Origin of the sequence: Peptostreptococcus anaerobius 653-L, assembly GCF_000178095.1 — a bacterium.
Lineage (GTDB): Bacteria > Bacillota > Clostridia > Peptostreptococcales > Peptostreptococcaceae > Peptostreptococcus > Peptostreptococcus anaerobius.
This window is the reverse complement of sequence record NZ_ADJN01000036.1, coordinates 1-50,050: the sequence shown is the minus strand read 5'-3', so window position 1 is coordinate 50,050 and position 50,050 is coordinate 1. Positions and strand designations below refer to the sequence as shown.

The following is a 50,050-nucleotide window of genomic DNA, read 5'->3' as shown; positions in this document are numbered from 1 at the left end:
AATAAAAACTTGACACTGTCAAAATAAAAAAAGTAGAAGCAATTTATAGAAATTTATGATATAATGGAATTAAAATTGATTATCATTAGTAAAAAGCAGTCTATTTTTAGTTGAAAGAGGTGATATAAAATGGTTTTTCGTAAGGCTAGTACAAGAGTTTTGAAAAAAACAGCTTGTTTGACACTAGCACTTGTAATGTTGGCAGGACCTTGGATAATCCCACCAACAAAGGCTATCAATATGTCAAACGATGTTGCTAATTTGGTGGTTTCTGAAATTGGTACGTCAGGATATTCCTTAAAAAGAATGATTGAACCACAGGCCAAGCTGTACAAGACAGCAGATGGTATGAATTTAGAAATCTACTATTTTTCAAAATATAATTATTACAGATCGACAGGTCAATTGGAAGAATCAGGGATTGATAATATTCAGATAACAAGAACAGCTGAATATAAAAATCCTGAAAATCTTCAATCGGCAGTAGTCGAGAGTGGAAATGCAGGTGGCATCAACTATGAATTGAGGAAGATAAATCTAAAATTAGCTTCTATGACTTCCAAAGTATACTTATGGAGTGAGAGTAAAGGTAATGTCAAAGGTTGCATAATATCAATTAAGGATACAATCAATTCAGAAGATACACTAGAAAATCCAGACATATTATTTACAGCACAGACAAGAATTTTTCCTATGAATGCTGAAGAGTCAAATCTTCCATATGTAATGAATATAAACGGAAGAAAACTTAGTCCTTACGACTCAAGAGAGTTAGGTAAATTTATGCAGAGTGAAACAAAGGGAATAAATTTAAGATTTAGAAAGCCTAATTTTGGTGTAAGTAAGGGAGAGAAACTGAGGTTTACTCTAGATGGTAGCGAGCCAAATTCAAATTCTATGGAGGCAGAACACTTGTCTTTCAGAGGGTATGGTTTGCCTACTATCTATGAAAACGTAAATATCAAACCGGAGGATGTAAAAAAATATGTAGGTAAAAATGGTGGAAATCTAACCTTAAAAGTAAAATACTTTGATGAAAACAATAAAGCTATGCTATCAACAAAATCATATACAATACCTTATGGTAAAAGAGGTGTATACAAGGTAGAAAATTCATATTCTGAAGGGGGTTGGTTTAGTAGCCAAACATGGAATTTTTCGCTTACAGACTCAAATAGCGCAATACCATATGACAGTGCAATAAATATAAGTAATGGCAATGACAATGCTTGTTCGAATGCCATGTATGATATAGGCATATCGAACTATAAGGCATTTGATGTTCAGCTAAGAGAAGGTGATCAGAGCTATAAACCTTTGAGCAGACAAAGTTTCCCAGAGTATATTCAGCAGTTGGCTGTTGATGGCTACAGTGATGCAAACGATATAGCTGTATACACGATACAAAATTCAAAGGCAAAATTATTACCAGCAATGTTGACAAATGCCGGTTTAGTAAAGATAGATACAAATCTATCGTATGCAAAGTACATAATAGTTCCAAATGGAAGAAGTAAGGCAAAGCAAATTGCGCTAAGAGATGCTAATAATTTAAAGGTGCAGGCACAAGATATACTAGATGGGGATGCCGGACTAAAGGATATAAGTTATGCTACAAAATTAAGAAACGGTATCTTATCAGTAGACAATAAGATTGAAAAGATAAACAAGAAGTATGATGATTATGTCTTCAAACTGGAAAGAGCAAATCTTGAGTTAGAAAATTCAATAAGGGCCTTTAATGAAGCTCCTCAACTTACGGTAGCAGAATTAAAGGATAGGTTGAATATAGTCATAGAGAATGCAGACAAGGAAGAACTATATCAATCAAAGAGCAAGACTTCTGTAGAAGCCTTGAAGGCTGAACTTGCTAGGGCTAAGGAGATAGTAAAGACTTCAAACGATCCTAGTCAGATAGTAGAAGAAATAGAAGCCCTAAACACAGCCCTTAAAAATCTAGTTCCGGCAGGCAAGTACTACAAGGTACCGCTACAGGCCTTAAAGGAAAAGAATAATAAGCCTTCAATGGCTGCCGGTGTATTCCAAAATATGGCAATAGTCAAAAATACTGATGGAAAGTCTAGGATAACGATTGGACTAAAAGAAATGAAAGTTGGAGACAAGTTTGCTCATCTCGAAAAGTTGTTTGTATATCCTAATATGTCATCAAATGCAGAAGCAAAAGAAGCAAATATTGATGAAACAATGCAGGCAGTAGGCTATGATGGCGTAAAAGCCATATTCCCTAAGGTAATCAGCATAGACAGAGACAGTACAAATGAAGAATACATACTAGTACAGGTGGAAAACGATGCTATGGGAACGAGTAGACCGTTTTTGAGATTGAGGCTTGACTATGCGAATGCTCAAGAGGTAGATGGTGGTCAACCATATGACAATGGTGGCTCAAATCCTCAGCCACAGCCGGGACAAGATTGGAAGGTAGAACCAATACTTCCAGAAGAGAATGAAGAAGTAATAAAAGAGGTAAATGTAAATTTGATGCAGTTTGATGATGATGAAGAACCATCAATGGCCTCGCCAGCAGTAGTAAATCAAGGTCAAGTTGTAAAGAGAAATGGGGAATATTATGTAAAGTTATCTTTTAGAGAAACAGAAATATATGGCTTGCCAGCATATGTAAAATATGTATGGTACTTTGAAAATAACAATCCAACAGATCAAGCATCAAAAAGAAGTGTTAGAATTCTAGATGCATATAATGCAAATACACCAAGTGTAAGTGGGCAAATGATTAAAACATTTGAGATACCACTAAAGGATCCAAATCAGAGACAGGTATATGCTCAGTTTTCAGTACCTTCAATGGGTGAATATATCCCAACAGCTCAGTATATATTTACTGATAAATAATTTTTAAAAGGAGAGTAGAGAGATGAAATTAAAAAAACTTACAAAGAAAGCATTATTAGGAGTGTTAGTTGCAGGATTTATCATGAGTGTAAGCACACTAGCAAAGGCATATGACGCTAAAATAGTGAAGCAGCTCAATACTACTGTCACTTACAGTGATGGAAATGATGCTAGCAGTGAAAATCTTGGAAAGGAAGTAAAGGTTACAATATACCCTAATGATAGCAATATAAATACTAAAATTCACTCTATGGCAAATGTCCTTGTGGATAAGGTCTATATAAGTGGAACAGAAGGAAATGAAAAGTTGAGAATAACATTTAAGGAGGTTGTATTTAAACCTGTAGCAAATGTTGGTGAATTGCCATCATATATAGACAGGATAGTCTACTCTACAGAATTTAAGCCTATAAAAATAAAAGATGGGACTAAATACAAGACACCGATTGCAGATGCTACGAAAATATCAATGTATAATGTAAGTGACTCTAGCCAGTTTGCTAGCTATGTGAACTATAATGGGACACATATAGATGATGTTACAGGGCTGGATACCTTTGGATACAAGGGTATAAAAGAAAGAACAGTAGAAATACCAGTAAAGACTGTAACTGATAAGTTCAATCATACATACAAGCGTTGTTATCTTGCATTTGAAGTACCTGCTATGTATCAGGCTATCAAACCAAATGTAAAAAAGAATGCTGTTTTGGTGGTTGAGTAAGGCATAAATAAAAATATGTAATAAGGAGGTAGTGTCATATAGAATGGGAATTTCCCATTCTATATGATCTAATTTATATGAGAAAAATAAAAGAAAAAATAGTATCAATTTTGTTAGCCTTATCTATTATTTTCAATGTATCACCTATGGTACTAGCAGAAAAAAATAAGGCAGTCGATGATACTGCTATAATTAAGCAAATAAATTCTGTCGAGCCGATAGTATCTGGTTGCAACATAATTGCTAATCAAGGAGAACTTATAGAAAAGTTTGATAAGCTATTAGAGGGTACTTATCAAGAGGACACCTTTGACAAAATAGGTAGGGAGGATTTTTACTTTAACAGCAGAATGCTTTTGGGTGTAAATTTTAGCGTACATAAGTATGTAAAACTTAAAAAAATTGATGAAAATAAAACTGAAATAAGCCTAAGGTTTAATACTATTTTAGGAAAGTCAAAACTGGGATATTCTAATGCTGTTTTAATGGATGGCAATAATGAAATACAGCCAAGTAAAAAGCATATGGCAGATGCATACGCATACAAAACTATACCAAAAACTGGTGAAGATGGAAAGCCGATTGTAGAACCAGGAACTGCATCAAAAGATGGTGAAAAATTTAAGGTCATTGATCAAGCTACATACACCATCGACAAGCCTATCGATCAAATAAAAGATTTAAAACTTAAGTTTGAAATAAGCAGTACAGATGAAATAAAAAATATGTACAATGACGCATTAGAAAATGGTAATGATAGTACAGAAAAATTGAAAAAATTATTTGAAAAAGAAGCAAAACTAGGTATTTTGCATCTTCTTTATGGAACTGAAGTAAGTAAACTTACTGCTGAAAAAAAGAAAGAAAAGAGTGGGGCTCTAACTGAAGAAGAAAAAAAAGAAATAAATAGAACGGCGTACGACAAAGCCTATAAAGAACTTAAAAATAAAACAAATGAAGAAATCGAAAAAGAAATAAATAATGAGGCGGTTAAGAGAAGTAACCGTAATGGTGGTCTAGAAAATTATGGCTTTATTAAGGATGATAATAAATTGCACATTCTATATGACTATAAGCTAGATAGCTCTTGGAAAATGGATGAAAAAACATTTAATACACCTGAAAAGGTAAAGGATGTAGTATTAGGTTTGATTAACTATGGTAATTCAATTGATACAGTTACAGAGGAACTTTATGATAACGCAAAGGCAGATCAGAGCGCAGAAGATGTTACAGATTCTCTAGACAATGCACTTGAGTTCTCTATGGCTGATTCACATGGTACTGGTCAAGGTGGATGCTTTATAAGGTGTGGTCAAGTAATAAAAAGAGGCGACAAATACTTTCTAAAGGTGAAGGCAGATAAATACTTTACTGCTTCCGGTTTAAATGGTGCATTGAATTTTGTAGGGTCAGAGAGTAACATAAGTTCTGCCGATCTTCCTTATGTAGGGTGTCTGGCTTCTACAATAGCTAGAAAAAAATATGTAAATTCTAATAAAGTAAAGGAAGACATACTAAATGATGGCTATAGTGTCTATACTTGTTTTGAGGGGCTTGTCTACGATGAGATTGAGTTTGAACTACTACCTTTAAAGGATGGAGTAGTGTGCGAAAATCCTATCATATATGATAAGGATTGCAAGAGATGGGCAATAGCACTATCGGTATGCGTAGATGCAATGGGAGACTACACTCCTATGTGTCACATTTATATGTCAGATATGGATAATTTCGAGGGTTTTAACTATAGAAATTATATGATATATGACAATTTTAGAAGGAATTTGTACAAAAATTTCGATGTTCAACATGGAGATAAGCTAGATAAATTTAAAAAGAATACAGATATTTTTACAGGTGAAAGCATAAACAATATTTTAAAATTAGATGAGATGAAATTATATCGTCAAACATTTCCAGCTCAAAGCTATGAAGAAACAGAAAAATTGATGAAGGCTTGCAAGGAAAAAATAAAAGAAACCTTAAAAAGAAAAGATGGTAAGCCTGTTACTGATCAAGATATAGCATTTATGGACTACAATATGGATAAAGTAAAAGCATATCCAGAAGAATCGCCATTTGAACCAATTGATGCTAATATGTCAAATTCCACAACAGAGTTATCTGGCGAAGAACCACAAGAGGAAGAGGCAAGTGTAGATTCAGTAACAATCAAGGATAAAGACATTCAAATAGAAAAAGGAAAAAGCTACAGGCTTGAAGCAGATGTAGCAGGAAAGAACCTAAAAGTAGAAGATAAAAAGGTAGACTGGAATTTAGTAGGAAGTTATGATAAGGATACTACTATAGACAAAGATGGAAACCTTAAAGTATCAAAGAGTGAAGAGGCAGAAAAAATAAAGGTAAAGGCTACATCAAAGAAGGATTCTTCAAAATCAGATCAGGTAGATCTTGTTATCAAGAAATCTACTGTAATACCGACACCAAGTAAAGATTTGACAAAATATGACGAGAATAATAACAATGTAGCTGCAAAACCTATCTATGAAGAGATAGACTCCGCATATGAAATACCAGTAAGCCTAATAAATCATGTGGACAAAAATAGACCATCAATGGCAGAAGATGCTCTTATTAATGATAAGAAGATGATTGTTACAGAAAAGGGTGGTATCAAAAAGGCATATCTAGTTTTTGATAAGAGAACTGTACTTGGAGGAATAGAGGGAAGACTAACAAAACTATTCTCTCTTAAGGATAACAAGATTGAAAGTAAAAATAAAAACGACATTCTTTGTGATATACTATCATATAAAAAAGGTAAGCAACTAGGACAGGGCTCAGAAAAACTATTCCCTCATGTATTCAGTCTAGCATATACAGATTTTAAGGAGGGGGAAAATACCATCTATCTGAGAGTAAATGTGGATGCAATGGATACTGCTGGAGAAGGCTCAGGACAAAAAATTGTTGATTTAAAATTTAATACTAATAGCAAACAAGATTTAACCATAGATAGTTTAAAAAAGAAGTTTGAAAAATTCAACCATCCTAAGCATATGAAGATAGTATCAAAGGACAAGAAGACTTTTGTAAGCCTAGCCAATGTAGACGACAATGCCAAGTTAAATGTAGGCATATCTACTTCTAAGGATAATGAAAAACTAAAAGAGGTAAGTGAAAAAAATAAGAATCTTGCTGAATTAAAGGATAAGGAAATTTCAAAACTAATCCATACTTCTATACCAAAGGATACAAGTATAGGAAGTGAACCTATATTTACTTATCAAGTAGATTGCAAGGACTTAAAGAATCCTAAGCCATACTTTGTAGATGGAAACAAGTTAGAAAATATTCAGGGGGCTAGAATAGTTGGAAATACTCTTATATTTGGTCTTTCAAAGTTAGGTGATGTAATAATCACATCAGATGCAAAATCACCAAACCAACCAGAACCAAACCCACCAGCACCAGACCCTCAAAATCCTGCCAAAGTAAAATCAGTTAAGATTGAACAAGAAAACATTAAAGCAAAAGCAGGAAAAACATATAAGCTAACTGCCAAGGTGGAGGGTGAAAGTTTGTCTGATGAAGACAAGGCTGTAGACTGGAGTATATCTGGAAATGAACTTACAGCAACAAGTATCGACAAAAACGGAAATCTAAGTATATCAGCAAAAGAAAGCTCTACTAGGCTAAAGGTAAAGGCTACATCAAAGAAGGATCCTTCAAAATCAGACGAAGTTTCAGTTTCTATAGACAAGGTTGAGGAAGCTGACAGGGATTTAGCTTATTATGAAGTGCCGGTAAGATTAATGCATGTAGGTAAAACAGAATATGCTGACAATACACCATCTATGGGTGATAATGCCATAATAAAGACTGCTATTGTAAAGGTTGAAAAAGGCAAGCCAACGTATCAAATCAAATTCAAAGGCTTAGATTTTATGAATTTACACGGTCATGTGACAAAGTTGTTTGTATTTGATGAAAAAGTGACAAAGGGGTCAAATATGACGCCAGACTCAAATGGTAAAAAAACTGAAATGAAGGTATTAAAGCACATTGAAGATGAGTCTTTGATTAAAGGTTTAAGGAAAAAGTTCCCAGAAATATTTGAATTTTCGAGAGGTGAAAAAGAAGATGAAATATATGTAAGAGTAAATGTAGATGCTATGGATTCACTTTCATCAGTTGGTAAAAGTGGTAAGCTGGGTGACATTCATTCATATGATGAAATCAAGCAGGGAGCTGGTGCACAGTCTGCAATACTAAGATTCGATTGGAGCAAGGCAAGGAAGACTGATAAATCAAACTTTATTGGAAGCAAGGATGATAAAGATGAAAAAGTAGAAGTGAAGGGTAGATTATCTGGTTATGATAGATATGAAACATCTGTTGAAATATCTAAAGCGTACTTTAAAAAGGCTGATAAAGTTGTTTTGGCTAGTGGAATGAATGATGCAGATGCATTAGTAGCCGCTTCCTATGCTGATTTATCAAAGTCACCAATCTTACTAACTAAGATTAAAGACCTACCTAGTAAAACATTATCAGAAATTGAAAGATTAAATGCCAGTGAGGTTGTTATAGTAGGAGGAAAGGCTTCTGTTTCTTCTTATGTTGAGAAAAAGCTAAAGGAGAAGGGATTGGCTGTAAGTAGAGTTTCTGGAAGTGATAGATATGCTACTTCTATAGATTTGGCGAAAAAAGTGGTAAAGAATAGTAGTTGTGGCAAGTTAGTGCTTATAAATGGACGTAAAAATGCAGATGCTCTTACTGTTTCATCTTTGGCTACAAGTGAATCACTACCGGTTGTCATGACAGATGGAAACAATGTTTCAAAATCTGTTAAGAAATTTGTGAAAGATAACGATATAAATGAAGTAATAATCGTTGGTGGTAATTCATCTATGAACGCTAGGATGATGAAACAGTTAGACGTAAAAACTAGGAGGATTGCAGGAAAAGATAGATTTGAAACTGCTATAAAGATAGCTGATGAAGTTTATCCGTATTTAGAAAAGGTAATACTAGCAAATGGATATAACTCAATAGATGCTCTTTCTGCAGGCGCAATAACTAACATTGCAAAAGCACCTATTATTCTTATAAATAAAAATAGTATACCATCAAGTGTGAAGTCTAGACTTAAAGATTTGGATGAGGATGGAATTATAGTAGTTGGTGGTAAAAATACTATTACTAATAGCGTGTACAACAAATTAATAAACTAAATCGAATGGAAGAGACTCAGGTGGTGCTATATGTACTGACTTGGGTCTTTTTTATATCAGTAGTGGTCATATAATACTTTCTTATAAATAGATTAGTATTATGAAAAATTTATTTTGAATAGTTAAATCAATACCCAAAAATAATTAATATAATACTAATGATAATTAATATCGTATACTTGGAATAATGTTATACTAATCACAGTGAAAAGATATTGAGTATTAATAGTTATTGTGGATAAAATTAAAAAAATTGAATGGTGCAATGACTATTAAATGTTTAAATTTAAGGGAGGTTAAAATGACTTATAGTAAAAAGCATAGAAAAGGTAAAAAAATAGTTGCTATAGCTATGTCTATGGCTATGTTAGGAACAAGTACTATACCTTACATAAATGAAGGGGGATTTTTAAGTGGAGTATCATACGCTGAGACATCAGAATCTGAAGAAAATATTTGGCAGCATATAACTGTAATGCCACCACAGTATAGCCCTGAGTATAAATTTAATTTTGATCAAGATTTTGATAAAAAAAAGGCTAATGAAATAATAAAAAAGATTAAATATGTATTTATAAATGGGGATAAATACTCAATTAAAGAATTTGAAACAATAGACAGTCCATACTATGGTATTACTTTACAAAGTAAGACTGATAAGGCAGATAAGCATAAGGAATCATATAAAAAAGTGAATGATGCTAATTCAGCTAAGTATGCATTTGAGTTAACCAATGGTAAAACACACAAACTTTCATATAAGGTTGTGAAGAATGCAGGTGGCGAGAGTGATGTAACACCAGAATATAGTATAACTAAATCGTCTACTGGTGTTGTGGATTCAGATACGGAAGAACCAACTTTACCAAAGCCAGATGTAGATGATAAGGTGATACCAGAGGATCATTTAGAAACTAAAACATATGTGTGGAAAAAGACATCTAAAAATGGTGGAGAGTATGAAGCTGTTACGTGTGGTTTTTCATATTATATAAAAAATAGAGAAGTTGTATTAAAAGACTATATGGAAAATTTAAGTTCAATAGTTATTAATGGAACAGAATTTCCTATTAGCGAGTTTATAACTGATAGATTTGGTGGTATATATAGTTCTGAGGAGTATGCAAGTAAGCATGTTGAAAAATGGGACAGGGATACAAATAGAAATACCATAATTATAAAGTTAAAGGATGGTAGATACGGTACGTGGAAATCTCCGGCTCAAAAGGCTTTTGAAAGTAGTAACGGAGAAAAGAAAGAAAATCCTGGGAATACAACAGATAAGGGTAATGAACAGACTGGTGAAGCAATAAATACAAATACAAGCAAGAATTTTAAGAACCTTAAGATAGAGAATATATCTGTTGATAAAGAAAAACAAGTCTATCAAATACATTTATCTGGATATTCCCAAATAGGAGAAGAATTTGGGGATGTTAAAGACACTAATACTTTTTGGTTATATCACATGCAGACACTTTTGAAGAGTGTGGAGATAGATGGATATACAATTCCATATTCATATAAGGAAAATAGAAGGGTTGCATACAGTGGTGAAAAGGCTTTATTGACTGTTCAAGATCCTCATTTGAGTGGTTTTACAAACAAAAATGCACATAGGGTTGTTTTGAAATTCCATTCTGCTAAGGTTGGCAATTACGTAACGGCAGATAAATCAAAAGAAGATGGTAAGATAGTATTCCAGCAGAAGGGTTATATAGCCCCTAAGGAAGGTGAAGCTGAAGAAGCTGCTAGAAACTACGGAAAGAATAAAAAAACTGAGGAAGAAAAGAGGGTGGCGAAATACACTACTTCAGAAAATATACCAGATGGGACATATACAATCGGATTTAATGCCCTGCTTGCAGATGGAAGAGAAGGAACTTCAATGTTGGAAGGTTTCTTTGACAAAAATGTGAAGCTGGTAGTAGAAAATGGCAAGATGAAGATAACTATGTTAAATACACTGTTTGCTGATGTCTTATATGATTTTCAGATTCAAAGTGGTGGAGAGTGGCCAGGCAAATCCGAAAAGAAGTTCTGTGGAGAGGCAAATGCAAATAATATACAAGACCACGCAGAATTTACCATGAATATAAGTGATTTAAATAAGGAACATATAGGTGGAGTACTAGTTGGACCTATGGGTGGCCAGAAAAGTGATATAGGTCAGACAGATAAGTACACTAGGGTAAAGATAGTTTTTAAACCAGAAGTGTATGAAGGCTGGACTGGCTATGATGAACCTAAGGCTATTGCAAAAAAGAAGAAGTTAAGTGAAAAGGCGCTTCAGGAAAGACTAAAGGCATCTGGTGTCAAAGATACTGATAATAATGGAACTATTGATGGAAGTGAAATAAAGAAATTTTCCGGAGAACTTAAATTATCTAGAGGTCTAGGTGAGGAAGTAGACATGGGTGCTATATATGATATAAGTCTATTAGCAGGGAATATAGGACCTGGTGTTACAAGTATTGACCTTGGTGGAAACCATATTGAATCTATACCAAAAGACCTGTTAAAGGGTGCTACTGGACTTAAGAAATTTTATATAGGTGGAAATGCAGTTAAGTTTATTCCATCAGGGTTATTTGATGATTGTAAGGAATTAGAAGAAGTAAAATTAAATTCCAATGTAATAGGAAAACTTCCAAGCGACATATTTGACAAGAATACAAAGTTGAAAACTTTAGAATTGAGTAAGATTTGGTTGACTGAACTTCCAAGAGGTGTTTTTGACAATTTGGGCAACTTGGAATCAATAGATCTTAGTGAAAACAATATAAGAGAATTTGATAATGATGTGTTCAAAAATAATAGTAAAATTAAGTTCATGAATTTGAGCCATAATAAGCTTGAAAAACTGCCAGATAGTATATCAAAAGCGTCTGCTCTTGGAAATTTAGTTGCGCATAATAATGGATTGACTAGACTACCTGATAGCTTTGCTGAATTAGATAACATTAAAGAAATAAACTTATCCAATAATAAGATAGATTATATAGAAGATAATGTTTGGTCAAAACTTGCTTCAAAGGATAATGCTAAAATAGATTTGCATAATAATATATTGAAGTCTATTCCGGTAAACATTCTTAGAAACAAGAAAGATAGAAAGCTAGAGTTAGCATATAATATGATGGATGAAGATATAAAAATATCAAACCCAGAAGAATTAGGTATAAGTGCTAACCTAGAAAATGGTTACTTCCCACAGAAGAAAGCATATAAAGTAAAGGCAAATGCACAGAACAAAAAGATACAAGTTTCTACTGGCGACATTAATATGATAGACATGGCATATTGGAAGAGACCTGTAAAGAATGGTGAACATATTCCACAAACTAAGAGGGGATATATAGAAAAGAGAGACCAGTTAGCAGGAGCAGACCTTAAAGAGTACCTTGTCAATAAGGAAAATGGTCCAAGATGGAACTGGAAGGTTGTAACAAAAGTAGAGAAGATAAAGTTTAATATACCTACATTTATTGGTGAAGCTACTACGTCTAATGAATTGGATAAGAAAGTAGAAATCAAAGATCCAAGCATGAGGAATGGAGATAAGTATAGGGTTACAAAAACATTGTATCTTTCAAGATCATCCGCTGATAGAGACACCTATGAATTTGAGGTTTCATCTGATGTAGTTGCTAGTGTAGATAATGATAATGGAAATAGTGCAGATGAAAATAGGGTGTTAGAATATAGCCTACCTGTTAAGCTTGTGAAGTACGGGCAGGAAGACCAAGCATCTATGGGTGCTGATGCCATGAAAAGCATGGCAAAGGTAGTGGAATCTAGGGATGGTGTTAAAATAAGTCTTAAATTCCAACCAAAAGAGATGTTATTTGGTGGTGTAAAGATGAGAGGACATCTTTACAAATTTGCTACTTACAATAGCTTGGATGATATAAGAAACCATGGAAGGTATACAGAAGCTAATAGAGTGGAAACGTCTGATTATACTGATGGTGGAAAAACATTCCCAGGAGAAGTAGAATTCGTAAGAGACTCTAGAGGAGAAGAAAAAATTGGTGTAAGAGTATGGGTTGATGCTATGGATGAAGTAGCCAAAAAGGCTAATCCTAATGCTGATGCATCACAGCCAGCAGTCTTATTAATAGATTGGTCAAAAGCACCTAAAGACAGTTCTATAGGCAAGAATAAGTTGAAGGGTACACAGGGCGAGGAAGAAGGGATACTTTCTTCAAAGGCAGTACTAAAGAATAACATTGAGATAGGAGAAAAGCTTATAAAGGCCGGTGTGATTGAGGGTAGAAGTAGAGAAATGTTAGAAAAGGCTTTAGCGAGGGCCAAAGATTCTATTAATACAAATGATAGGGTGAAAATGTCAATTGCTAATGAGGTTGTTCTATTTGCTATAGATAACATCAAAAAGGAATCAGGCTCATCTGAACTTAATGACCCATCACAGCAGACAGATATAAAGAATATAGACAAGGATATAGCAAATAAGGAAATCAAGAATGGAGCTAAGTTATATTCAGTGCCAGTTAAATTGTGGCATGCTTTTGATAATAAGGCTTCAATGGGTAATGCTTCACTTGAAAAAACTGCTATTGTAAGTGAAAAAGATGGAAAATACACTTACTATGTTGATTTTAAGGGAATGGAATTCATGGGAATGCATGGACATCTTTGGGGACTAAGTGTATATGATTCTGATTCAAATTCATCGCTTAAAGAGGCAAAGGTTGAAAAGGAAATAGAAGACAAGGACTTAAACGGAAATATGAGAAAGTTTCCTTCAAGATATTCTTTTGTAAGAGATAAAAAGGAAAAAGAAATATTTACTGAGGTGAATGTGGATGCCATGGACTCTATATCAAGTAATGCAAAATCATATGATGCTATTGTAAAGGGCAGTGGCAAGCAAAAAGCTAAGTTGATATTTGATTGGTCTCAGGCAAAGGAATATAAAAAACTTACAGGTAATGACGTAATAAAAAGATTAGCTGGAAATGACAGATATGAGACAGCTACAAAGATATCTCAGAAGTTCTTTAATAAGGCAGACACAGTAATCCTTGCTAGTGGAACTAAAAATGCAGATGCCCTAGTATCAGCTTCATTTGCTAGTACAAACGAGGCGCCTATACTACTTACAGAAAAGACAAATGTACCAGCTAGTGTAAAGGCAGAGATAACAAGATTGGGTGCCAAGAAGGTAATCTTGTCTGGTGGACTAAGCTCTATGTCTGGAGCAGTTGAAAGCCAGCTTAGGTCTATGGGACTAAGTGTAGAAAGAGTTGCAGGCAAAAACAGGTTTGAAACAGCAGCAATGGTTGCTCAGAGGGTAAAGAACAAGTCCAACTCAAACAAGGTAATCCTAATAAACGGCGAAAAGGATGCAGATGCTCTAACAGTATCTTCACTAGCAACACAGGCTGGAGTACCAGTACTTATGACAAGAGCAAACTCATTAGATCCAAATACAAGGGCTAAAATAAATGAATGGAAGCCAGAAGAAGTAATAGTAGTTGGAGGAAATTCTTCAATAAGTGAAGGCATAATGAGACAGATAAATGTCAAGTCTAAGGTAAGGGTATCTGGAAGAACTAGGTTTGATACAGCACTTGCAATAGCAAATAAGGCATATCCAGATGCAAAAACAATATTTGTATCTAATGGCTACAATGCTGTAGATTCATTATCTGCAGGAGCAGTAACAGGTCTAGCAAAGGCGCCGATTATACTAGTAGAAAAGAATAAGCTACCTGCTAGTGTAGTAGAAAAGCTAAAAGGTAATAAGGATTTAATTATATTAGGTGGAAACAACACAATAGATGCTAATATAGAAAATAGTATTAAATAAGCAAGTAATAAAATCCCAATAAAGAATATTATACAGGCAGGGCAAGAGAAATATATCTCTTGTCTTGTTTGTTATATACAAAGATAGGACTCTTATACCACTTTAAACCAATTTCAAATAAAAACCAAAAATAGCTAAAGTATTGCCAACATATTTTAATTGATAATACCTATCTATTATGTTAAACTAATATTGGGAATAAAATGATACTGAGAATTTTAATCAATACAGAATCATGGATAATAGTGAGTACGTATATATAAATTATGGGGAAATAAGGGTGAAGATTATGTTTGTAAAAAGAGATATTAAAATTATTAATAGATTTATACTGGTTAGTCTATTGATAGTATCTGTATTATGGTCGAATTTATTTGTTTCAACAAGTAGGGCAGAGACTATGAAAGATGGGAATTATAAGGTGCCTATATCCCTTATACATAAATATGAAGACAGAAAATCAATGGGTAATCCAGCTATGACACAATATGGAATACTTTCTGTGAAAAATGGAAAAGCAACTATGAAACTAAGGTTTGTTGCTCTTGATTTTATGGGCTATAGAGGTTTTTTGGGTGAGTTTTATGTAAAGGGGCAAAAAGTTAAAGAATTAAGTCATTACGATGACATAGATGTATATAACAATCCTTCTACAGGTAAAGATAAGAGAATGAAGGGCAAGAAATATCCAAAAGATCTTGAGTTTGAAGTAAACGTAGGAGAACAAGATATACCTGTAGCCGTTTATGTTCCGGTTATGGAAGAGGTTTCGGGAGGCAATGGTGGCGGTCAACAGGAAGCCAAACTTAGGGTTGCTTGGGACAAGTCTGCAAAAGTTGGTTCTGACTCATTTGATGGTTTAGATTCAAGCGCACCTAGTCCTCCAGTTAACAATGGTCCTTCAGAACAAGATGATACAGACAGTATATATTCACCAAAAGACAAAAGAAACCTTCCTCAACTTGAAAAAGGAGAAGACTTAAAGTTGGAGGATGGATTATATTCTCTTGTAGTAAATCTTCACCATGAAAGAGAAGATAAGCCTTCTATGGGTAACGGAGCTATGGTCCACACTGCCAATATAGTAGCCAAGAATGGTAAATATACAATGCTGATAGGTAGCGATAAGATGGAAGTACAGGGGATAATAGCATCATTGGTATCCTTACAAATACGAGATGATAATGCCTATTATAGGTTTGCTGAACCCCATGCTTTTGACCTAGTGATACCAAACGAGCAGGATAAGAGACCTAGGGTGTTTAGCTTTGATATAAGTAGAAAAGACCCAATGATATATGTAAAGGTAGACCCAAAGGTAAAGCCTATGGGAGAGATACCTGTAGGAGCTAGGTTTAAGTTTGATTGGTCTAGTCTAAAGAAGATTGATCAAAAAGATGCCTTACTATACAATCTGATGAAGACGGGTACTCCTAGAAAGAAATTCAATCCAAATGAAACTATTATAAAGAAGACTGATATATTTGAGCTAGTAGCCAAGCCAGGTTGCTTCAAGGACAATATAAAGTTTAAGGTAGATACAGTAACTGGGGGCAACGACTATACAAAGGTCATGAAGACGTTTGGTAGATCTTCTAGTTTTGTAATATATAATTTTAAGGTTGAGAATGATTATGGGGTTCCTCAAAAGCCATCCAAGCCGATAGAAATAAAGCTTAAACTGCCATCTAACATCAAAAATCCAAAGGCTGTTTATGTGTCGGACATGTCTGATGTAAGTATAAAGACTAGCAATGGATATTCAAATCTTAATTTGAACAAGCTTGGTCAAGTGGCTATTGTGTCTTCTGATGGTGGTCCAAATAGGGCTAGTACTAGGGATAAATTTCCAGGTCTTAACAAGAAAAGTAGTGCAAGTACTGGCGCTAGATCTTCAAACAATAGAAGTGGTTTTTCTGATAGGAAGAATTCAAATAAAAGTCATTCATCTGGCAATAAAGCAAAAAGTAAAAAAAACAATAGTGAAACTAGTTCTGGTTCTAAATCATCCAATAGTGAATCAACATCAACTAGTGATCCAAGTAAAGGACTGATAAATGAATCGACTAATTTTGATCAATCTACAAGTGAGGATGAACCTAAAGAAGAGAATAGTACAGATATCAAAAAACAAAAATTTGAAGCCAAAGAAAATCCAAAGGTTATATTTTATTCCTTGTTAATAATTATAAGTATATTAGCTGGTTCTGCTTATTCATATATAAAAGTAGCCAAGAAGCTTATTTATGAAATAAAGTTAAGTAAAAAGTTAGACAGTGAGTTATCAAAAAATATATTTAAAAAAGACACGGTAATTGGCTCTTGGTTGGACAGTCTACAGGGAGGTAGAGATGAAAATAAATAGAAAATTTAATACTATACTACTTGCCCTTGTCATGGTATTTATTGCATTTACAACCAATGCCAAAGCTGGTGAAGTATATACTGCTGTTGCTAGAGGTTATTACGACCATCCAGTTACCCATGTAATTGAAGATCCAGGCAATAATCCAGGCATAGGTGAAGGTATGGTAAACAATGTTGTATATGGGGTCGCCTTGATAGAAAAAGATGATGACGGTAAGTTATATGCAACAGTCAGGTATAACCTTAGGGACAATATTAAAGATGTTGTCATGTGGGTTCAAAATAGGGGGGATAGTGGTTTTTCCCAAGTACCTGTAAAAGAAATATCAAATGGTGGTACTACAGGAGATTTCAGATTTGAGATTCCATCTGCTGATTGTGTTGTTAAATCAAGCTTTTTTGTAGAGCCTATGGGAAGGGCAGTTATATTTTTTGTGGACTTTGATGACTTACAAGAAGGTGGCGGTAATGGATTCAAGGTAAGTGTAAAAACAGACAAGCCTGTAAAGAATGAAGATAGGGTAAACGAGCATACAAAGGAAGTGAGTGCTCCAACTAGTTCTAGCGTACAGGCTGCCACAAGGAATAGTGGTTCTAAGAGTAATACAAGCTCAACTAGTGCTAATTCTAAAGCCAGGTCAGAAAATAATAAGTCACACAAAAAGTCACATGACAATAATAAAAAAATAGGGGATAGATCTAATAAGACAGTCTCTGGTCTAAAATCATCAAACAAGAGTCTTGGTAAACCAGTTGGGCCTCCAAGCTCAGGAGACGAGAAAGAAAGGATAAATCAAGCAGACCTAGGTTATAAGCATGGTTTGCTTACCAACAAAGATTTCGATGATTCGCAGACACTTGTTGGTACATCTCAAAAGGATGAAAAAACACCATGGGGACCTTTTACAAGGGCATTATTTACAATTATTATAGTCATGATAGCTATATTGCTTACAATTGTTATGTTGGGGGCTATAGGAATAGCTGTCTTATATAAGTACAAGAAAAGAAAAAACATGGAATTAGAAGAGATTCTAGTGTCTAGTAATTCTGATATGATCGGTGGTGGTATAGATGACTAGACTAGGTAAAAAATTGGTCCTAGTAGGCCTTGTTTCACTACTTAGTATCGTATTTACTGCCTGTGTTGACCAGCATCCTGGTGGCAAGGATGGCCAGATAGAGTCTCTTAGCCAGATACCTCAGATAGATAATCCAAGGATAATAGCTACATCTCCTGCTACAGTGGAGATCATGGATGGGCTAGATGTTGATTTGGTTGGGGTGCCAGACAGTAAAATCTCCAAATTGCCCAAGAGATATGATTCAGCTACCAAAGTGGGTATGGCTATGTCACCGGACATGGAGATTGTAAAGGGATTAAATCCAGACTGGGTATTTAGCCCGGTCAGCCTCGTGAGTGACCTACAACCTAAATATAAGAATGCTGGACTTAGGTATGGTTTCTTAAACCTAAACAATATACCAGGTATGTACAAGTCCATATCTGACCTTGGTGTAGTTCTTAATAGGCAGTCAGAGGCTGAGAAGATGGTAAAAGAATACGAAGATTTTATGAAGGAATACAAGGAGCGTCACAAGGACAAGAAGAAATTAAAAGTTTTAGTTCTTATGGGATTGCCGGGATCCTATGTAGTTGCAACAAATCAATCATATGTAGGATCACTGGTAGAACTTGCAGGAGGTCAAAATGTATTTGAATCAGATACAGACCAGTTTATAAATATATCTACAGAGGATATGTTGAAGAAAAACCCTGACCTTATATTGAGAACCGCTCATGCCATGCCTCAAGAAGTCATGAAGATGTTTTTGGATGAATTTAAAACAAATGACATATGGTCGCACTTTGAGGCTGTCAAAAAAGATAGGGTATATGACTTAGACTACAAGAAGTTTGGTATGTCTGCCAAGTTTAACTACCCTGATGCCCTTGAAGACCTAGACAAAATTTTTTATGGGGGTGATAAATAGTGGAGTGGTCTAATTTTAAAAATGGATTACTTAGAAAGATATTAGACAAGGATACAAGAGGTTATGCTGTAAATACAAGGAAAAAGACAGTGGTGTTTTTAACAACTTCTGTTTTATTGATACTATTGTTTTTTATAGCTATTAGAACAGGTAGCATAGATATAAGTTTTTCTAAGCTGATGTCAGGTCTTTTTGTAAAGAGAAATCCTGATGTTGCTACAATTTGGGACCTAAGATTTCCTAGAGTAATAATAGCTATGTTAGCAGGGGCTGCTATATCAACATCTGGAGCCCTTTTGCAGTCAGTGATGAAAAATCCTCTGACAGACCCAGGTATAATCGGTATATCATCAGCAGCATCCTTTGTTGCAGTGATAATAAGTTCATTCTTCCCAGCTATGTATTTTTCAATACCTTTTTTTGCTGTTCTTGGAGGACTTGCTGCTTACTTGTTGATATACCTTCTAGCTTGGGATGGTGGAGCCAACCCAGTGAAATTGATACTTGTGGGTGTTGCCCTTAATATGACTTTTTCAGGCCTGTCTGAATTTTGTAAGGCTTCAGTTGGCAAGGGGGCGAGCCTGTCTAGAGTCCAATCTATAGTAGAGGGCAATATAGCCCAGAAAACATGGGCAGATGTAAATCTCCTATTCTGGTATGTCTTGATAGGACTTATAGTTGCATTTCTGCTTGCTAAAAAGTGCAATATCCTATCTCTTGAAGATAAAACTGCAAGGGGTCTTGGTGTGAATGTCGATAGGGATAGATTTATAGTTGCGATTGTGGCAATAGTTATAGTAAGTATATCTACAGCCACAGTTGGTGTAATAGGCTTTTTGGGGCTTATTGTCCCTCATATAGCCAAGTTATTGGTTGGTAGTGACCACAAGGTTAAACTACCATATACAATGCTCTTGGGTGCAGTTATGCTCTTACTATCCGATACAGTAGGTAGGGCTATGTTTGCCCCATATGAAATACCTGCAGCAATTATATGTGCTGTAGTAGGTGGTCCATTCTTTATACTATTACTTAGAAGAGGGGGAGATAGTTTTGGAAGTTAAGAACTTAAGTTTTTCATATTCGAAAAATTCGCCCCTAATCCTAGATGATATATCATTTAAGATATCAGATGGCAAGATTACAACCATACTTGGACCAAATGGTTGTGGTAAGTCTACTTTATTTTATTTGATGACCAAAAACCTAGAGCCCAAGATAGGGGAAGTGACCCTTGGCTATAGAAGGATAGATTCTATGACCAATAGGGAGTTTGCAAAAAAGGTGGCTATAGTCCACCAGTACAACAAGGTTGCCAATGATATAACAGTAAGACAGTTGGTCAGTTACGGACGTACTCCATACCAGGTGATGATGAAGGCTAAGTCTGAAGATGATGAAAAAATGATAGATTGGGCAATGGATGTTACAGACCTTGGACCCGTTAAGGATAGGACAGTAAACTCGCTATCAGGTGGTCAAAAGCAGAGAGTTTGGATAGCTATGGCTCTGGCTCAGGGTACTAAGATATTATTTTTGGATGAACCTACAACATACCTTGATATCAAGTACCAGTTGGAGACCCTAAAGTTGATAAGAAACTTAAATAGGGACCTAGGTATTACCATTATAATGGTCCTACATGATATCAACCAAGCAATGTACTATTCAGATGAAATTATAGGTTTAAAAAATGGTAAGGTCCTTGTAAAGGGGGATGCCAAAGAGGTTATAACAGAAAAAGTAATAGAGGACTTGTATGGTGTACACCTGAAAATTATTGACCTTGATGGTGAAAAAGTAATAATGAATGTTTAGAAATTAATCTTGACAGATATCAAGCAATATTGAGGACAAAGTTAATTGATTATAAATACAGTATGTATTTACATATAAAAGAATTTAAAATATTAATGTATAGTTAACAAAATTGGGAGGTAGAACTATGAATAAGAATTTTAAGACAATTATGTGTGCTACAATGGCAGTGGCTTCAGCTACTAGTGTGGCTGGTTTTGCAGGTAATATAAGCGCAGATGAAGTTGCAAATGCAGCTGTAGAATATAGCGTGCCTGTTTACCTAAAGCATGCAAATGAAGATAAGAAATCCATGGGTAACAAGGCTATTGTTGGAAATGCCAAGGTTATTGAAAAAGATGGAAAGTCTACTATATACATACAAGTAAAGGGTCTTAGCTTTATGGGAATGTTTGGTCACCTATGGGGCATGAACGTATATGAATCAGGTTTTGATAGTTCTACTAAGCCAGCTATAGTAGAAAAGATGGTAAAAGACAAGGGACTAGATGGTAAGGATAGAGACTTCCCAAGCATAATTAAGATAGAGAGAAATGCTCAGAAGGAAGATTCAATATATATAAATGTTGAAGTTGATGCTATGGATGCTATTGCATCAGATGGAGCAAGATCATATGACAAGATCAAAAAGGGAGCAGGAACTCAGAAGGCAATAATAAAACTTGACTACTCAAAGGCTAAAAAAGTAGGTGAAGAAAAGCCAAGTACAAATGCCCAGGTAAGTAGAATATCTGGTAGCAATAGATTTGCTACTGCTGCAAAAATAAGCGAAAGTACTTACCAGTCAGCTGACACAGTTGTACTTGCAAATGGTAGAAAAGAAGCAGATGCCCTTGCAGCAGCACCACTAGCAGCACTTAACAAGGCTCCAATCCTACTTACAGAAGCTAATGTGTTAAAGACTGAGGCTGAAAATGAAATCAAGAGACTAGGCGCTAAGAATGTAATTATAGCAGGTGGAAATGGGTCTGTATCACCTCAGGTAGAAGCAAAGCTAGTAGCTATGGGTCTAAAGGTAGAGAGAATTGCAGGAAGCAACAGATATTCTACATCTTTAGCAATCGCCCAGAAAGTTAGGGAAAAGTCTACAAACAAAGACCAGGCAATTCTTGTAAATGGTAAGCAGTCAGCAGATGCCCTAGCAGTATCATCACTAGCTGTAAAGGATACTACTCCAATAGTTCTTGCTGAAGCCAACAATATACCAGCAGATACACTAAAGGCCCTAGATTCTTGGTCACTTGCAAGACTTACTGTAGTAGGCGGAACAAACTCTGTTAGTGATTCAGTGAAGTCATCTGTAAAGGCAAAAGAATCTGTAAGAATAGCAGGTAAGAGTAGATATGCTACATCAGTAGCAGTAGCTAAGGTTGCTTATCCAGAAGCCAAGTCACTTATGGTGGCAAATGGAAAGATAGCAGCCGATGCCCTAGCAGCTGGTGTTGCTACTTCAAATATGAATAGCCCAATTGTACTTGTAGATGGGGTAAATTCAAATCCTGAACTTAACGCATTTGTAAAGGCCAACCAGATAGAGAAATTAATATTAGTTGGTGGTCAGACTAGTGTTTCAGATTCAGTAGTTAAAAATATATATAAGTAAAAATTCTATATTTTGTAGGCTATGCGCTATACTATTATTTATATAATAATTAATAGTATATAAATAGTCACATTAAAAGAATTTATGCTGTACAATAGTTCTTAAGTAGTCCCCTGTGTATTGATTTACAAGGGGATTATTTATTTGGTATACTATTTATGATTATTAGGACAAAATTGTATAACAAATTATTTGGTAAATGGGTTATAATGATAAAAGGTAGTCAGGGATATTAGGGAGGTAAAAATGATTTCAAATAAAATTCAACAAACGCAAACATTGAAACTCAATATATCCAATAATTTGGTGCAATCACTTAAGATACTTAACATGGGTAGACAAGAGCTGGAAGAGGAATTAGAGAATTTTTCTCTTTCAAATCCTGTCTTAGATGTTGAAATAAAGAAAGATACAATCGACTGGGAGAAATACTTTAAAAACGAAAGAGGGTCTATTAGTTACGATAGGAATGAATCTGCCTATCAAGATGACTCAGACTATGATTTTGAGAATATGACTACAGACTATGACAGTCTATATGATAGTTTGCATGGACAAATAAATATTATTAAAATGGATGAGTCAAAGAGGAAAATATGTCACTATTTGGTAGATAGCCTAGATGATGATGGATACCTAAGAGAAAAAGAGGAGGATCTAGCTAACAAATTTGGTGTAGACAAGTCAATTGTACTGTCTGCTATAAAAATGATACACAGTTTAGAGCCAGCAGGTATAGGTGCTAGAAACCTTCAGGAGTGCATTATTCTTCAGTTGAGGGATAGGTATATATTCGACAAGCAGTTGGAGCAAATGGTCCTAAATGACCTAAACTTAATAGCTAACTCAAATATATCTTATCTGTCATCTCGTTACAAATTTACTAGGGATGAGGTCATGGAATATATCAATATTATTAGGTCTTTGGATCCTAGACCAGCTCAAAAATACGCTAGAACAAATATAGTGTATGCCTTTCCTGATGTAATTGTGGAGTACCAGGATGGAGAGCCTATGGTAAAGTCATTTAAAGAACGTAACATAAGTTTATCTATAAACCAGTATTACAAGGATCTTCTTTTGACAAGTGATGATGAGGAAGTAAAAAAATACATAAAAGAGAAGTTGAATTCAGCTAAGAGTATGATAAATGATATTGAAGAAAGAGGTAATACAATAGTATCTATTTCCAATGCTATAATAGAGTTCCAATATGATTATTTTAAGAATAATGGAAGGCTAAAGCCTATGACTCAGGCTGATATTGCAGACAAGCTTGATTTACACATATCTACAATCTCAAGAGGGGTAAACGACAAATATATGCTGACAAACAAGGGGCTGTTTGAACTAAAGAGGTTCTTTACAGGTGCTTACGAGTCTAGGGATGGTGAGGATATATCTACGGATACTGTAAAAGATGAGATAAAGACGATAATAGATGGTGAGGACAAGCGTAAACCTTTAAGTGATTCAAAGATAGAGGGTATGCTTAAGGAAAAGGGCTTTGATATAGCCAGAAGGACTGTATCAAAATACAGGGAAGAGCTAGGTTACCTAAGTTCTTCAAAAAGAAAAAATATATAGTTTATAAAATGGGACATGGCACATACTAATTAGGAGTCGGATTCACTTGTTTTTTTCGAAAATTGTAAATTCCACCCCTAGTGAATTGCTGGATATAAATTAAAAATTGGAAAGAAATAAGGACGATTTTATAAAATTTGTAGCTGAAATAGAAACCTTTATAGGTGATGAAATAATAAATATAATTCCAGATGATATAAGACTCACATCATAAAATTGGTGTGGGTTCTTTTTTGTCCAAACAAGAGGTATAATTTGTCCAAATAAGTGGCCTAACTTGTCTAAACTAGAGGCCTCAATTTGTCCAAACAAGGGATATTAATCTGTCTAAAAAAGGGATATTAACGAGGTAGGGTCAATATATGTCCCTTTATTTTTTGTGATTTATTAGATAATATAAATCTTGAAAGTACTGATTAAACTGGTTTTTTAAGTGTATTAAGTTAAATATAAGGAGATAGAAATAAAAAAATATATAAAAAATAAAATAAGTGTTGATTTTTGCGTCCCGCTATTATATAATAATGTTGTGGGACGTGATAAGTAAACGTGGGACGCAAATCAACCTGATCTTTAAGATGATTACCGATTAAGATTTCCAAGTAGGAAATCCAAGGAGGCAATATGAAAAATATAATCGAAGTTCAAAAAAAGATTATACCCCAAGCGATTGAGTTGATGGAAAAAAGATATGCAGTTCTTAGACAGATAGCTATCAGTCAACCCATTGGTAGAAGAATGTTGGCAAATGTGCTTAACCTGAGTGAGAGGACAACTAGGACAGAGGTTGACTTCCTAAAATCTCAAAAAATGATTGACATATCAGTTTCAGGAATGACACTTACAGAAGAAGGTAAGGAAGTACTTGAAAGTCTAGAGCTAGTCATGGGTGAGGTAATGGGAATATCCGATCTTGAGATAAAGTTGAGAGACTTACTGGGAATCAAGCATGTAGCTATATCTAAAAATGTCAATGAAGACAGAAGTATCATAATAAAAGGCGTAGCTGAATTGGCAGCCAAGTACTTGATATCTACACTAGCAAGTGACGATATAGTAGCCATCTCAGGTGGTAGTACTATGAGGGAACTTGCAACGAGCATTAAGGAAGAATATTCATTTAAAGATGTGACAGTTCTTCCAACACGAGGAAGTGTGGGCTCCGACATAGATATTCAGGCTAACTCGGTAGCTGCAGTCCTAGCTAAGAAACTAAACTCAAAGGTGGAATTTCTATATGTTCCTGATGAGCTTGAAGGTGAGGCAAAAGAAGTCATAATGTCTATTCCAGACATAATGGTTACTAGCCAGCATCTAAGGGAAGCCGACAAAATGGTATTTAGTTTTGGATGTGCAGACTTGATGGCAAGAAGAAGGGGTACAAGTGAAGATGACATCAATCAATTACTTAATAAGGGAGCGATTGGTGAAGCCTTTGGACATTATTTCGACAAGGACGGTAACATAGTGATGAAACTCAACACAGTCGGAATAGATATGAATATGTATAAGAATTCAAAATATCCTATAGCAGTATTTTCAGGCATTGAAAAAGTGGATGCTTTCATGGCTTTATATAAGCTGAATAAGAATCTAACACTGATAACTGATGAAGACAGTGCAAAGGAAATTTTAAATAAAATAAACAATTAACTATATTGATAAAGAAAATTTTGGAGGTAATGAAATGGTTAAAGTTGCGATTAATGGATTTGGTAGAATAGGTAGATTAGCATTAAGAAAAATGATGGAACAGCCAGAAAAGTTCCAGATAGTTGCTATAAATGATTTAACAGACTCACATATGCTAGCTCACTTACTAAAGTATGACTCTTCACAGGGTAGATTCAATGGTGAAGTAGTTGAAGAAGAAGGTGCTTTCGTAGTTAATGGACAGGAGATACTTGTTATATCTGAAAGAAACCCAGAAAACCTACCTTGGGGAGAAATGGGTGTAGACATAGTTCTTGAATGTACTGGTCTATTCACTTCTAAGGAAAAGGCTGAGGCTCATATAAAGGCAGGTGCTAAGAAGGTTCTTATATCTGCTCCAGCAACTGGTGACGTTAAGACAATAGTTTACAATGTAAACTCTGATATAATAGACGGAAGCGAAACAGTAGTTTCAGGTGCTTCTTGTACTACAAACTGTCTTGCACCAATGGCTAAGGTACTTAACGACAAGTTCGGTATCGTTGAAGGTTTAATGACAACTATCCATGCGTATACAAATGACCAGAATACTCTAGATGGCCCTCATAAGAAGGGTGACTTAAGAAGAGCTAGAACAGCTGCTGCAAACATAATACCTAACACAACAGGTGCTGCAAAGGCTATAGGACTAGTAATACCAGAACTTGCAGGTAAGCTTGACGGAGCTGCACAGAGAGTTCCAGTACCAACAGGTTCAATAACTGAATTAGTATGTGTACTTGAAAAGAACACATCAGTAGAAGAAATCAATGCTGCTATGAAGGCTGCTGCTAATGAATCATTTGGATACACTGAAGAAGAATTAGTATCAACTGATATAGTAGGTATCAGCTACGGTTCATTATTTGATGCTACACTTACTAAGGTAATGGATGTTGCAGGTAAGCAGTTAGTTAAGACTGTTGCTTGGTATGACAACGAAATGTCTTACACTTCTCAGTTAGTAAGAACATTAGGACTAGTAGGAAGCACAACTAAATAATAAAAGAATCTTGTTTAAATAAATATTTATTAGGCCACGAAGGCGAGAGATTTATCAAAAGAGGCTTATATTATATAAGCCTCTTTTTTGAAAATAAGTATAAAAAAAATCGATATAATACACAAGATGGTCTGAAAACATCCCGCTTATGATATAATAGTAATAGCGGAAATATTCAGATTAGAGACTTAAATATAATATTAATTTAAAAGGAGATTTGTTATGACAATGCTAAACAAAAAATCAATTGAAGACATTCAGGTAAAGGGCAGAAAGTGCCTAGTGAGATGTGACTTTAATGTTCCTCTTAAAGATGGAAAGATAACTGATGAAAATAGACTTGTTGGTGCCCTACCAACTATAAAGTATCTTGTAGATAACGGAGCTAAGGTAATACTTTGCTCACACCTTGGTAAGCCAAAGGGAGAGGCCAAGCCAGAACTTTCATTAGCACCAGTAGCTAAGAGATTATCAGAAATGTTAGGCAAGATAGTAGTATTTGCTGCTGATGATAATGTAGTTGGTAACAATGCTAAGGCTGCAGTAGCTGCTATGGAAGACTCTGATATAGTACTATTACAGAACACTAGATACAGGGCTGAGGAGACTAAGAACGAAGAAAACTTCTCAAGAGAACTAGCTTCACTTGCTGATGTATTTGTTAATGATGCATTTGGTACAGCCCATAGAGCCCACTGCTCAACAGTAGGTGTTGGTGAATTCCTAGAAGAAAGAGTATGCGGTTACCTAATCCAGAAGGAATTAGACTTCTTAGGATCAGCAGTAGAAAATCCTGAAAGACCATTCCTAGCTATCCTTGGTGGTGCTAAGGTTTCTTCAAAGCTTGGTGTAATCAACAACCTATTAGAAAAGGTTGATACACTAATAATAGGCGGTGGTATGTCATACACATTCTTCAAGGCTATGGGTCACGAAATAGGTACATCACTAGTAGAAGATGACAAGATAGAATATGCACTTGACATGATCAAGAAGGCAGAAGAAAAGGGTGTAAAGCTACTTCTTCCAGTAGATGTAGTATATGCTGACAAGTTTGCAGAAGATGCTAAGCCACAGTTTACTGAAGGCAGAGATATACCAGCAGACTCAATGGGTCTAGATATAGGACTAAAGACTAGAGAATTATTTGTAGATGCTGTAAAATCTGCAAAGACTATAGTATGGAATGGACCAATGGGTGTATTCGAATTCGAAAACTTTGCAAATGGTACAAAGGCAATAGCAGAGGCTATGGCTGAAATAGATGCTACTACAATAATAGGTGGTGGAGATTCAGCAGCTGCTGTAAACCAGATGGGATTTGGAGATAAGATGAGCCATATATCAACAGGTGGTGGAGCATCTCTAGAATTCCTAGAAGGTAAGGAACTACCTGGTATAGCAGCACTTGACAACAAGTAATAGATAGTATTTAGTAAATTCAGCAATATAACTATAGATATAATATTATAGGGATAATGCTATATACATAATCTTGTAGAGATAATATCATAGAACAATAAGTGTATAAAGGTGGGCTAGCCTGTCTAGCCTGCCACATATAAAAAGGAGATAAAAATGAGAAAGCCAATAATAGCTGGAAACTGGAAGATGAACAAGACTATAAAGGAAGGTCTTGAATTTATAGAAGCAGTAAAGAGTAAGACTGAAGGTGATGCAGAAGTATTGATATGTGCACCATTTACATTACTAAAGGACCTAAAAGAAGCAACTAAGGGAACTAATATAAAGATAGGTGCTCAGAATATGCATTTTGAAGAATCTGGTGCATTCACAGGTGAAGTGGCTCCTGCCAACCTTGTAGAACTTGGAATAGATTATGTAATAATCGGACATTCAGAGAGAAGAGAGTACTACAATGAAACTGATGAAACTTGCAACAAAAAGGTTCTAAAAGCTATAGAAGTGGGTATAAATCCAATACTTTGTTGTGGAGAGACTCTTGAAGAAAGAGAATCAAACTCTACAATGGACAAGGTAAAGGGACAGATAGTAAAGGGTCTAAAGGATGTAAAAGCTGAAGACCTTGAAAAGGTAGTAATAGCTTATGAACCAATCTGGGCAATAGGTACAGGTAAGACTGCAACAGCTGAGCAGGCAAACGAAGTAATCGCCTACATAAGAAATGTTGTAAGGGACCTATATGCTGATCTTGCTGACAAGGTGAGAATCCAGTATGGTGGATCTGTAAAGCCAGCCAATGTAGCTGAAATAATGGGACAGACTGATATAGACGGCGCCCTAGTAGGTGGAGCTTCATTGAAGGCTGATGACTATCTAGGACTATTAAAGTTCTAATACTACTATAGTTTCTAACGTTTAGTGAAAATATGCTCGGATATTGAAACGAGTAGTGTAAAGGAAGTGTATTATGAAAAAACCAGTAGTTTTAACAATAATGGATGGATTTGGATATACTCCAAATGAAATAGGAAATGCTATATCACTGGCTGGTACTCCAAGACTAGATGAAATAGCTAAAAAATACAAGCATACCCTAATTCAGGCCAGTGGTTTAGATGTTGGTCTACCAAATGGTCAGATGGGTAATTCAGAAGTTGGTCATACAAATATAGGTGCAGGTAGGATAGTATACCAGGACCTTACAAGAATTACAAAGTCTATAGAAGACGGTGACTTCTTTACAAATGAGGCCCTAGTAGCAGCCATGGAAAATGCAAAAGACAAGAGTCTGCATATCATGGGACTACTATCAGATGGTGGTGTACATTCGCATATAGACCACCTAAAGGCCTTAATTGATATGGCTAAAAGGTTTGGACTAGAGAGAGTATTTGTTCATGCCTTCACAGATGGTAGGGATACAGATCCTCAGAGTGCCATTACATATGTAATGGAAATCCAGGAATATATGACATCTTTAGGAACTGGCCAGTTTGCCTCAGTATCGGGTAGGTACTATGCTATGGACAGGGACAAGAGATGGGAAAGAGTGGAAACTGCCTACAATGCTATTGTAAAGGGCGAGGGTCCAAAATCAGAGTCAGCTATTGAATGTGTTCAGGCATCTTATGATTCTGGTGTAAACGATGAATTTATCATACCTACAGTGATGACAAAAAACTTAGAGCCTGTAGGAAAGATTGAAAAGGACGATTCAGTTGTATTCTTCAACTTTAGACCTGACAGGGCTAGAGAAATAACAAGATCTATAGTAGATGTAGACTTTGAAGGATTTAAGAGGGACCTAGTTCCAACAAGATTCGTGTGTATGACAACATACGATGTGACTATAGAAGGTGTGGATGTAGCATTTGGACCTGAGAAAATAGTAAATACCCTAGGTGAATACCTAGCAAAGAATGGTAAGAAGCAGTTGAGGGCAGCTGAAACTGAAAAGTATGCCCATGTTACTTTCTTCTTCAACGGCGGCATAGAAGAACCAAACGAAGGGGAGGATAGGCTACTTATACCATCTCCAAAGGTTGCTACATACGATTTACAGCCTGAGATGTCAGCCTATGAGCTACTAGACAAGCTACTAGCTGCAATTGATGAAGACAAGTACGACTTTATAGCTGTCAACTTTGCCAACCCTGATATGGTAGGTCATACAGGTAGTATGGAGGCAACAGCAAAGGCTATAAAGACAGTTGATGAATGTGTAGGAAGGCTATTTGACAAGGTCCTAGGTCTTGGTGGAAGTGGTATCATCACAGCAGACCACGGTAATGCAGAACTTATGATAGACCTTGAGACAGGTAGACCTATCACATCACACTCTACTAACCCAGTTCCTTTTATAGTAGCTGGAGAAGAGTTTAAAAACCGTGACCTGCTTACAGATGGTAGATTATGCGATATAGCACCGACTGTACTTGATATGTTGGGCATGGACAAGCCAAAGGAAATGACAGGTCATTCATTGATTAAATAAGAAATTCATTGATCAAACAGGATAATTAATAAAATTGATTATATAAATAAATACAAGCAAGTTAATAATGAAGTTTTGAGTGCAATAAGCGAAAATAAAATTTAAAAATATAAATTAAACTTTACAAATTTACCCATCAATTTATTTGTAATAAAGAATCGTCTATTGGTACAAAAATTAAATTTCAATATAGCGGTTTGTGTTATAATAAGTAAGGACAGTGTCCAAGATTTTTTAGAGTTGAGAGGAGATATATAATGTCAGCTATTGAATTAGTATACGCAAGAGAAGTTTTAGATTCAAGAGGTAATCCAACAGTAGAAGTTGAAGTAGTTCTAGAAAGTGGTGCTCTAGGTAGAGCCATAGTTCCTTCAGGTGCATCTACAGGTGCTTTTGAAGCAGTTGAACTTAGAGACGGAGATAAGGAAAGATACATTGGTAAGGGTGTTTTAAAGGCAGTTGACAATGTAAACGAAATAATAGCTCCTGAAGTAGAAGGTCTAGACGCTTTTGACCAGCCAGGTATAGACGGTCTTATGATAGAACTAGATGGTACTCCAAACAAGGGTAAGCTAGGTGCTAATGCTATACTAGGTGTTTCTCTAGCAGTTGCAAGAGCTGCTGCAGATGAACTTGGTCTTCCACTATTCCAGTATATAGGTGGAGTAAATGCTAAGCAGTTACCAGTCCCAATGATGAACATCTTAAACGGTGGAGAACACGCAGACAACAACGTAGACGTTCAGGAATTCATGATCCTACCAGTAGGAGCTGAGTCTTTCGCTGAAGGCTTAAGAATGGGTGCAGAAGTATTCCATTCATTAAAGAAGGTTCTTGCAGCTAAGGGACTAGCTTGTGGTGTAGGTGATGAAGGTGGTTTCGCTCCAAACCTTGGATCAAACAGAGAAGCTCTAGAGCTAATCGTTGAAGCTATAAAGGGTGCAGGTCTTGAACCAGGTAAAGACGTTATGCTAGGTATGGACGTTGCAGCATCAGAAATGTACAATGACGGAAAGTACGAACTAAAGGGAGAAGGCAAAGTCCTTACTTCAGAAGAAATGATAAACCTATATGAAGGTTGGGTAAATGAGTTCCCAATAATCACTATAGAAGACGGTCTTAACGAAGAAGACTGGGATGGTTGGAAGCTACTTACTGAAAGACTTGGTAAGAAGATCCAGCTAGTAGGTGACGATTTATTCGTTACAAACACTGAAAGACTTGAAAGAGGTATTGAAGCTGGTGTTGCTAACTCAATCCTAATCAAGGTAAACCAGATAGGTACACTTACTGAAACTCTTGACGCTATAGAAATGGCTAAGAGAGCAGGATATACAGCAGTTATATCTCATAGATCAGGTGAAACAGAAGATACTACTATAGCTGATATAGCTGTTGCAGTAAACGCTGGACAGATCAAGACTGGTGCCCCATCAAGAACTGATAGAGTTGCTAAGTACAACCAGTTACTAAGAATCGAAGAAATAGTTGGAGAATCAGCTAGATACGAACAGTTAAAGTCATTCTACAACCTTTCTAGATAGTTTTATTTAGTTTTGTACATGGATATGCAATATTATACTAGAGTCTAATATTGATATATAAATTAATGTTAAGATAATTTCTAAATATTGAAAATATTAGCCGTAGATTGACACACTAGTGTTGATTTACGGCTTTATTTTTCGTGTTAAAATAAAATAAGAATTAGACATAATACTAGGTAAATCCTTGTAATATTAATGGTTTTATGATATAATACACTACAGGCTGAGATAAAACTAATTTTGAAATGGAGGATCAAATGAACGTTAGATACATACTAATGGGTATTCAGGTATTCCTAAGTATCCTTATGATTATAACTGTACTACCGCAAGAGAGTAAGCAGAACCAGCCCCAGGTATTTTTAGAAGACAATGCTTCACAGGCATACTTCAAGCCAAAGGGTAAGGAAGCTTTTTTAAATAAGATGACAAAGATAATATCTGTCTTATTTTTCATCAATGCAATAGCATTAGTTATTGTGATGAAATAGTCTTGCACAAGGCCAGTGTGGGATTTAATTAAAGAATTAAATTTAGTTTTTTAAAAAGATGTCCTCAGGGCATCTTTTCTTGCTAATAAGCGTAACTATAAATTACAAAAGGAGAGATATGCAAAAAGAAGAATTAAAAGAAAGAATATCGGGATTGTTAAACAATGAAAATTATAAACCGCTCAATATCACTGAACTTGTAATGATATTTTCAGACACTAAAAAGGGTGGAGTAATGATATCAGAAGTGATAAGAGAAATGGAAGAAGATGGAGACCTATTTATCAATAAAAAAGGAAAAATTGGCTCTCTTGCCTACTATGGTATGGCCAAGGGTAAGTTTATGGCCAAGACAAAGGGATTTGGATTTATAAGTCTAGGTGACCAGGATGTATATATTGGTGCTGATGATACCAACCATGCCTTCAATGATGATACTGTCATAGTCAAGATTACAAAAGATGCCACTGGTGACAAAAAAGCAGAGGGTGTGATTATAAGGATAGTAGAGAGGGCCAATGATGAGTTTGTAGGTAGGCTTGAAGTCAGTAAAAACTTTGGCTTTGTGGTTCCAGATAGGAACAAGATGAGTACGGACATATTTGTTGCCAAGAGGGACTTCAATGGTGCCAAGGAAAATGATATGGTCGTATGCAAGATTACAAAATGGCCAGATAGTGATAAGGGAGCCAAGGGCGTGATTGTAGATGTTATAGGCCAGAGAGGTGAAAGGTATGTTGAGATAGATTCAATCATAAGAAGTCACAAGCTGCCAGATGCCTTCCCTAAAAAAGTAGAGATTGAACTAAAAAATATACCTGACTCGATAAGCAAGTCCGAGATGGAAGGAAGATTAGATCTTAGAGACAGGCTTACATATACAATCGACGGGTCTGATTCCAAGGACTTTGACGATGCTATAGATATAGTCAAGGAGGGTAATATCTACAAGTTGAGTGTCCATATTGCTGATGTAACCCACTATGTTAGAGAAAACTCCAACCTAGACAAGGAGGCCTTGAAGAGGGCTACTTCTGTGTATATGGTAGATAAGGTTGTTCCTATGCTACCTGAGAAACTATCCAATGGCCTGTGTTCATTAAATCCAGGCGTAGATAGGTTGACCCTATCTTGTCTTATGGATGTAGATTCTAAAACTGGAAAGGTAGTAAATTACAATATTGAAAAGACTATTATCAATTCAAAGGCTAGGATGACATACACACAGGTGTCTGACATACTTGAAAATGAAGATAGAGACCTTATTGATAGGTACTCAGACTTTGTAGAGTCATTTAAAAATTCTAGGGACTTGGCTGACATCTTGAGGAAGAAGAGAGAAAAGAGAGGGGCAATCGATTTTGATTTCCCAGAGGCTAAGATTAAATTAGATTCACAGGGTATGCCTGTAGATATAGCCCCATATGAAAGAAGAGTATCCAACAAGATGATAGAGGAGTTTATGCTTCTTGCCAATGAAACTGTTGCAGAGCATTACTTCTGGTTGAAGGTACCATTTGTCTACAGGGTCCACGAAGAACCAGATGAGGACAAGATAGTCACCCTAAAGAACTTTATAGCAGGCTTAAACTACAAGATGCCTATGTCAAAGGGAGGATTAAAATCAAAGGATATGCAAAAGCTCCTAGGCTCCATAGACCACAAGGAAGAAAAAAGAGCCATAGGTTCAGTGATGCTTAGGTCATTGAGGCAGGCTAGGTATTCACCTGAATGCTTGGGTCACTTTGGACTAGCTGCCAAGTATTACAGCCACTTTACATCACCAATCAGGAGGTATCCTGACTTACAGATACACAGGATTATAAAGGAAGATATAGAGGGTAGGCTATCTGACAAGAGAAAGGCCCACTATGCTTCAATTTTAGAGGACGTATCTAGCCAGTCTTCTACTCAGGAGAGAAAGGCTGAAATGGCAGAGCGTGAAGTAGATGACTACTACAAGTCAGTATATATGTCTACAAAGATTGGGGAGGTATTTGAAGGGGCTATTTCTGGAGTGACTTCATTTGGTATATTTGTAGAACTTGACAATGGTGTAGAAGGCTTGATAAGATTAAGAGAGTTACCAGATATGTATATATACAATGATATGTCACACACACTTGTAGGAGAGAGGACTGGTAACGTATTTAGGTTAGGTCAGGTGGTTCAAGTAGAACTTATCAATGTTAATGTTGAAGCCAGGGAGATAGACTTCGACCTGGTATAGGAGGAGAATATTATGGTTGGAATAAAGGTTCTGGCTACAAACAAAAAGGCCAGACATGATTATTTTATAGATGAGGTGTACGAATGTGGTATTGAACTCAAGGGTACAGAGGTCAAGTCCATAAGACAGGGGCGTATAAATCTTAAGGAGGGATATGCATCTGTAGACAACTCAGAAGTATTTTTAAAGCAAGTCCATATTAGTCCATACGAGCAAGGTAATAGGTTTAATGTAGATCCATTGAGGGTTAGGAAATTGCTCTTACATAAGTCTGAGATAAGAAAGCTAATAGGAGCTACAACTATAAAGGGTTATTCCTTGGTACCTATGAGGATGTACCTTAAGAATGGAAAAGTAAAGCTTGAGCTTGGTCTTGCAAAGGGTAAAAAGCTATATGATAAGAGGCAGGATCTTGCAAAGAAGGATGCAATGAGACGAATAGAAAGAGAGTCCAAAGATAGGTACTAAAAAGACTTACATGGTGTTATAAGATAATAAATACATAGAGGTGTATAGTATACACATTGTAATTTAATCTTATATGTATCAGTAATTTCAAGGGTTGCAACCAGCAGTTGACAAATTTCCAAGTCGACTTTCTTGTATGCAACCCCTATTTATACTATCCTTAAACCATAAAATATATGAGGAGGACTTAAAATGATTATGTCTGAAAAAATTATGAGCCTGAGAAAAAAGATGGGCTGGTCACAAGAGGAACTGGCTAATGAATTAAACGTATCTAGGCAGTCTGTATCTAAATGGGAAACTGGAGTATCTATTCCTGATATGGCAAAAATAGTTATGATGAGTGAGGTATTCGGTGTTACAACTGATTACTTGTTAAAAGAAGGAGCTAATGATGAAATACTAGAGTTAAATTCTAGTAGTCAAGAAATTACGAGCTCTGATATCAAAAAGGACTATAAAAAAGAAGGCAAGACATTTGTAACAATTGAAGAAGCAGACGCCTATTTAGACCTAGAAAAGAAAAACAGCCTAGAGGTAGGATTTGGTGTTGCCCTATGTATATGGTCATCAATAATACTGATAATTTTGGAATCTATATCAGAATCTAAACCTAATGTCTTAAGAGAGAGCCTAGCCAGTGCAATAGGTGTTTCTATAATGTTTATTATGATAGCTATCGCAGTATATATATTTTTCACTAGGGCGTCTAGGGCTGAAAAATTTTCCTATATAGAAAAGGAAGTCTTAGAGTTAGCTTATGGAGTAGAGGCCAGTATTAAAAGAAAAAAAGAAGCATATGCCCATATTGGCGATATGAATATAGCCCTAGGAGTAGTAGCTATAATTCTAGGAGTTATACCAGTAGTAGTTGCTAGTAGTATGGATCTTGAAGAAACATATATGGGTGCGAGTGTCGGCCTAATGTTATTTATGATTGGCATAGGTGTTATGACAATAATAAAGGCCAGTAGTATAAAATCGTCATTTAAAAAAATACTAGAGGACGAAGAAAGCAGAGTTTATAGGAAATTGGTGAAAAAAGAGATAGGATGGCTGCCTGGAGTGTTTTTCTCAACTGTCACAGCCATATATCTAGGCTATAGTTTTATAACTGAAGACTGGTCTAGGTCTTGGATTATATGGCCTGTAGCCTCTGTAGGATTTGCAGCTTTATATGGTTATGTGGAAAGGAAAGTAAAGCACAAATTAGAATATGAGAAATAAATTATATATAAATTACAAAATGAATTAGAGGTGGTTTGATGTATAGAAAAAATATGTGGGAAGTTTATGACGAAAAACAATTAGGTCAAGTAGAAAGGCTAGCTGAACAATATAAAAAAGATTTAGATCTTGGTAAGACAGAGAGAGAATGTGTCGACATAATTGAAAAAAAGGCTATAGATAAGGGTTATAAGAACCTAGAGGATCTTATTAAGGGTAAGTACACTGTAAAAGCAGGTGATAAAGTCTACGCTAAGTGCATGGGTAAAACAATAGTTTTGTTTAACATAGGTAGGGAACCTATTGAAGATGGGATGAATATATTAGGGGCCCATCTTGATTCTCCTAGGATAGATGTAAAACAAAATCCCATGTATGAAAATACGGGCCTTGCCTACCTTGACACTCACTATTATGGTGGTATTAAGAAGTACCAATGGGTTACAATACCACTGGCAATCCACGGTGTGGTAGTCAAAAAAGATGGGAGTAAAATTGATATAGTAATAGGTGAAGATGATAATGATCCTGTATTTGTTATAACCGACCTCTTGATTCACCTAGCTCAAGACCAGATGCAGAAGAAGGCTAACGTAGTTATAGAAGGGGAGGGTTTGGACCTCTTATTGGGTTCAAGAGGTTTGAAGGATTCAGAAGAAAAAGAACTGGTTAAGTCCAATATATTAAAAATTCTAAAAGATAAGTATGGCTTTGAAGAAGAAGACTTCTTATCTGCAGAGCTTGAAATAGTACCTGCTGGCAAGGCAAGGGATTGTGGTCTTGATAGGTCAATGGTAATAGGTTATGGCCAGGATGATAGGGTATGTGCCTTTACATCATTATATGCCATGCTAGAAGTCGAAAATCCAGCTAGGACGTCTTGTTGTATATTGGTTGACAAAGAGGAAATAGGGTCAACTGGAGCTACTGGTATGCAGTCTAGGTTCTTTGAAGATAGTCTTATGGAACTTGTAAATCTTATGGATATAGGGGATTCAATGACCGTCAGGAGGGCAATGAGAAATTCAACTATGCTTTCCTCTGATGTTAGTGCTGCCTATGATCCATTATATTCCAATGTATATGAAAAGCAAAATTCTGCTCATTTTGGTATGGGCTTGGTGTTTAATAAGTATACTGGTGCTAGAGGTAAGTCAGGTTCTAATGATGCAAATGCGGAATATATTGCTGCACTTAGGTCTATAATGGATGACAATGAAGTTGGCTACCATACAGCAGAGCTTGGAAGGGTAGACCAAGGTGGTGGTGGAACCATAGCCTATATACTAGCAGGACAAGGTATGAATGTAATAGATTCAGGGGTCGCAGTTTTATCAATGCATGCACCTATGGAAGTTACTTCAAAGGCAGATATATATGAAGCATACAAGGGCTATAAGGCGTTTTTAAATGATATGAAAAAGATTGATTAGTAAGTTTGAATAAATATATTATTGGAATTATTTTTAAAATAAAAAATGATTATAATAAGTATAGAAAAAATCTTGAGATGCTATTCAAAATTAAAATAGGTAAAATATGGCTTTTACTATTCAAATTTTAAAATCATGTTATAATTAAAGGAAAGAAAAATACGCCTAGGAGGTATGGTATTATGAAATTAAGTAGAAAAATTATGGCAGGACTACTTTGTCTATCATTAGTTGGTATGGTTGGATGTAGTTCTAAAAAGAATGAGGAATCCAAGAAGGAAGCAACAAAGACAGAGGAAAAGATGAAAATTGAGGTATCTGAAAAGAACCCAATCATCGTAGACAAGAAGGCAAAGACTGTGACAGTTCTTTCTCAGGTGAATGGTAAGTATTTTACTGAGCCTACTAGACATGCTTCAGTTGAAAAATCAGGAAGTAACGGTACTAAGTCAATATTTACGGCCTATGCAACACCAGAACAGTTCTATAATGGTTTAGTTGAAATCGGTGCAAAGGCAGGAGAGAATATGAACCCAGATAATGCAACAACTACTCATGTTGAAGGATCTAAATTAACTGCAACAGTAACTTGGGATGGTGCTGATAAGGCATATGATATCAATGATGTAGTAAAAGATTCAAATGGAAAGAAGATAGATTTTAGATTTGGTGGTAATCTTGAAAGAGCTAAGACTAAGAAGACTGGTTGCCTTTCTTGTCTAGATTCTTGTCCAGTAGGTATAATATCTAATACTACATATACTTACGGTGCAGTAGAAAAAAGAAATGAAGTAGCATTTACAGGTAATGCGGATGTATTGCCAGAAGATGGTACATTTGTAGCAGTAACTTATAAGTTAGCTGAGTAGTAAATTAAGGAGTAATAAGTGAAGAGATTAAGAGCGTTGTTTTATCATTTAACGACGGGTATTGCCATTGGACTTTTGGTATGCCTACTTTTATTCTTTAGTGTGAACTATGAGATGATGGTAGGTCATCCTCTTGTTATGTATATATTTACAGGTTTTGGCTTGTTATTGGGGCTTGCATATTCAACTATAAACAAGAGATATACATTTTTCATTCTAGAGGCTATTATACTTGTAGTGGGTGCAGTGTCTGGCAAGTTAGTCAGCCTACAGTACGTAGTCAAGGAAACTATAATGTACAATGGGCCTGTTAGAGAGATACTTGTTCCAACAATTGTTATTATAGCTATAGTTAACTTTATAAACCTGTATATAGTACTTACACAAGACAAGTACCAAAAGTACTATACTAGGGCAGAAAAAAAGGCTATGAAGCAAGAACAAGTTAGGCTGAGTGACCTTAGGGAGGAAAAATCTGAGGAAGAAGTAGCCCATTTAAAGAGAAAAAGAAAAAAAGAAAGAATAATAGCCTTGCTATTTATAGCGATTTTATTAGGTGTGTATTATTTTGTCCCTACAGTGCGCTATAAGACTAATGAGGCTTTTGCAACTATATCTAAGCTGGATACGAAGGTAGTAATTGCATATTTGAGGTCATATGGAAAGATGGCAGCTGTAGTGTCATTTATTCTTATGGTTTTACAGTCTATAGCTGCACCGATACCAGCATTCTTGATAACATTATCTAATGCAGCTATATTTGGTTGGGTGAAGGGAGCTATGCTTTCTTGGTCATCAGCAATGGCTGGTGCAGCCCTTTGCTTCTTCCTAGCGAGAGCCCTTGGTAGAGACTTTGTTGAAAGACTTACAAGCAAGGGTGCTATGGAGAGCGTTGATGTATTTTTTGAAAGATACGGTAAGTATGCGATATTGATTTGTAGACTACTTCCATTCGTATCTTTTGACTTTGTAAGCTATGGAGCAGGACTTACAAATATGAGTTTCTGGTCATTCTTTATTGCAACGGGTGTTGGTCAGTTGCCAGCGACAATAGTTTATTCATACGTCGGAGGAACCCTAACTGGTGGTGCTCAGAAGTTATTCGTGGGTCTATTGACATTGTTCGCATTATCTATAATGATAGGTATTGCTAAAAAGATCTACAATGACAAGCAGAAGAAGAAGGCTGGAGAAGAAGTATAGGATATATAAATTATTTGAACAAGGATGGATTTAAATGACAAAAAAGATAAACAAAAAAACAATATCTATAGTATTGGGTTTGGTTTTATTATTTTTGTTTTATAAGTTCTTTTTGAGGGGAATCACAGCTCAAAGTATTCGTGATTGGGTCAATGGATTTGGTGTATTGGCCCCAATCGCCTATATATTTGTATGGGCCGTGCTTCCCGTTTTCTTTTTTCCGGTACCAATATTGGCACTTGCAGGAGGGTTATCGTTTGGTCTGATAGATGGGTCTATATATACAATTGTAGGTGCTGTTGTAAACTCATCAATCATGTTTTGGATGGCCAAGCTCCTAGCCAAGGATTTGGTTGCATCTTATCTAGAGAGGAAGATGCCCGAAAAGTGGTGGAATAGGTTTATGAAATTAGGTAAAAGAGATGGATTTTTTGTTGTATTTATTTGCAGGTTAATTCCTGTAATGCCATATAACGTTATAAATTATGCATCTGGACTTACTGAAATTTCCTTTGTTTCTTATTCACTAGCTACTATTTTGGGTATATTACCAGGTACAGTGATATTTTTAAATGTAGGAGATAAAATATTGGATATTAGGTCACCTGAATTTATTTGGTCAATAGTATTTGTAGTACTATTGACTATTATATCGATAATGCTCGGTAAATATGTATCCAAAAAGGCAGATGAAAAGGAAAAAAGATTAAAGAAGAGTTAGTTACAGGATAATTGGCTTTATAAAACAATGATAATTGAAGGAGGCAGATATGTCTTACTACGATATTGAACTTGCAAAAGATTGTATACATTGTGGAGCCTGTACCAGGAATTGTACATTCCTAACAAAATACAATATGGATTTAAAAAACTTTGAAGAACACAGTGAGCTTGCCTATTCTTGTTTTTTATGTAATAAGTGTAAGATTGTATGTCCAGTTGATATAGATGGGGCTGCAATAGGTATCAAGCACAGAAGAAATGAAGTCAAAAACAATGGCGGCAAGCTGGCTAAGAAAGGATATTCTGGTATAGTACTAGAAAAATACAATTACAAGTTTAAAAACTATAAGAATGCCAGGGGAGTCAAGTCTGCTATATTTACAGGTTGCAACTTCCTTTCTTATACACCTAATACTGCCAATACACTTATAGACATGATGAAAGAATTCGATATAGGGGTTATATTTGATTGTTGTGGCAAGCCTATATCCGAACTAGGCCTAAAAGATAAGGAATTAGACATCATCGAAAAAATACAGAAGAAGCTTGATGACATGGGTATAGAAGAACTTATTATGGTCTGTCCCAACTGCTATTATTATCTAGCTGGTAGGTTAAATGTCAAGATGGTCGACATATATACCAAGTTAAAAGAATTGGGTCTAGGTCAGAATTTTGATGAAGAAAAAATCAATATGTTTAGACCTTGTCCTGATAGGGAATCAAACTACTTAGCAGAAAAGGTGGCTCAGTTTATGCCAAATACAGAGATTATAAACCTCAACGAACAATGCTGTGGAGCAGGTGGTTGTGCAGGTGTTAGAGAACCTGACTTGTCATCTGGCTTCAAGGAAGATATTAAGGCCCAGGCGAATGGTGAGAAGGTCTACACATACTGTGCTACGTGTACAGGTATGATGAGACCAAAAGATATAGATATTAGCCATGTTCTTACTAGGATTCTAGGCGTTGAAGAAGGTGAAAAGATGAGTAACTCTCTGATCAATAGGATGAAATTCAAATTTAAGTAGAATAGATATCTTATATGTGGTATAGTATACTTGAGATATTAAGTAAAAAACAAAAGAGATAAATAAGGAGCGTGGTTTTATTGGAATCTGGCAGTTTGTGGATTCAAGTAGTAGTATTGGTGATATTGGTGATTTTGTCAGGTTTTTTCTCAGCATCAGAAACAGCCTTGATGTCGATAAGCAAGATGAAGATTAGGCATTTGAAAGAAGAAGGCGTAAGGGGAGCTAATGTAGTTGAAAAGATTACTAGTGAACCCAAAAAACTCTTAAGTACGATTTTAGTCGGTAACAATGTGGTAAACATTGCTGCCACTTCTATATCTACATCTCTTTTACTGTCCTTGTTTGGCAGTCAGGGTGTGGCTATGTCTACTGCGATAATGACAATTATAATACTGGTATTTGGAGAAGTTACACCAAAGACTCTAGGTTCTAATAACAAGGAGAGAGTTTGTCTATCGGTTGCTAAGATCATAAACATTTTGATTATAGTTATGACGCCAATAGTCTTTGTAATGAACCTTATCACAACCATAATATTCAAGATTTTTGGTATTAAGGATGATGATCCCAAGTCTCTTGTTACAGAAGAAGAGTTAAAGCTTATGGTAAATGTAGGTCATGAAGAAGGTGTGTTAGAGCAGGAAGAAAGAGAGATAATAAACAATGTCTTTGAGTTTGGTGATATGAAGGCAGAGGATGCTATGATCCAGAGAAAGGACATGATAACGATAGAGGCAGATGCTAGTTATGATGAGGCACTAGAGATATTTAAGAACGAAAAAATGTCTAGGATGCCTGTGTTTGAAGATTCTGTTGACGATATAATAGGTATACTCAATTTCAAGGATATAGTATTTTTAACTGATGACCAGGAAGAAAATTTCAAGGTCAGGGACTATATGAGAGAGCCATTTTTCACATATGAGTTTAAGAAGATATCACATCTTTTAGAAGATATGAAGATGGCTAAGGCCCAGATAGCTATAGTATTAGACGAGTACGGAGGAACATCTGGCCTATTGACTGTAGAGGATATAATAGAAGTTCTTGTCGGTGATATTGACGATGAGTATGATGAAGAGGACGATGATATAGTTATGGTCAAGCAGGATGAATATATAGTAGATGGGTCTACCAAGATAGCTGATGTAAATGAGTTTTTGTATGAAGAACTAGAGTCAGAGGAATTTGATTCAATAGGTGGTTACATAATGGGATACATCAACGGGCTACCTGAAGAAGGACAAGAAATTGAACTTTCAGAGTCAACCAAGATAAAGATTTTATCTTTGGATAAAAACAGGATAGGTAGGATAAAGATCAATGTAGTAAAAGTTGAAAAAGATGATGACGAGATCAGTTTTAAGGAGTACATTGAAAAGGAAAGCGGCAAGGACCAAGATTAGTTACAAGGGTCAGAGCCAAAGATAAGTTTTTACAAAAAAGCAAAAATAAAAATGCTAAATTTCAACCATTTATTTAGTTGAATTTAGCATTTTTTTATTCTCTGAGACTTATGAGTCAGTCCCTTTAATATTATAAACAAGAGCCTATATAGCTTATCTTCTCCTAAGTTCGTCGGCCTTATAATCGTATGTCTTTAAAAACTTCATATAGACCCTATCCCAGAACTCATAGTCAGAAAGTCTAAGAAGCTTGACCTGTTTTTTAGATTGTCTAGTCTTGATTGATCTTACATTAGATAGTTTTGTTTCTTCACCGTCGATTACCAAAATTATAGTGGCCTCGTTTTTGTATTCAGGAATTATAGAGATTTCGCTATCTTCAGATGGAAGGATGATACTAGATGTAAAGCTCCTAAATGCATTGGTGCTTATTGGAGATATTGGTGTTATCTGCATAATTTTAAGCCTGTTATCAACTATGCTACCACCAGCTGAGTAATTGTAGGCAGTAGATCCAGTGGATGTTGATATGATAAGTCCATCTCCACTAAAGGTCTCCATATAATTGCCGTTTACATGTAGGATGAGGTGGGCAGTTCTTGACCTATTGCCCCTTACTACCAATTCATTAATAGCCTGTTTTATTGTTTTACCTTCATTGTCAAGTATTTCTATTTCTAGTAGGTCTATTTCATTGACCTCAAAATACATTCTCTGGTAGCAATCTATAAAATAATCTATTTCAGCTTCATCTGGCAGTATTTCAGCAAAAAATCCAAGGTGTCCAGTGTTTACACATATAAAGGGAAGATCGGGAAAGTCTAGGTCCCTGGCAGCCTTTAGAAAAGAGCCATCACCACCGACTGATATCACAAGCTCTGTATCAGATTCTAGTTTATCACTAGTTGCAAAGCCATTTTTTTTGAATTTATCCTCCATTATATCTTTAACTTTTTTAGATATTTCAAGTTCATTTGACCTGAATGTTATTGTCCTTGCCATAATATCATCCTCGCAATTTTGAAAATTAATTAACATAGTAATTATATCATATTGGTAGCCACTTGTGTTATAATATATAAGCATATTGAAGAGACTGTACAAAATAAGTAAAGAGGAGAGAGGTATTTTGTTTATAAAAGATGAGCAAAGTTGGGATAAGTTTGTTATCAGTGTGGATAAAGAGATAAAGATTCAAGACCTACTAAGAGATGAACTTGGATTTTCAGCTAGGTCTATATCAAGACTAAAAAGAGAAAAAAATATATATGTCAATGGTAAATATACAAAGCCTACACTCCATGTAGATAAAGGGGATATAATAGAAATACCGATAATAGAGGAAGGGTCTGATTTTGAGGGTCAAGACCTAAATGTAAGGGTATTGTATGAGGATTTTGACCTTGTAGTTGTGGATAAACCTCCATTTATGGTTGTACATCCTACCAAGAGCCACTATCAAAATACCCTAGCCAACCACCTAAGCTACCATTTGGACCAAGAAGGACAAGATGTGAGGGTTAGGTTTGTCAACAGGTTGGATATGAACACATCAGGCCTAGTTATAGTTGCCAAAAATGCCTATGCCCACCACAAGTTGTCTTCGGATATGTCAGACAAGTTGGTTGAAAAGGAGTACTATGCAATAGTAAATGGTGTACCTGACCATAAAGAAGCCACAATAGACCAACCGATCTATAGGGAGACAGAGGATTCCATAAAAAGAATTGTAGACCCAAGGGGGCAGAGGTCTATTACCCACTATAGTCTTATAGGCTCCTATAAGGACTGTGAGGGACATTTGATAAGCTTACTAAGGATTAGCTTAGAGACAGGTAGGACCCACCAAATTAGGGTTCACATGGATTATATTGGCCATCCAATAGTCTCTGATGAGCTGTATGGTCAACTACAGGATAACTTGATTGGTAGACAGGCCCTTCATGCTAGGAAGTTGGTTTTTAATCAACCTAGGATGAAAAATGAAATTGAGCTAGTGGCAGACCTTCCAGATGATATGGTAAGGCTTTTGGATAAGTGTGAAAAAATATAAGAATATACGCTACTATAGTATTTATGGTTAGTGTTTAAATCTAGGATAGAATAGGTAGACAGGAGATTAAAATGATAATTAATAAGTTTATAATACACGTATTGGACAAGAATTCGGAATTTCCAATACTAAATGATGTTGAGAATACAATAACACCAGAGACAGATGCCTTTTACCAGAAGGTTATAAGAAGGATATTGAGAGATGATGATTTAAGAAAGGCTAAGTTTGACTCATACCAGGACAATGAAATAAGAATCTGCGCTGACCATATTTTAAATGAGGAGCCATCCTTTGTAGTGAGTTCACAGGGAATAGCTAGGTTTTTATTTGATTCAATGAAGATAAATGCAGAGTTGGAGTCTTGTGATTTGGCAGTAGTCCTATATACCCACAAGGACCAAAAGGGGGTAGCTATAATCAAACTGGATTACAAAAAGCTATACACTCATGATATTGGATATGACGATGACAAGCAGACAGTATCTATAAAGATGGTCACAAATGACATAGGTATCCAAGACTCCCAGAAGATAGTACATGCAGCCCTAATAGGAGTAAATGGTATAAATGATGAGTGGCAGCTTGAAATCTTAGACAAGTTGGCTGAAAAACAGGAGACGGACTCAAGCTTTGTAACTGATTTTATAAAGGCCCACAAGGTAAAGGACGAAAAATTCCTTACTAAATCATTTAGAAATACAACTGAAAATTGGATTACAAATGCCTATGGTAATAATGTCAAAGAGGCAGAGGGAATCAGAAGCATACTCAACCATACCCTTAAAGAGGGCAATGATGTATCAATATCAAAGTTTATTAAAGAATCTATAAGCGATCCTGAAAGACAAGAGAGTTACAAGGAATTGCTTGAAGAAAAAGAAATAAATGAGGACTTTCCAATTGACAAGACATGGGTAGAAAAGAAATTGAAGAGAAGGTCTATTAAAACTAATACAGGCTTTGATATAAAGGGACTATTAGAAGACTTTGAAGATCCCATGAAGTATACAATAACTCAGAATCCGGATGGTACTGTAGATATAAGAATCAAGAACATAGAGTTTTACGAGGAAAAATAGAGCAGGTAAAATTTGAGCAAGTAAAAATAGAGTCTAGCTACTGTGTAAACAGATAGGAGACTCTATTTTGTATTAGTAGATATTGGAAATTAAGCCCTAGCTTCGATATAGGAAATAATATCATTGATAGTTCTAACCTGGTCTATATCTTCGTCAGGTATCTTCATATCAAATTCTTCTTCGATATTCATAATAATTTCTACAGCGTCAAGTGAATCTGCATTAAGATCTTCTAGAAGATTTGTTTCAGGTGTTATTGAATCAATATCATCGACACTTAGCTGTTCTGCTATGATTTCTCTTACTTTTTCAAACATAATATCCTCCTCTAAATTTAACCATAATATATAAGTCTTTTCATATACGAGTATAATAATATATTTTGAGGCATTTTTCAATAAAAAAAAAGTAAATCTATGTATTTATTAGTAAATATGTTATATAATAGATTGTGAGAAAACATTTTTGTGAAGTAATTTTGATTAAATAATAAAAAAGATTAATGGTAATGTAAATAATATGGGTAATACTTTATTAATGAAATTTATAGCGTGATAAGTATAAATGGGGAGGAGAACACAAGATGGTTATTAAAAAGCCGACAACAATTAAAGATGTAGCCAGAGAAGCAGGTGTGTCGATATCTACTGTTTCTAGAGTAATAAATGATTCTAAGCCTGTAACTAACGAGGTCAAGCAACGTGTTTTGGATGTGATAAAAGAGACTGGTTATGTACCAAACCCCCTAGCTAGGAGTCTTGTTACTAAGAAGAGCCAGCTAATAGGAGTGATAGTACCTGAGGTTACAGATCCTTTCGCAGCGGAGATACTAAATGGTATAGAAGAAATATCTAAGATGTACAACTATGATATCTTGCTTGCCAATACATACTCTGAAAAGGAACTTGAAAAGAAGAGCATAAACCTACTTAGGGCAAAGCAAGTAGAGGGCATAGTTATGATATGTTGGGATCTTGACCAGGAATTGGTAGATCAGCTAGACAACAGTGGTATACCGGCAGTTTATATCAGTAAGACTAATAGAAACTTTGATATATACAATGTATCAGCTCAGAATAGGCCAGCTGCTAGGGATATGACTGAATTTTTGATAGAAAAAGGACATAAGGATATAGCCTTGATGGTTACTAACTATCACATATCAGACCTAGCCAATGAGAGACTAGAGGGTTACAAAGAAGCCCTAGAAAAAGCTAAAATAGATTATAGGGAAGAACTAGTTGTTTCATCTGGTACAAATTATAGTGATGGATATGCAGCTGCAAAAGAACTTCTAGGCAAGGGAGAAAAGTTAGATGCAATATTTGCTACAAGTGATGAGGCAGCTGTTGGAGCAATCAATGCTTGTTTTGACATGGGCTATAAGGTTCCGGAAGACATATCAGTGGCTGGATTTAATGATGTGAAATTAGCCAAGATTTATAGACCTAAGTTGACATCTGTGTATCAACCTTTATTTGATATGGGAGCAGTCGCAATAAGAATTATAATCAAGCTAATAGGTGGCCTTGAAATAACCGAAAAGAGCGTGGCTCTACCATATAGGATAATGGATAGAGAGAGTGTTTTGGACAGAAATAACAAATAAGTCAAGACATTGGGACCACAAAAAGAAATATTTTTTATAGGTCAAGCACTTTAAAAAAAGCATAAAATAGTATATAATATACTTAACTGAAGCATACGTGATGGCTATATATAAGTTCAACCTACATATTGAATACGGGAGACCGAGTTCTACTATTAGTATGGACGGCCTAGCTTATTATAACCTAGGAAACCAGAAATTGTATGACAGGTCACCCACCTGGGTGAATCTCGGGTGTGAATTTAAATGGTCTACGGTGTTTTGGATATATAGGTGTTGTCTTGTATTAGGCAACACCTTTTTATATGTATGAACTTGTGATGGTGGTGATTATATGGATTTAAATAAGTACTATCTAGAATTTGGGGAAGATGAGAGTAAGTATCTACAGCTGGTAGCAAAAATAAAGGATATGATTATATCTGGTAAATTGGAGTATGATGAAAAGTTACCTGCAATTAGGTCCCTATCTAATAAGTTGAATATTAGTAATGCTACTGTTGTAAGGGTTTACAATATATTGGAGCAGGCAGGTTATATAAGTAAGAGAGAGGGTAGTGGTACCTACGTATCCTATCGTCGCAAGATAACAAAAAATATAGATCTTGACAACAAGGATATGTATAGACTTGATGGTGGACGTTCGCCTGTAGATATTTTCCCAGTTGAAGATTTTAAGAGGGCTATAAATACTGCTGTGGAAGAAGATTTTAGCATGATACTTGCATATGATGATGGCGATGGCCTAAAGGAACTTAAAAAGTCTTTTTCTAAGTACCTGTCAAAGTTCAAGATTATGAGCAGGGAAGAAAACATAATGGTTATATCTGGGGGCCAGCAGGGTATAGACATAGTCTGTAAGAGTCTTATAAATTATTCGGACCCTGTTTTTATAGAGTCTCCTAGCTACTCTGGTGCAATAGAGGTCCTAAAATCCAGGGGAGCCAAGATAATATCTATACCAATGCTAAGTGATGGACTAGACATAGGCATCCTAAAGCTAAAGCTTGAAAAGATAAGGCCAAAACTACTATATGTAATGCCAAATTTTCAAAATCCTACAGGAATATCATATTCTACTTACAAGAAGAAAAAGCTGATTGAATTAGCTCAAGAATATGATTTTTATATACTAGAGGATGACTTTATAAGCGATTTTAGATTTATGTCAGAAGACAATATGCCTATGAAGACTTATGATACTTACAATAGGGTCATATATATAAAGAGTTTTTCTAAGATTCTGATGCCAGGTCTGAGGTTGGGCCTAATGAATTTGCCACTGGAGCTTTCAAGTCGTATGCATATATCTAAATATTCTACAGATATATCTACATCTCCTCTTATTCAAAAAGCAATGTACTATTATATGGAGATGCCTGCTTGGAAAGAAAACCTCATGGTTATGGAGAAAAATTACTGTGAAAAGTATAAACTAGCCAATAAATATATAAGGTCTAGGTTAGATGGCTTGGTGTCAATTGTTGAAAATGATGGAGGCCTAAACTTTTTTATAGAGTTAAGAAGAGGTTATTACTCAAGAGACTTTGTTGATTTTATATACAAAAAGGGTGTAGTTGTCCAGTCTGGGGCAAAATATTTTGATAATGATATAGATGATAGGTATTTTAGGGTGAATATTGTAAGCGAAAATATAAGTAGGATTAGGGAAGCTATAAATATTATTAGACAAGGCTTAATTGAGTTTTATGATGCTGGAAAATAGATATTAAAGTCCTAGTTTTATTTGTTATGATTGAATTAATTAGACTTGTATAGTATAATTAGAAGCTGTAGTTTGTATATTGAATTACTATAATAGTAAGGAGGAAAGTATGGATTTAGTAAATGAATTTGATTCAAAAAAATTAGCTAGAATAAATGAACTTGCAAAAATTGCAAAAGAAAGAGCCTTAACATCTAAGGAAGAGTCAGAGAGAGCTCAGTTAAGAAAAGAATTTTTGGATAATTTCAGGGCTGGATTTAAGCAGCAAATGGACAATATAAAGGTTGTACATCCTGAAGATTTAAATTAGAAAAAGCCAGTGTATACTGG

The 50,050-nt window shown here is 35.5% G+C and carries 34 protein-coding genes and 1 other RNA gene; 33 read left to right on the top strand and 2 right to left on the bottom strand.

Annotation, left to right across the window (positions count from 1 at the left end; genetic code table 11):
* The first annotated feature begins 129 nt into the window (after positions 1–129).
* From HMPREF0631_RS03950 to HMPREF0631_RS03820, 27 genes are all read left to right on the top strand, one after another.
* Positions 130–2,874, top strand: coding sequence for a hypothetical protein (locus HMPREF0631_RS03950; RefSeq protein ID WP_002843578.1), 2,745 nt, complete (start codon positions 130–132; stop codon positions 2,872–2,874).
* 22 nt (positions 2,875–2,896) lie between these two features.
* The gene (locus HMPREF0631_RS03945) at positions 2,897–3,598 is read left to right on the top strand and encodes a hypothetical protein (RefSeq protein ID WP_002843576.1); all 702 of its coding nucleotides are present in this window, start codon (positions 2,897–2,899) and stop codon (positions 3,596–3,598) included.
* Between the two features lie 77 nt (positions 3,599–3,675).
* Positions 3,676–8,799 carry a cell wall-binding repeat-containing protein gene (locus tag HMPREF0631_RS03940; protein ID WP_002843569.1) on the top strand — a complete coding sequence of 1,708 codons (5,124 nt, stop codon included), beginning with the start codon at positions 3,676–3,678 and terminating at the stop codon, positions 8,797–8,799.
* A gap of 301 nt (positions 8,800–9,100) precedes the next feature.
* Positions 9,101–14,635: a cell wall-binding repeat-containing protein gene (locus HMPREF0631_RS03935; RefSeq protein WP_002843573.1), complete on the top strand. Its 5,535-nt coding sequence runs from the start codon at positions 9,101–9,103 to the stop codon at positions 14,633–14,635.
* 289 nt (positions 14,636–14,924) lie between these two features.
* On the top strand, positions 14,925–17,000 hold the full coding sequence (locus tag HMPREF0631_RS03930) for an NEAT domain-containing protein (protein WP_242821660.1): 2,076 nt from the start codon (positions 14,925–14,927) through the stop codon (positions 16,998–17,000).
* Positions 16,987–18,084 (top strand): heme-binding Shp domain-containing protein, encoded by a 1,098-nt coding sequence (locus HMPREF0631_RS03925; protein WP_002843598.1) that lies wholly within the window; start codon positions 16,987–16,989, stop codon positions 18,082–18,084. Before HMPREF0631_RS03930 ends, HMPREF0631_RS03925 begins: the two co-directional genes overlap by 14 nt.
* Entirely contained in the window at positions 18,077–18,997 is a 921-nt protein-coding gene (gene isdE / locus HMPREF0631_RS03920) for a heme ABC transporter substrate-binding protein IsdE (RefSeq protein ID WP_002843570.1), read from the top strand. Before HMPREF0631_RS03925 ends, isdE begins: the two co-directional genes overlap by 8 nt.
* The gene (locus tag HMPREF0631_RS03915) at positions 18,997–20,061 is read left to right on the top strand and encodes a FecCD family ABC transporter permease (protein WP_002843566.1); all 1,065 of its coding nucleotides are present in this window, start codon (positions 18,997–18,999) and stop codon (positions 20,059–20,061) included. The genes isdE and HMPREF0631_RS03915 overlap by 1 nt, the downstream gene beginning before the upstream one ends.
* Positions 20,051–20,815, top strand: coding sequence for an ABC transporter ATP-binding protein (locus tag HMPREF0631_RS03910; protein WP_002843601.1), 765 nt, complete (start codon positions 20,051–20,053; stop codon positions 20,813–20,815). The genes HMPREF0631_RS03915 and HMPREF0631_RS03910 overlap by 11 nt, the downstream gene beginning before the upstream one ends.
* Before the next feature lie 127 nt (positions 20,816–20,942).
* The gene (locus HMPREF0631_RS03905) at positions 20,943–22,418 is read left to right on the top strand and encodes a cell wall-binding repeat-containing protein (protein ID WP_002843559.1); all 1,476 of its coding nucleotides are present in this window, start codon (positions 20,943–20,945) and stop codon (positions 22,416–22,418) included.
* A 246-nt stretch (positions 22,419–22,664) separates the two neighbouring features.
* On the top strand, positions 22,665–24,005 hold the full coding sequence (gene rpoN / locus HMPREF0631_RS03900) for an RNA polymerase factor sigma-54 (protein WP_002843600.1): 1,341 nt from the start codon (positions 22,665–22,667) through the stop codon (positions 24,003–24,005).
* A gap of 624 nt (positions 24,006–24,629) precedes the next feature.
* On the top strand, positions 24,630–25,658 hold the full coding sequence (locus HMPREF0631_RS03895) for a sugar-binding transcriptional regulator (protein ID WP_002843591.1): 1,029 nt from the start codon (positions 24,630–24,632) through the stop codon (positions 25,656–25,658).
* 34 nt (positions 25,659–25,692) lie between these two features.
* Positions 25,693–26,700, top strand: coding sequence for a type I glyceraldehyde-3-phosphate dehydrogenase (gene gap / locus HMPREF0631_RS03890; RefSeq protein WP_002843571.1), 1,008 nt, complete (start codon positions 25,693–25,695; stop codon positions 26,698–26,700).
* Positions 26,701–26,922: 222 nt separating this feature from the next.
* A complete protein-coding gene (locus HMPREF0631_RS03885; protein WP_002843585.1) occupies positions 26,923–28,122 on the top strand; it encodes a phosphoglycerate kinase in 1,200 nt (399 codons plus the stop codon).
* Positions 28,123–28,278: 156 nt separating this feature from the next.
* Complete coding sequence (gene tpiA / locus HMPREF0631_RS03880; protein ID WP_002843590.1) at positions 28,279–29,019, top strand: triose-phosphate isomerase; 741 nt, start codon at positions 28,279–28,281, stop codon at positions 29,017–29,019.
* Positions 29,020–29,092: 73 nt separating this feature from the next.
* Entirely contained in the window at positions 29,093–30,619 is a 1,527-nt protein-coding gene (gene gpmI / locus HMPREF0631_RS03875) for a 2,3-bisphosphoglycerate-independent phosphoglycerate mutase (RefSeq protein WP_002843588.1), read from the top strand.
* Between the two features lie 257 nt (positions 30,620–30,876).
* On the top strand, positions 30,877–32,163 hold the full coding sequence (gene eno / locus HMPREF0631_RS03870; RefSeq protein WP_002843568.1) for a phosphopyruvate hydratase: 1,287 nt from the start codon (positions 30,877–30,879) through the stop codon (positions 32,161–32,163).
* 260 nt (positions 32,164–32,423) lie between these two features.
* A complete protein-coding gene (secG, locus tag HMPREF0631_RS03865; protein ID WP_002843596.1) occupies positions 32,424–32,657 on the top strand; it encodes a preprotein translocase subunit SecG in 234 nt (77 codons plus the stop codon).
* Between the two features lie 118 nt (positions 32,658–32,775).
* Positions 32,776–34,887 carry a ribonuclease R gene (gene rnr / locus HMPREF0631_RS03860; RefSeq protein WP_002843587.1) on the top strand — a complete coding sequence of 704 codons (2,112 nt, stop codon included), beginning with the start codon at positions 32,776–32,778 and terminating at the stop codon, positions 34,885–34,887.
* 12 nt (positions 34,888–34,899) lie between these two features.
* Positions 34,900–35,355: an SsrA-binding protein SmpB gene (gene smpB / locus HMPREF0631_RS03855; RefSeq protein ID WP_002843575.1), complete on the top strand. Its 456-nt coding sequence runs from the start codon at positions 34,900–34,902 to the stop codon at positions 35,353–35,355.
* Positions 35,356–35,547: 192 nt separating this feature from the next.
* The gene (locus HMPREF0631_RS03850) at positions 35,548–36,582 is read left to right on the top strand and encodes a helix-turn-helix domain-containing protein (RefSeq protein WP_002843579.1); all 1,035 of its coding nucleotides are present in this window, start codon (positions 35,548–35,550) and stop codon (positions 36,580–36,582) included.
* A gap of 38 nt (positions 36,583–36,620) precedes the next feature.
* Positions 36,621–38,015, top strand: a complete 1,395-nt coding sequence (locus HMPREF0631_RS03845) for an aminopeptidase (RefSeq protein WP_002843594.1) — start codon at positions 36,621–36,623, stop codon at positions 38,013–38,015.
* Positions 38,016–38,197: 182 nt separating this feature from the next.
* Complete coding sequence (locus HMPREF0631_RS03840; protein WP_002843562.1) at positions 38,198–38,884, top strand: YdjY domain-containing protein; 687 nt, start codon at positions 38,198–38,200, stop codon at positions 38,882–38,884.
* 18 nt (positions 38,885–38,902) lie between these two features.
* The gene (locus HMPREF0631_RS03835) at positions 38,903–40,087 is read left to right on the top strand and encodes a TVP38/TMEM64 family protein (RefSeq protein WP_019595342.1); all 1,185 of its coding nucleotides are present in this window, start codon (positions 38,903–38,905) and stop codon (positions 40,085–40,087) included.
* Between the two features lie 34 nt (positions 40,088–40,121).
* Positions 40,122–40,808 carry a TVP38/TMEM64 family protein gene (locus tag HMPREF0631_RS03830; RefSeq protein ID WP_002843592.1) on the top strand — a complete coding sequence of 229 codons (687 nt, stop codon included), beginning with the start codon at positions 40,122–40,124 and terminating at the stop codon, positions 40,806–40,808.
* Between the two features lie 49 nt (positions 40,809–40,857).
* Positions 40,858–41,841 carry a (Fe-S)-binding protein gene (locus HMPREF0631_RS03825; protein ID WP_002843557.1) on the top strand — a complete coding sequence of 328 codons (984 nt, stop codon included), beginning with the start codon at positions 40,858–40,860 and terminating at the stop codon, positions 41,839–41,841.
* 80 nt (positions 41,842–41,921) lie between these two features.
* Positions 41,922–43,250 (top strand): HlyC/CorC family transporter, encoded by a 1,329-nt coding sequence (locus HMPREF0631_RS03820; RefSeq protein WP_002843581.1) that lies wholly within the window; start codon positions 41,922–41,924, stop codon positions 43,248–43,250.
* A gap of 153 nt (positions 43,251–43,403) precedes the next feature.
* On the opposite strand, the gene HMPREF0631_RS03815 is transcribed toward HMPREF0631_RS03820, so the two are convergent.
* A complete protein-coding gene (locus HMPREF0631_RS03815) occupies positions 43,404–44,252 on the bottom strand; it encodes an NAD(+)/NADH kinase (protein WP_002843595.1) in 849 nt (282 codons plus the stop codon).
* Positions 44,253–44,379: 127 nt separating this feature from the next.
* Here HMPREF0631_RS03815 and HMPREF0631_RS03810 point away from each other — a divergent pair, with 127 nt between their 5' ends.
* Both HMPREF0631_RS03810 and HMPREF0631_RS03805 read left to right on the top strand, forming a co-directional pair.
* The gene (locus HMPREF0631_RS03810; RefSeq protein ID WP_002843582.1) at positions 44,380–45,303 is read left to right on the top strand and encodes an RluA family pseudouridine synthase; all 924 of its coding nucleotides are present in this window, start codon (positions 44,380–44,382) and stop codon (positions 45,301–45,303) included.
* 71 nt (positions 45,304–45,374) lie between these two features.
* Complete coding sequence (locus HMPREF0631_RS03805; RefSeq protein ID WP_002843593.1) at positions 45,375–46,385, top strand: nucleoid-associated protein; 1,011 nt, start codon at positions 45,375–45,377, stop codon at positions 46,383–46,385.
* An 89-nt stretch (positions 46,386–46,474) separates the two neighbouring features.
* Here the strand turns inward: HMPREF0631_RS03805 and acpP are convergent, their stop codons facing one another.
* Complete coding sequence (acpP, locus tag HMPREF0631_RS03800; protein ID WP_002843564.1) at positions 46,475–46,702, bottom strand: acyl carrier protein; 228 nt, start codon at positions 46,700–46,702, stop codon at positions 46,475–46,477.
* A gap of 266 nt (positions 46,703–46,968) precedes the next feature.
* Here acpP and HMPREF0631_RS03795 point away from each other — a divergent pair, with 266 nt between their 5' ends.
* From HMPREF0631_RS03795 to HMPREF0631_RS03785, 4 genes are all read left to right on the top strand, one after another.
* Positions 46,969–47,994 carry a LacI family DNA-binding transcriptional regulator gene (locus HMPREF0631_RS03795; RefSeq protein ID WP_002843560.1) on the top strand — a complete coding sequence of 342 codons (1,026 nt, stop codon included), beginning with the start codon at positions 46,969–46,971 and terminating at the stop codon, positions 47,992–47,994.
* Positions 47,995–48,074: 80 nt separating this feature from the next.
* A non-coding RNA gene (gene ssrS, locus HMPREF0631_RS09700) (6S RNA) lies at positions 48,075–48,266 on the top strand.
* 62 nt (positions 48,267–48,328) lie between these two features.
* Positions 48,329–49,720: an aminotransferase-like domain-containing protein gene (locus HMPREF0631_RS03790; RefSeq protein WP_002843580.1), complete on the top strand. Its 1,392-nt coding sequence runs from the start codon at positions 48,329–48,331 to the stop codon at positions 49,718–49,720.
* Positions 49,721–49,829: 109 nt separating this feature from the next.
* On the top strand, positions 49,830–50,030 hold the full coding sequence (locus HMPREF0631_RS03785; protein ID WP_002843589.1) for a DUF896 domain-containing protein: 201 nt from the start codon (positions 49,830–49,832) through the stop codon (positions 50,028–50,030).
* Positions 50,031–50,050 lie beyond the last annotated feature (20 nt).

Excerpts from the sequence above, each read along its gene's own strand:
- isdE (WP_002843570.1), top strand. The coding sequence starts at position 18,077 with ATGACTAGACTAGGTAAAAAATTGGTCCTAGTAGGCCTTGTTTCACTA.
- HMPREF0631_RS03830 (WP_002843592.1), top strand. The coding sequence starts at position 40,122 with ATGACAAAAAAGATAAACAAAAAAACAATATCTATAGTATTGGGTTTG.
- HMPREF0631_RS03785 (WP_002843589.1), top strand. The coding sequence starts at position 49,830 with ATGGATTTAGTAAATGAATTTGATTCAAAAAAATTAGCTAGAATAAAT.
- HMPREF0631_RS03840 (WP_002843562.1), top strand. The coding sequence starts at position 38,198 with ATGAAATTAAGTAGAAAAATTATGGCAGGACTACTTTGTCTATCATTA.
- gpmI (WP_002843588.1), top strand. The coding sequence starts at position 29,093 with ATGAAAAAACCAGTAGTTTTAACAATAATGGATGGATTTGGATATACT.
- HMPREF0631_RS03885 (WP_002843585.1), top strand. The coding sequence starts at position 26,923 with ATGACAATGCTAAACAAAAAATCAATTGAAGACATTCAGGTAAAGGGC.
- HMPREF0631_RS03905 (WP_002843559.1), top strand. The coding sequence starts at position 20,943 with ATGAATAAGAATTTTAAGACAATTATGTGTGCTACAATGGCAGTGGCT.
- HMPREF0631_RS03940 (WP_002843569.1), top strand. The coding sequence starts at position 3,676 with ATGAGAAAAATAAAAGAAAAAATAGTATCAATTTTGTTAGCCTTATCT.
- rnr (WP_002843587.1), top strand. The coding sequence starts at position 32,776 with ATGCAAAAAGAAGAATTAAAAGAAAGAATATCGGGATTGTTAAACAAT.
- HMPREF0631_RS03815 (WP_002843595.1), bottom strand. The coding sequence starts at position 44,252 with ATGGCAAGGACAATAACATTCAGGTCAAATGAACTTGAAATATCTAAA.
- rpoN (WP_002843600.1), top strand. The coding sequence starts at position 22,665 with ATGATTTCAAATAAAATTCAACAAACGCAAACATTGAAACTCAATATA.
- HMPREF0631_RS03790 (WP_002843580.1), top strand. The coding sequence starts at position 48,329 with ATGGATTTAAATAAGTACTATCTAGAATTTGGGGAAGATGAGAGTAAG.
- HMPREF0631_RS03895 (WP_002843591.1), top strand. The coding sequence starts at position 24,630 with ATGAAAAATATAATCGAAGTTCAAAAAAAGATTATACCCCAAGCGATT.
- smpB (WP_002843575.1), top strand. The coding sequence starts at position 34,900 with ATGGTTGGAATAAAGGTTCTGGCTACAAACAAAAAGGCCAGACATGAT.
- acpP (WP_002843564.1), bottom strand. The coding sequence starts at position 46,702 with ATGTTTGAAAAAGTAAGAGAAATCATAGCAGAACAGCTAAGTGTCGAT.
- HMPREF0631_RS03845 (WP_002843594.1), top strand. The coding sequence starts at position 36,621 with ATGTATAGAAAAAATATGTGGGAAGTTTATGACGAAAAACAATTAGGT.
- HMPREF0631_RS03825 (WP_002843557.1), top strand. The coding sequence starts at position 40,858 with ATGTCTTACTACGATATTGAACTTGCAAAAGATTGTATACATTGTGGA.
- HMPREF0631_RS03935 (WP_002843573.1), top strand. The coding sequence starts at position 9,101 with ATGACTTATAGTAAAAAGCATAGAAAAGGTAAAAAAATAGTTGCTATA.
- HMPREF0631_RS03805 (WP_002843593.1), top strand. The coding sequence starts at position 45,375 with ATGATAATTAATAAGTTTATAATACACGTATTGGACAAGAATTCGGAA.
- HMPREF0631_RS03795 (WP_002843560.1), top strand. The coding sequence starts at position 46,969 with ATGGTTATTAAAAAGCCGACAACAATTAAAGATGTAGCCAGAGAAGCA.
- tpiA (WP_002843590.1), top strand. The coding sequence starts at position 28,279 with ATGAGAAAGCCAATAATAGCTGGAAACTGGAAGATGAACAAGACTATA.
- gap (WP_002843571.1), top strand. The coding sequence starts at position 25,693 with ATGGTTAAAGTTGCGATTAATGGATTTGGTAGAATAGGTAGATTAGCA.
- HMPREF0631_RS03925 (WP_002843598.1), top strand. The coding sequence starts at position 16,987 with ATGAAAATAAATAGAAAATTTAATACTATACTACTTGCCCTTGTCATG.
- HMPREF0631_RS03950 (WP_002843578.1), top strand. The coding sequence starts at position 130 with ATGGTTTTTCGTAAGGCTAGTACAAGAGTTTTGAAAAAAACAGCTTGT.
- secG (WP_002843596.1), top strand. The coding sequence starts at position 32,424 with ATGAACGTTAGATACATACTAATGGGTATTCAGGTATTCCTAAGTATC.
- eno (WP_002843568.1), top strand. The coding sequence starts at position 30,877 with ATGTCAGCTATTGAATTAGTATACGCAAGAGAAGTTTTAGATTCAAGA.
- HMPREF0631_RS03945 (WP_002843576.1), top strand. The coding sequence starts at position 2,897 with ATGAAATTAAAAAAACTTACAAAGAAAGCATTATTAGGAGTGTTAGTT.
- HMPREF0631_RS03930 (WP_242821660.1), top strand. The coding sequence starts at position 14,925 with ATGTTTGTAAAAAGAGATATTAAAATTATTAATAGATTTATACTGGTT.
- HMPREF0631_RS03850 (WP_002843579.1), top strand. The coding sequence starts at position 35,548 with ATGATTATGTCTGAAAAAATTATGAGCCTGAGAAAAAAGATGGGCTGG.